This window comes from Pseudomonas germanica, assembly GCF_019614655.1.
Lineage (GTDB): Bacteria > Pseudomonadota > Gammaproteobacteria > Pseudomonadales > Pseudomonadaceae > Aquipseudomonas > Aquipseudomonas neuropathica.
This window is the reverse complement of sequence record NZ_CP071586.1, coordinates 114297-171454: the sequence shown is the minus strand read 5'-3', so window position 1 is coordinate 171454 and position 57158 is coordinate 114297. Positions and strand designations below refer to the sequence as shown.

Annotated in this window: 48 protein-coding genes (2 of these 48 cut by a window edge); 20 read left to right on the top strand and 28 right to left on the bottom strand. The window is 59.6% G+C overall.

All coding sequences use genetic code 11. The annotated features are described in order from the left end of the window. The 5 genes from J0G10_RS00765 to cfaB all read left to right on the top strand — a co-directional run. On the top strand, positions 1 to 1577 hold the 3' portion of the coding sequence (locus J0G10_RS00765; RefSeq protein ID WP_095049604.1) for a heavy metal translocating P-type ATPase. Its footprint begins 331 nt before the window's first position; the window shows 1577 of its 1908 coding nt (coding positions 332-1908); its start codon lies beyond the left edge, outside the window; the stop codon is at positions 1575 to 1577. Between the two features lie 110 nt (positions 1578 to 1687). Continuing rightward, on the top strand, positions 1688 to 1939 hold the full coding sequence (bufA2, locus tag J0G10_RS00760; RefSeq protein ID WP_095049605.1) for a BufA2 family periplasmic bufferin-type metallophore: 252 nt from the start codon (positions 1688 to 1690) through the stop codon (positions 1937 to 1939). Positions 1940 to 2004: 65 nt separating this feature from the next. After that, positions 2005 to 2850, top strand: a complete 846-nt coding sequence (gene bufB, locus J0G10_RS00755; protein WP_220557210.1) for an MNIO family bufferin maturase — start codon at positions 2005 to 2007, stop codon at positions 2848 to 2850. Continuing rightward, positions 2841 to 3629, top strand: coding sequence for an HvfC/BufC N-terminal domain-containing protein (locus J0G10_RS00750; protein WP_095125069.1), 789 nt, complete (start codon positions 2841 to 2843; stop codon positions 3627 to 3629). The genes bufB and J0G10_RS00750 overlap by 10 nt, the downstream gene beginning before the upstream one ends. A gap of 85 nt (positions 3630 to 3714) precedes the next feature. Next, complete coding sequence (gene cfaB / locus J0G10_RS00745) at positions 3715 to 4902, top strand: C17 cyclopropane fatty acid synthase CfaB (protein ID WP_220557209.1); 1188 nt, start codon at positions 3715 to 3717, stop codon at positions 4900 to 4902. Positions 4903 to 4937: 35 nt separating this feature from the next. Here the strand turns inward: cfaB and cls are convergent, their stop codons facing one another. Next, positions 4938 to 6377 (bottom strand): cardiolipin synthase, encoded by a 1440-nt coding sequence (gene cls / locus J0G10_RS00740; RefSeq protein ID WP_220557208.1) that lies wholly within the window; start codon positions 6375 to 6377, stop codon positions 4938 to 4940. Positions 6378 to 6508: 131 nt separating this feature from the next. Here cls and J0G10_RS00735 point away from each other — a divergent pair, with 131 nt between their 5' ends. Then, complete coding sequence (locus J0G10_RS00735; protein WP_034152149.1) at positions 6509 to 7027, top strand: DUF3617 domain-containing protein; 519 nt, start codon at positions 6509 to 6511, stop codon at positions 7025 to 7027. A gap of 104 nt (positions 7028 to 7131) precedes the next feature. On the opposite strand, the gene J0G10_RS00730 is transcribed toward J0G10_RS00735, so the two are convergent. The 6 genes from J0G10_RS00730 to folE2 are packed head-to-tail and all read right to left on the bottom strand — an operon-like array spanning position 7132 to position 12339. Then, positions 7132 to 8463 carry a dihydroorotase gene (locus tag J0G10_RS00730; protein ID WP_095125067.1) on the bottom strand — a complete coding sequence of 444 codons (1332 nt, stop codon included), beginning with the start codon at positions 8461 to 8463 and terminating at the stop codon, positions 7132 to 7134. Between the two features lie 4 nt (positions 8464 to 8467). After that, positions 8468 to 9028, bottom strand: a complete 561-nt coding sequence (locus tag J0G10_RS00725; protein ID WP_093429587.1) for a gamma carbonic anhydrase family protein — start codon at positions 9026 to 9028, stop codon at positions 8468 to 8470. Then, positions 9025 to 9900: a metal ABC transporter substrate-binding protein gene (locus J0G10_RS00720; RefSeq protein WP_220557207.1), complete on the bottom strand. Its 876-nt coding sequence runs from the start codon at positions 9898 to 9900 to the stop codon at positions 9025 to 9027. The genes J0G10_RS00725 and J0G10_RS00720 overlap by 4 nt, the downstream gene beginning before the upstream one ends. An 11-nt stretch (positions 9901 to 9911) precedes the next feature. After that, complete coding sequence (locus J0G10_RS00715; protein ID WP_093429589.1) at positions 9912 to 10778, bottom strand: metal ABC transporter permease; 867 nt, start codon at positions 10776 to 10778, stop codon at positions 9912 to 9914. Next, positions 10778 to 11446, bottom strand: a complete 669-nt coding sequence (locus tag J0G10_RS00710; protein ID WP_220557206.1) for a metal ABC transporter ATP-binding protein — start codon at positions 11444 to 11446, stop codon at positions 10778 to 10780. The genes J0G10_RS00715 and J0G10_RS00710 overlap by 1 nt, the downstream gene beginning before the upstream one ends. After that, the gene (gene folE2 / locus J0G10_RS00705; RefSeq protein ID WP_220557205.1) at positions 11443 to 12339 is read right to left on the bottom strand and encodes a GTP cyclohydrolase FolE2; all 897 of its coding nucleotides are present in this window, start codon (positions 12337 to 12339) and stop codon (positions 11443 to 11445) included. Before folE2 ends, J0G10_RS00710 begins: the two co-directional genes overlap by 4 nt. An 84-nt stretch (positions 12340 to 12423) precedes the next feature. Between folE2 and J0G10_RS00700 the strand changes: the two genes are divergently transcribed. Next, positions 12424 to 13626, top strand: coding sequence for an N-acetylmuramoyl-L-alanine amidase (locus J0G10_RS00700; protein ID WP_220557204.1), 1203 nt, complete (start codon positions 12424 to 12426; stop codon positions 13624 to 13626). Here J0G10_RS00700 and J0G10_RS00695 read toward each other — a convergent pair. Further along, positions 13623 to 14000, bottom strand: a complete 378-nt coding sequence (locus tag J0G10_RS00695; RefSeq protein ID WP_095049678.1) for a glutamine synthetase — start codon at positions 13998 to 14000, stop codon at positions 13623 to 13625. The genes J0G10_RS00700 and J0G10_RS00695 overlap by 4 nt on opposite strands. 223 nt (positions 14001 to 14223) lie before the next feature. Here J0G10_RS00695 and zigA point away from each other — a divergent pair, with 223 nt between their 5' ends. Together zigA and J0G10_RS00685 are read left to right on the top strand one after the other, a co-directional pair. Further along, a complete protein-coding gene (gene zigA, locus J0G10_RS00690; RefSeq protein ID WP_095049614.1) occupies positions 14224 to 15429 on the top strand; it encodes a zinc metallochaperone GTPase ZigA in 1206 nt (401 codons plus the stop codon). Further along, entirely contained in the window at positions 15429 to 16073 is a 645-nt protein-coding gene (locus tag J0G10_RS00685; protein ID WP_095049615.1) for a DUF1826 domain-containing protein, read from the top strand. The genes zigA and J0G10_RS00685 overlap by 1 nt, the downstream gene beginning before the upstream one ends. A gap of 4 nt (positions 16074 to 16077) precedes the next feature. Here the strand turns inward: J0G10_RS00685 and J0G10_RS00680 are convergent, their stop codons facing one another. Further along, positions 16078 to 16434 (bottom strand): NADH:ubiquinone oxidoreductase, encoded by a 357-nt coding sequence (locus J0G10_RS00680; RefSeq protein WP_220557203.1) that lies wholly within the window; start codon positions 16432 to 16434, stop codon positions 16078 to 16080. A 29-nt stretch (positions 16435 to 16463) separates the two neighbouring features. Between J0G10_RS00680 and J0G10_RS00675 the strand changes: the two genes are divergently transcribed. Then, positions 16464 to 17429 (top strand): CobW family GTP-binding protein, encoded by a 966-nt coding sequence (locus J0G10_RS00675; protein WP_220557202.1) that lies wholly within the window; start codon positions 16464 to 16466, stop codon positions 17427 to 17429. A 78-nt stretch (positions 17430 to 17507) separates the two neighbouring features. Here the strand turns inward: J0G10_RS00675 and J0G10_RS00670 are convergent, their stop codons facing one another. Then, positions 17508 to 17921 (bottom strand): DUF3301 domain-containing protein, encoded by a 414-nt coding sequence (locus J0G10_RS00670; protein ID WP_026000521.1) that lies wholly within the window; start codon positions 17919 to 17921, stop codon positions 17508 to 17510. A gap of 117 nt (positions 17922 to 18038) precedes the next feature. On the opposite strand from J0G10_RS00670, the gene pdxY reads away from it, so the two are divergent. Continuing rightward, on the top strand, positions 18039 to 18911 hold the full coding sequence (gene pdxY / locus J0G10_RS00665; protein ID WP_220557201.1) for a pyridoxal kinase PdxY: 873 nt from the start codon (positions 18039 to 18041) through the stop codon (positions 18909 to 18911). Positions 18912 to 19015: 104 nt separating this feature from the next. On the opposite strand, the gene J0G10_RS00660 is transcribed toward pdxY, so the two are convergent. Beyond that, positions 19016 to 19498, bottom strand: a complete 483-nt coding sequence (locus J0G10_RS00660; protein ID WP_003229693.1) for an acyl-CoA thioesterase — start codon at positions 19496 to 19498, stop codon at positions 19016 to 19018. A gap of 279 nt (positions 19499 to 19777) precedes the next feature. Between J0G10_RS00660 and J0G10_RS00655 the strand changes: the two genes are divergently transcribed. Further along, the gene (locus J0G10_RS00655) at positions 19778 to 21541 is read left to right on the top strand and encodes a cation:proton antiporter (protein WP_007912064.1); all 1764 of its coding nucleotides are present in this window, start codon (positions 19778 to 19780) and stop codon (positions 21539 to 21541) included. Positions 21542 to 21562: 21 nt separating this feature from the next. Here the strand turns inward: J0G10_RS00655 and J0G10_RS00650 are convergent, their stop codons facing one another. The 3 genes from J0G10_RS00650 to uvrD form a co-directional block, all read right to left on the bottom strand. Next, entirely contained in the window at positions 21563 to 21970 is a 408-nt protein-coding gene (locus J0G10_RS00650) for an SMI1/KNR4 family protein (RefSeq protein ID WP_003187120.1), read from the bottom strand. A gap of 138 nt (positions 21971 to 22108) precedes the next feature. After that, positions 22109 to 22984 carry a Tim44 domain-containing protein gene (locus J0G10_RS00645; protein WP_038359440.1) on the bottom strand — a complete coding sequence of 292 codons (876 nt, stop codon included), beginning with the start codon at positions 22982 to 22984 and terminating at the stop codon, positions 22109 to 22111. A gap of 296 nt (positions 22985 to 23280) precedes the next feature. Beyond that, on the bottom strand, positions 23281 to 25464 hold the full coding sequence (uvrD, locus tag J0G10_RS00640) for a DNA helicase II (RefSeq protein ID WP_220557200.1): 2184 nt from the start codon (positions 25462 to 25464) through the stop codon (positions 23281 to 23283). A 257-nt stretch (positions 25465 to 25721) separates the two neighbouring features. Between uvrD and J0G10_RS00635 the strand changes: the two genes are divergently transcribed. From J0G10_RS00635 to J0G10_RS00625, 3 genes are all read left to right on the top strand, one after another. Then, positions 25722 to 28592: a GGDEF domain-containing phosphodiesterase gene (locus tag J0G10_RS00635; protein WP_095049621.1), complete on the top strand. Its 2871-nt coding sequence runs from the start codon at positions 25722 to 25724 to the stop codon at positions 28590 to 28592. 127 nt (positions 28593 to 28719) lie between these two features. Further along, positions 28720 to 29586: a transcriptional regulator HexR gene (hexR, locus tag J0G10_RS00630; RefSeq protein WP_007962240.1), complete on the top strand. Its 867-nt coding sequence runs from the start codon at positions 28720 to 28722 to the stop codon at positions 29584 to 29586. Between the two features lie 239 nt (positions 29587 to 29825). Then, on the top strand, positions 29826 to 30029 hold the full coding sequence (locus J0G10_RS00625; protein WP_008078845.1) for a PA3496 family putative envelope integrity protein: 204 nt from the start codon (positions 29826 to 29828) through the stop codon (positions 30027 to 30029). On the opposite strand, the gene J0G10_RS00620 is transcribed toward J0G10_RS00625, so the two are convergent. Continuing rightward, positions 29971 to 30933, bottom strand: a complete 963-nt coding sequence (locus J0G10_RS00620) for a LysR family transcriptional regulator (protein WP_095049622.1) — start codon at positions 30931 to 30933, stop codon at positions 29971 to 29973. The two genes, J0G10_RS00625 and J0G10_RS00620, sit on opposite strands and share 59 nt — an antisense overlap. A 190-nt stretch (positions 30934 to 31123) precedes the next feature. On the opposite strand from J0G10_RS00620, the gene J0G10_RS00615 reads away from it, so the two are divergent. Both J0G10_RS00615 and oadA read left to right on the top strand, forming a co-directional pair. Further along, positions 31124 to 32539, top strand: a complete 1416-nt coding sequence (locus tag J0G10_RS00615; RefSeq protein ID WP_053125176.1) for an acetyl-CoA carboxylase biotin carboxylase subunit — start codon at positions 31124 to 31126, stop codon at positions 32537 to 32539. A gap of 11 nt (positions 32540 to 32550) precedes the next feature. Further along, positions 32551 to 34359, top strand: a complete 1809-nt coding sequence (oadA, locus tag J0G10_RS00610; RefSeq protein ID WP_095049623.1) for a sodium-extruding oxaloacetate decarboxylase subunit alpha — start codon at positions 32551 to 32553, stop codon at positions 34357 to 34359. A gap of 179 nt (positions 34360 to 34538) precedes the next feature. On the opposite strand, the gene J0G10_RS00605 is transcribed toward oadA, so the two are convergent. After that, positions 34539 to 36716 (bottom strand): autotransporter outer membrane beta-barrel domain-containing protein, encoded by a 2178-nt coding sequence (locus tag J0G10_RS00605; RefSeq protein ID WP_220557199.1) that lies wholly within the window; start codon positions 36714 to 36716, stop codon positions 34539 to 34541. A 199-nt stretch (positions 36717 to 36915) separates the two neighbouring features. Continuing rightward, positions 36916 to 39873: an autotransporter outer membrane beta-barrel domain-containing protein gene (locus J0G10_RS00600; RefSeq protein WP_220557198.1), complete on the bottom strand. Its 2958-nt coding sequence runs from the start codon at positions 39871 to 39873 to the stop codon at positions 36916 to 36918. Positions 39874 to 40117: 244 nt separating this feature from the next. Here J0G10_RS00600 and J0G10_RS29905 point away from each other — a divergent pair, with 244 nt between their 5' ends. Beyond that, positions 40118 to 40396 (top strand): helix-turn-helix domain-containing protein, encoded by a 279-nt coding sequence (locus J0G10_RS29905; protein WP_095049626.1) that lies wholly within the window; start codon positions 40118 to 40120, stop codon positions 40394 to 40396. A 32-nt stretch (positions 40397 to 40428) separates the two neighbouring features. On the opposite strand, the gene J0G10_RS00595 is transcribed toward J0G10_RS29905, so the two are convergent. Together J0G10_RS00595 and J0G10_RS00590 are read right to left on the bottom strand one after the other, a co-directional pair. Then, positions 40429 to 41265, bottom strand: coding sequence for an amino acid ABC transporter permease (locus J0G10_RS00595; protein ID WP_095125055.1), 837 nt, complete (start codon positions 41263 to 41265; stop codon positions 40429 to 40431). Next, complete coding sequence (locus tag J0G10_RS00590) at positions 41262 to 42083, bottom strand: ABC transporter substrate-binding protein (protein WP_220557197.1); 822 nt, start codon at positions 42081 to 42083, stop codon at positions 41262 to 41264. The genes J0G10_RS00595 and J0G10_RS00590 overlap by 4 nt, the downstream gene beginning before the upstream one ends. Before the next feature lie 113 nt (positions 42084 to 42196). On the opposite strand from J0G10_RS00590, the gene J0G10_RS00585 reads away from it, so the two are divergent. Continuing rightward, positions 42197 to 43096: a homocysteine S-methyltransferase family protein gene (locus J0G10_RS00585; protein WP_220557196.1), complete on the top strand. Its 900-nt coding sequence runs from the start codon at positions 42197 to 42199 to the stop codon at positions 43094 to 43096. Between the two features lie 100 nt (positions 43097 to 43196). Here J0G10_RS00585 and J0G10_RS00580 read toward each other — a convergent pair whose 3' ends face one another. The 3 genes from J0G10_RS00580 to J0G10_RS00570 are packed head-to-tail and all read right to left on the bottom strand — an operon-like array spanning position 43197 to position 44962. Further along, complete coding sequence (locus tag J0G10_RS00580) at positions 43197 to 43868, bottom strand: GNAT family N-acetyltransferase (protein ID WP_220557195.1); 672 nt, start codon at positions 43866 to 43868, stop codon at positions 43197 to 43199. A 12-nt stretch (positions 43869 to 43880) separates the two neighbouring features. After that, on the bottom strand, positions 43881 to 44327 hold the full coding sequence (locus tag J0G10_RS00575) for a GNAT family N-acetyltransferase (RefSeq protein WP_095125052.1): 447 nt from the start codon (positions 44325 to 44327) through the stop codon (positions 43881 to 43883). Between the two features lie 11 nt (positions 44328 to 44338). Then, positions 44339 to 44962: an FMN-binding negative transcriptional regulator gene (locus tag J0G10_RS00570; protein ID WP_093429613.1), complete on the bottom strand. Its 624-nt coding sequence runs from the start codon at positions 44960 to 44962 to the stop codon at positions 44339 to 44341. Positions 44963 to 45054: 92 nt separating this feature from the next. Here J0G10_RS00570 and pdxR point away from each other — a divergent pair, with 92 nt between their 5' ends. Further along, positions 45055 to 46608 (top strand): MocR-like pyridoxine biosynthesis transcription factor PdxR, encoded by a 1554-nt coding sequence (gene pdxR, locus J0G10_RS00565; RefSeq protein WP_220557194.1) that lies wholly within the window; start codon positions 45055 to 45057, stop codon positions 46606 to 46608. Here the strand turns inward: pdxR and J0G10_RS00560 are convergent. From J0G10_RS00560 to aspA, 6 genes are all read right to left on the bottom strand, one after another. Further along, positions 46565 to 51160 (bottom strand): dermonecrotic toxin domain-containing protein, encoded by a 4596-nt coding sequence (locus tag J0G10_RS00560; RefSeq protein ID WP_220557193.1) that lies wholly within the window; start codon positions 51158 to 51160, stop codon positions 46565 to 46567. The genes pdxR and J0G10_RS00560 overlap by 44 nt on opposite strands. Before the next feature lie 151 nt (positions 51161 to 51311). Then, positions 51312 to 52337 carry a histone deacetylase family protein gene (locus J0G10_RS00555; protein ID WP_095049634.1) on the bottom strand — a complete coding sequence of 342 codons (1026 nt, stop codon included), beginning with the start codon at positions 52335 to 52337 and terminating at the stop codon, positions 51312 to 51314. Positions 52338 to 52460: 123 nt separating this feature from the next. Next, a complete protein-coding gene (locus tag J0G10_RS00550; RefSeq protein ID WP_095049635.1) occupies positions 52461 to 53453 on the bottom strand; it encodes an AraC family transcriptional regulator in 993 nt (330 codons plus the stop codon). A 241-nt stretch (positions 53454 to 53694) separates the two neighbouring features. Then, entirely contained in the window at positions 53695 to 54699 is a 1005-nt protein-coding gene (locus J0G10_RS00545; protein WP_220557192.1) for an asparaginase, read from the bottom strand. 171 nt (positions 54700 to 54870) lie between these two features. Further along, positions 54871 to 56319 (bottom strand): alanine/glycine:cation symporter family protein, encoded by a 1449-nt coding sequence (locus J0G10_RS00540; protein ID WP_095049637.1) that lies wholly within the window; start codon positions 56317 to 56319, stop codon positions 54871 to 54873. Positions 56320 to 56789: 470 nt separating this feature from the next. Then, positions 56790 to 57158, bottom strand: the 3' portion of a protein-coding gene (aspA, locus tag J0G10_RS00535) for an aspartate ammonia-lyase (protein WP_095049638.1). Its footprint extends 1056 nt past the window's final position; the window shows 369 of its 1425 coding nt (coding positions 1057-1425); its start codon lies off the right edge, out of view — the gene reads right to left on this strand; its stop codon occupies positions 56790 to 56792.

Here is a 57158-nt window from a genome sequence, read left to right as displayed (position 1 = left end):
TCGGCCATGTGCTGGAGGAGCGCAGCGTCATCGGCTCGCAAGAGGCGATCCATGCCCTTGGCCAACTGACGCGCAGCCATGCGCGCAAGGTGCAAGTGGATGGCTCGATCATCGAAGTGGACAACGGCACGTTGAAAGCCGGCGACACCGTTGAAGTGCGCGCCGGTGATCGGATTCCCGCAGATGGTCGAGTGTTATCCGGTCAGGCCAGTCTCGACACTGCATCGATTACCGGTGAATCGGTGCCGGTCGAGGCGGGTGTCGGTATGTCGGTGTTCGGCGGTGCGATCAACCTCGACGGTCTGTTGCGTATTGAAGTGACGCGCACCGGTGGCGAGTCGACACTGGGCAAGGTCATCGCGTTGATGCAGAACGCCGAGCGCTCGAAACCGCCAATCACCCGGTTGCTCGAACGTTACGCTGGCAGCTATATGGTGCTGGTCTTGCTGCTGGCGGCAGTGACCTGGTTTATCACTCACGATGCGCAAGCGATGCTTGCGGTATTGGTCGCCGCTTGTCCGTGTGCGTTGGTGCTGTCGGCTCCGGCCACGGCGATTGCCGGTGTGGCGGTGGCCGCACGTCACGGCATACTGATCCGCAGTTCGGCGTTCCTTGAAGAACTGGCCGACCTGACTTCGCTGGTGGTCGACAAGACCGGCACCCTGACTTTCGGCACCCTGCGCCTGCAGTCGATCAATAATCCGTGTGCAGATTCGTCCGTGATCATCGCGCTTGCCGCCAGCCTTGGCGCGGCAAGCAGTCATCCGGTCAGTCGTGCGCTCGCAGGGTTGGTCAGTCAGGAAGAATGTTTGGCACTCAGTGATATCCACGAACGTCAGGGCCTCGGTGTGGTGGCCATGACCGCGCAAGGCGAAGCCGCGTTGGGCCGACCGGAGTTGTTCGCGCAACTGGGCATCACCACGACGACGGTTCCCGATCACGACGGTCCCATCGCCGGGTTGGCATTGAACGGTGCATTCCTCGCCTGGTTGTTGCTCGCCGACACGGTTAAACCGGAAGCCCGTTTTGCCCTCGACGAATTGCGCGAGTTGGGTCTTGGCCGGCAATTGCTGCTAACCGGCGATCGCCAAAGCGTGGCGCAATCGCTGGCCAGCGAGGTCGGCTTGCATGAGGTGCAAGCCCAAGCCCTGCCCGAGGACAAACTCAATCACGTACTCAAGGAAATCAACAATGGTTTTCGGCCGATGGTAGTCGGTGACGGTATCAACGATTCCCTCGCACTGAAGGCGGGCGTGGTCGGTGTAGCGATGGGCGCGGGCGGAGCGGACATCGCGCTGGCCTCGGCCGACATCGTCTTGATCGGCAGTGACCTGCGCCGTCTCGGTACATGTGTGCGGCTTAGCCGCCAGTGCCGCAGGACGTTGCAGGTCAATGTGATCATCGGCCTGGGCTGGACGCTGGCCATTGTCGTGTTTGCCGCTTTCGGTTGGCTGGGTGCCGCCGGGGCGATGATCGCCGCGCTGCTGCACAACCTCAGCACGTTGCTGGTCCTCGGGAATGCCGGGCGCTTGCTGCGCTTTCAGGAGCCGTTGCTCAAGCTCAAGAACGATCTTTGAAATTATTTTTCGATCCTCTGTAACGCCGTCGGGGCCGCTCTCTCTAGTGCTATGTCGGGACTGAACAACCTTCCAGCCGACACCCCTGACGATTACCGAGGATAAGAAAAATGACCATCAAGACCGCTGCTGCTGGTGCCGCTCTCGCTTTGGCTGCCGCCACAATGTTTGCCGGTGTTGCCTCCAACGCGATGGCCGCCGATGCCAACGTTCACTGCTACGGCGTGACCTCTTGCAAAGGCCAGAACGACTGCAAAACCAAAGACCACGCCTGTAAAGGCATGGGCGCCTGCAAAGGCCAGGGCTTCAAGGCAATGACTCAGGCGGCGTGTGAAAAAGCCGGTGGCAAGGTCGGCGAATAACTGACCGGCAAGTGTTGCCGCAGTGGTTTGCGCCACTGCGGCCACTTTTTATCAGGAGTCCGCACATGTCCGCCTCTTTTCCTTTTCTGGGTTATGGCCTGGGTTTACGCAGTGCTTATTATCAACAGATCCTTGAGCAGTCGCCGGATGTCGACTGGTTCGAAGTGGTCTCGGAAAACTTCATGGTGCAGGGCGGCAAGGCTCTGTATTACCTCGATGCCTTCGCCGAGCGCTATCCGTTGGTGATGCACGGCGTATCGTTGTCCATCGGCGGGCCGCATGCCCTCGATCCTGACTACCTCAAACAACTCAAACAATTGGCCGAACGCGTCCGACCGGCATGGATCTCTGATCACCTGTGTTGGAGCCGCGGCAATGCCCATCAGCTACACGACTTGCTGCCGTTGCCTTACACCGAAGAAAGCCTGGTTTACATTGCTGCTCGGGTGATGCAGGTTCAGGATATTCTGCAGCGCCCGTTGGTGCTGGAAAACGTCTCCAGTTACGTGCGCGGCGCCTCGGACGAATTCACCGAGTGGGAGTTTCTCGCTTTGCTCAGCCATGTGAGCGGCTGCGAATTACTGCTGGATGTGAACAATGTCTACGTCAGTTCACGTAATCATGGCTTCGATCCGTGGGCCTTCATCAGCAGCCTGCCCGTTGATAAAGTCCGCCAACTGCATCTGGCGGGGCACAGCGATTACGGCGATTACGTGATCGACACCCACGACCATCCGGTGAGCGATCCGGTCTGGGCGCTCTATCAACGCACACTCGAACATTTCGGCCCGGTGGCGACGTTGCTGGAACGCGACGATCATTTTCCGCCCTTCGAAGCGCTGCTTGATGAACTGCAAACGGCCCGTCAGCTCGGGAACAATGTTCTTGCGCGGAGGCAGCCATGCTCCTGAAAGAGTGGCAACTGGCGTTTGAAGCGTTTCTGCTCGAAGAAGACCCCAACGCGAATCCGACGTTGAGCGAGAGCCTGATCGGTGGCCCGACACTGGATGTCGGCACGGGACTGGCGATCTACCACAATGCTTACAAGGCGCGTTTGCTGGACGTGTTGCGCAATGACTTTCCGACGAGCCTGCACTGGCTGGGCGATGAGGAATTCGACCGCCTCGCAATGGCTTACATCCAACGGTATCCGTCTGCGCACTTCAGCCTGCGCTGGTTGGGCAGAGGCTTCGAAGGCTTCGTCCGCGAGCATCTGGTGCCGGAACAGAGCGCGCCGCTGGCTGAGTTGATTGCGCTCGAATGGGCCTTCACCCTGGCTTTCGATGCACCTGCCGCTGAGCCGCTGACAATTGAGGCCATGGCGGCTTTGGCTCCGGAGGAGTGGCCCGAATTGCGCGTCAGAGCGGTACCGTCCATGCAATGGCTGGAGTGCCGTTTCAACAGCCTTTCTTTATGGCGTTCGGTAAAGGAGGAATCGGAATTCCCTGGCAACATGCCGTTCGAAATCCCACAGATCTGTCTGATCTGGCGCAACCAGTTGATCTGCAGTTACCGCAGCCTGGATCCAGCCGAAGCTTCAGCTCTCAAGGGCATACTCAACGGTGGCTGGAATTTCGCCGAACTGTGCGCCGAGTTAGCAGTCACTTATGGTGAGGGCGCGCCACTTCAAGCCGTGACCTGGCTTAAACAGTGGATTCAGGAAGGTTTGCTGGAGCGTCTGCAACGATAGACAAGGCTAATCAAATCGATAGCCTGCTATTTTTCCGGGATGGTCTACCCTCAGATCTGACGTCTGAAACAAGGGGGGATTTTCCATGCTCGCGCAACTTCCACCGGCCTTACAGAATTTGCAGCTTCCGCTGCGCCTGCGACTCTGGGATGGCCATGAGTTCAATCTGGGGCCGGCGCCCAGCGTCACCATCGTGGTCAAGGACCCGACGATGGTCAGCCAGTTCACCCATCCAAGCCTTGATGCGCTCGGAGCGGCATTCGTTGAAGGCAAGCTGGAACTGGAGGGCTCGATCAGCGAGGTCATCCGGGTCTGCGACGAATTGAGCAACGCTTTGCTCGGCGACGATGACGACAGTCAGCCAGTGCGTACCTTGCACGACAAGGAAACCGACGCCAAAGCCATTTCCTACCATTACGACCTGTCGAATGCGTTCTACCAGCTCTGGCTGGACAGCGACATGGCCTACTCCTGCGCGTATTTCGAAACCGGCAGCGAATCCCTCGAGCAGGCGCAACAAGCCAAATTCCGCCACCTGTGCCGCAAGCTGCGTTTGCAGCCGGGTGACTATCTGCTGGATGTCGGTTGCGGCTGGGGTGGGCTGGCCAGGTATGCCGCGCGGGAGTTCGGTGCGAAAGTGTTCGGCATCACCCTGAGCAAGGAACAGCTGGAACTGGCCCGCGAACGGGTCAAAGCCGAAGGCCTGGAAGACCAGGTCGAACTGCAATTGCTCGACTATCGCGACCTGCCTCAGGACGGGCGTTTCGACAAGGTAGTCAGCGTCGGCATGTTCGAACACGTTGGCCATGCCAACCTGGCCGAGTACTGCAAAACCCTGTTTGGCGCGGTGAAGGAGGGCGGTCTGGTGATGAACCATGGCATCACCGCCAAGCACACCGACGGCCGTCCGGTGGGACGTGGTGCCGGGGATTTCATTGAGAAGTACGTCTTCCCCAACGGCGAATTACCGCACCTGGCGATGATCTCGGCCGAGATCAGCGAAGCCGGTCTGGAGATTGTCGACGTCGAAAGCCTGCGCCTGCACTACGCGCGCACGCTGGACCACTGGAGTGAGCGGCTGGAGGACAACCTGGAAGCCGCTGGCAAACTGGTGCCGGATCAAGCGCTGCGTATCTGGCGTCTGTATCTGGCCGGTTGCGCTTATGCGTTTGCGCGCGGCTGGATCAATCTGCACCAGATCCTCGCGGTGAAGGCGCATGCGGATGGCAGCCATGAACTGCCGTGGACGCGCGACGATATCTACAACCCTTAACCGCTAAGCAGTCCTTTTCTTACCGGTGAGGGCTTTCATAGAATCGGTGAAATAAGCCGGGCGATCCGCATGCCGACCTGTTGCAGGCGGTGGATCTCCCGGCTTTCTTCTTTGGCGACTTCGTAGGCTTGCGCGAAATCGGCGCTAAGCATGTTCTCCACGCTGGCGGCGAAGTCACTGTCGAAGGTCAGCAGCATCACTTCGAAATTCAGCCGGAACGAACGGTTGTCCAGATTGGCGCTGCCGATCGCGCTGATCTCGCTGTCGATCAACACCACTTTCTGATGCAGGAAACCGGGTTCGTAGCGGAATACCCGTACGCCGGCGCGCACGGCTTCAAAGGCGTAGAGACTGGACGCGGCGTAAACGATGCGGTGATCGGGACGCGACGGCAGCAGCAATCGCACATCGACGCCCCGCAACACAGCCAATCTTAGGGCGGCGAATACAGCTTCATCCGGGATGAAATACGGGCTGGTGATCCACACCCGTTCGGTCGCCGCGTGGATCGCCTCAACAAAGAACAGCGAGCAGGTTTCGTAAGCATCTGCCGGGCCGCTGGCGAGCAATTGGCAGAGCACGCCGTCATCCGGGTATTCGTCGGGCAGGATCAGCGGCGGCAGGGTACGCGCGGCCCAGAACCAGTCTTCGGCAAAGGATTCCTGCATACAGGCGACGACCGGGCCACGCACTTTCACATGCGTATCGCGCCAGGGTGCCAGCGGTGGTTTTTCACCCATGTATTCATCGCCAACGTTATGCCCGCCGACAAACCCGACCACTCCATCGACCACGACGATCTTGCGGTGATTACGGAAGTTGACCTGAAAACGATTGAGCCAGCCACTGCGTGTGGCGAAGGCTTTGACCTCGACGCCGCCATCACGCAACGTCTGCACATAGCTGTGGGGCAGGGCGTGGCTGCCGATGCGGTCGTAAAGCAGATGGATTGATACGCCTTCAGCAGCCTTCTTCAGTAGCAGATCACGCAAACGCTGACCGAGCCGATCATCGTGGATGATGAAAAACTGAATCAGCACCGCTTCTTTAGCTTGATCGATGGCCTGAAATATAGCGTCGAAGGTGGCCGTGCCGTTTACCAGCAATTGCACTTCGTTATTCGCCAGGCAAGGCATACGTCCCAGTTTGGGCATCGCACGTAACGAGGCATAGGCATTCGAGGCGCGTGCAGTCAGCGCTTCTTCCACCCACGGACGCCAGTTCAACTCGGAGATGGCCTGACGCATCTGTTCGTTGGCCTGGCGTCGTGCCTTGATGTAACCATCAAAGGTGCTGCGCCCAAATACCAGGTACGGAATTAGCGTGAGGTAGGGAATGAAGATCAGCGACAATGCCCAGGCGATCGAGCCTTGAGCCGTGCGCACGGTGAGCACCGCGTGAATTGCGGCGATCAAGCCGAGGGTGTGTATCAGGGCGATCAGATAACCGAAAATGTGCGGTCCAAAATAATCCATGGGGCAGCCTTGCTCCGGAAGATTCAATGCTTAACAGACCATGTTCTGCCGCGAATGTCGCTATTTAATTGGTGCATGAACCGAAGCAATCGGCCGACGTCTAACGGCCACTACTGATCAGGAGTTTTTCGATGAACGTTCGTCTGCTGGGTTTGGCGCTGGGCCTGGGTTTGGCTTTGCCGGTGGTTGCGCAGGCGCAGATGCTGCAGCCGGGGCTGTGGGAAATGACATCGAGCAACGTCAAGGTCGATGACCAGCCGATGGATGTGCAATCGATCCTCGGCCAGTTGCAAGGCCAGATGACCCCGCAACAGCGTGCTGCGCTGGAGAAGAACGGGATCAATATCGGCGGCAAGGGCATTCGTGCCTGTCTGACGCCGGAGCAGGTGGCGACCAACGATATTCCATTGGCCGACCCGCAATCGGGCTGCAAACAGCAGATTACCGATCGCACCGGCAACCAGTGGAAATTCCGTTTCAGTTGCCCGAAAGCGCAGGGTACCGGGGTGGCGACGTTCCTCAGTGATCGTGAATTCACCACCGTGGCCAACGGCACGTTCAATGCGATCGGGATCAATCAGAAGGGCAGTCTGGAGACTCGCGCGGTTTGGTTGGGTCAGGACTGCGGCGCTGTGAAGCCAAGAGCTTAAAAGCTTCGCGAGCAGGTCGCACCGTCGCTCCCACCTTTGAAATGCAGTCTAATGTGGGAGCGACGGTGCGACGATTCGACCTGCTCGCGAAAGCGTCTTCGTATTCAGCGCATAAACCTCAGCGCCAGCCCCCGACATCCCTCGTTCACCCGACCCTCCCGCCAGGCAATCTGCCCCGACACCATCGTCGCATTCACCCGATGCCGAAAGCTGCGCCCGGCAAACGGTGTCCATCCGCACTGCGACAGAATGGGTTGCCGATTTACCTCCAGGGCTTGCGGTTCAACCAATACCAGATCCGCCCAGTAGCCCTCACGTAGATACCCACGATCGGGAATCGCAAAAAGATCCGCGACTCTGTGGCTGGTCTTCGCCACCAGCGTAGTGATTGGCAGCACATCGTCCGCCACCAACTCTAGCAGTGCCGGTAACGCGTGCTGCACTAAAGGCAATCCCGCAGGTGCCTGCGTATAAGGTCGCTGTTTTTCAGCCCAGGTATGCGGTGCATGGTCACTGCCGATCACGTCCAGTCGATTGCTGTTCAGTGCCGCGCGTAGTGCATCGCGATCGGATTGGGTTTTGATCGCCGGATTGCATTTGATCAGGTTGCCGAGGTGGGGATAGTCGCGATCATCAAACAGCAAATGGTGCAGGCAGACTTCCGCCGTGATGTGTTTTTGCGCCAGCGGTCTGTCCTCGAACAACGCCAGTTCACGCGCCGTGGTCAGGTGCAAAACATGCAGGCGCGTGCCGTGACGTTTCGCCAGATCAACCGCTATTGAAGAAGAGCGATAACAGGTCTCGGCATTACGGATCAACGCATGGGCAGCCGGGGGCAAACGATCACCGAACAGCTCATGCAAGTTGGCGGCATTGGCGTTGATGCTGGGCGTGTGCTCGCAGTGAGCCAAGAGGATCGTCGGCACCTCGGCGAACAGTCGCTCGAGGATCTTCGGATCGTCCACCAGCATATTGCCGGTCGATGCGCCCATGAACACTTTCACCCCGGCGACTTCACACGGACTGAGCGCCGCCACTGTATCGAGGTTGTCCTGGCTCACGCCAAAGTGAAACCCGTAGTTGGCCACGGAGTTGATCGCAGCCCGGCGCTTTTTATCCGCCAACGCTTCGAGGGTGAGAGTGGCCGGGTTTGTATTCGGCATGTCCATAAAACTGGTGATGCCACCGGCGACCGCCGCCCGCGACTCGGTATGAATGCTGCCCTTGGCTGGCGCACCAGGCTCACGAAAATGCACTTGGTCGTCGATCATCCCCGGCAGCAGCCATTGGCCCTTCGCGTCGATTTCCACCTTGGCGTTTTCGCCTTCGATGCTGCGGGCAATCTTGACGATGCGCCCATTGCTGACCAACAGATCGCCGTCGAACTCGCGTCCTTCGTTGACCAGCCTTGCGTTGCGAATCAGCACGCTGCTCATAGGTTCAGAACTCGTTCTGCAAGGCTTTGTAGCCGCGCACCAGGTCGACGTTGGTGCGCGCCACGTCTTCAGAAAACTCCGAGGCGCTGACGCTGACCGGTGGAAATTGCGAGAGGTCGGTGTTCGGGCCGATGCGAGTCGTCGAGGGCACATAGAAAGCGTCCGGCAAATCCCGACCGTCGACCACCGAGTTGTGCCGCACCACACAACCGTTGCCGACGACGCAGTTGAACAGGACACTGTTGAAACCGATGAACACTCGATCGCCGACGACGCAGGGGCCGTGCACGATCGAGCGGTGGGCGATGGAACTGTACTCACCGATGGTCACAGCCGCGCCGGATTTGGAATGGATGACCACGCCGTCCTGGATATTCGAATTGGCGCCGATGATGATTGGCTCCATCTCGCCTGAGGCGTCCACTTCGTCGGCGCGAATGACTGCATAGGGGCCAACGAAGACGTTCTCGCCGATCACCACTTTGCCGCAGATAATCGCGGTTTTATCGACGTAGGCCGACTCGGCAATGTGGGGCAAATCACCTGAAGGATTCTTGCGGATCATGGTTGGCTCAGTGCGTCGTAAAGAGTGTTGAGGTTGTATTCGAACAGACCGGTGAAGGTACTGGCGGGACCGCTGGCGGCGAGGGCATCCGAGTACAGCGTGCCGCCAATGTGCGCGCCGCTTTCGTCAGCGATCTGTTTGAGCAGGCGTGCGTCCTTGATGTTTTCCATGAACACCGCTTTGACGTGGGCATGGCGAATCTGGGTGATCAGCGCGGCGACTTCGGCAGCCGAGGGGTCGCGTTCGGTGGACAGGCCTTGCGGTGCCATGAAGTCGATACCGTAGGCCTGACCGAGATATCCGAAAGCATCATGGCTGGTAACGATCTTGCGGTTGCCCGGTGGCAGCGCACCGAGTTTGGCTTTGGCTTCGGCGAGCAGGGCGTAGATATGCTTCAGGTAGGTTTTGCTGTTGCGTTCGTAATCGGCTTTGTTCGCGGGATCCGCAGCGATCAGTGCTTTGGTGATATTGGCGACGTACAACTCGGCGTTCGCCAGATTGTGCCAGGCATGCGGGTCGGGAACGGTTTCGCCGTCTTCATCCAGCGAGCGTGGAATCACGCCGTGACTGGCACTGATGACCGTGGTTTTGGTCTCGGTACTGGTGAGCAGACGATCCAGCCATGGCTCGAAACCCAAGCCATTCTTGACGATCAGTTTGGCCTTCAGAAGGGCTTTGGCATCGTCTGGCGTCGGCTCGTAAGTGTGAGCGTCAGCGTCCGGTCCAACCATGTTGGTGATCTGGACATGTTCGCCGCCGACCTGATGGACCATGTCGGCGAGGATGCTGAAGCTGGTGACCACGGGCAGTTTTTCCGCGGCCGACAATGACATCGACAGCATCAGGCTGAACAGCACGAGTAGAGCGCGCATCGGGAAACACCTCATTGGGATGTGAGCAAAGGCGGGCGGCGCAACAGACCGTGCACCGGCCCGAACACCACGGACAACAGATAGCCAAGGCCGGCGATCAGCACGATGGCCGGGCCGCTCGGCAGCGAGTAGTAGAACGACAGCAGCAAGCCGAACCAGACCGAGAGGCAACCGATGACGGCCGCGATGGCAATCAGGGTCGGCAGCCGGCGGCTCCAGAATCGCGAAGCCGCAGCGGGAAGCATCATCAGGCCGACTACCATCAGCGCGCCGATGGCCTGGAAACCGATCACCAGATTGAGTACGACCAGCGTCAGGAACACGCCATGGGCGAGTGGGCCGAGGCGGCTGACGGTTCTCAAGAACAACGGGTCGAGGGTGTCGAGCAGCAGCGGTTTGTAGATCAGCGCCATGGCGATCAGGCTGAATCCCGAAACCCACAACATGCCGGTGAGGGTCGGACCATCGACGGCCAGTGCTGAGCCGAACAGCAGGTGCAACAGGTCGAGGCGTTTGCCGGCGATGCCGAGGATGAGTACGCCACTGGCCAGCGAGATTGGATAGATCGCAGCGAGACTGGCGTCTTCGCGCAGGCCCGTGCGGCGGGTGATCCAGGCGGCGAGGCCAGCCATGCTCAAACCGGCGCCTAAGCCTCCCAGCGTGAGCGCGGGCAGGCTCAGTCCGGCAAACCAGAAACCCAATGCCGCGCCGGGAAGGATACCGTGGGCCACGGCGTCACCGATCAGGCTCATCCGTCGCAGGATCAAGAACACGCCGAGGGGAGCGGTGCTGCACGCCAATACCAGTCCGCCGAGCAGGGCACGGCGCATGAACACGAACTCATTAAATGGTTGCCAGAGGTGGGCGACGGTGAGCATCAGGCCACCTGTGTGTGAGGTGTTTGCTGAATGAGTTCTGCGCTCGCACCAAACACGCAGTCGCGGTTTTTGATCAGCAACGTTTTGGGGATGTGTTGGCGTACGGCGGCGAGGTCGTGACACACCACGACCAGTGTCCGACCTTCGCCGTGCCAGCCGTGGATGTGCTGCCAGAGCAACTGCTGACCGAGTTCATCGAGTGCGGCGTGGGGCTCGTCGAGCAGCAGCACGGGCGCGTCGGTCAGGCTCAGTCGAGCGAGCAGGGCGCGTTGCAGTTCGCCACCGGACAGGGCCATGAGTGGGCGTTGCTCGAGTCCCCTCAGGTGCCAGTTCGCCAGTGCGTCTTTCAAGCGCTGGCTTCGTAGTTGAGTCGAGAGCCTGCGTCCCCAGAAACCGGCGGCGACCAGATCTTCGAGGCTGATGGGGAATTGGCGATCCAGATGCTGTTGCTGGGGCAGAAAGGACAATCCGCTTTGACGTGGGACACTCAGCCCGACATTGCCTGCCAATGGCTTTTGTAGCCCAGCGATCACTTTCAGCAGGCTGCTTTTGCCACAGCCGTTGGCACCGATGATTGCCGTCAGGCTGCCGCTGTCGAGTTCAAGGTCCAGGGGCACGGTCAGTGGTTGGCCGGGCGCACCCCAACTCAGGGATTGGCAGCGGATCATGCTTGCTCACGCTGCCAATGGCTTTCGGCGACGGCGTCGTGAGCGTGAAGACTTTCGGCGTGGATCACTCGCAGTTGAAATGCGCTGATACCGGGAGTACGTCGCAGGGCCAGATTCAGGCGGCGTGCCGCGTCTTCGCAGAACATCAGGTTCTGCCCGTTGGCGAGGGCGAAGGCTTGTTCGTCTGCGCGTTTCACGGCGGTTTGTACGGCGGTGCCGAGGGCAGCTTCAGCGTCATTGATGATCACGCTAAGAGGAAACTCATCAATGAAGTCGTCGAGGTGAAGGTGCAATTGTGCTGTGCTGCGTTGGCTGTGAGGCGTGGCAAGGATGCCTTGGGTCGAGCCAAGCCATGCCAGAACGTCGGCGTGTTGTAGATCGTTGTTGGCGAAGTCGGCGATGAATTTCTGCTGGATCAACTGTCGCGCCAAGGCTGCTGAGCAAGGGCAAGTTGAGGAGTAGGGCACTTCGATTTTGAGTTCCACGTGGAACACTTCATTTATCAGGCTGGCGAAAATGCTCGCGGGATAAGACTTCCAGCCGGCCAATGGGCTGATCAGCGCTGACCTCTTTAGCAGCAAATCGGTGTGGATATTCAGGTAGGCGCGGTTGGATAAACCTTCGTGGCTTTGCAGGAAATCCTTGAGCACCTGATGCAGTAGCGCTGGGGACAGGTTCTTCTGTTCGAGTGCTTCCAAGGCCAGATACAGCCGCGACATGTGAATGCCACGCGCCTCGCCATCATCAAGACTGACACCCGCATCAGCCTTGGCGCTCAAGCGCTGACCCTCTAACAAAACAGGTAACGCAATGCCGCGCATGCCCACCCATTCGAGTGGCAAAGTTTGGCGTGCGACCTGCGCGGCGATATCCGGAAGTGTCATCGAATTCATGTTCGGGACCGTCGTGTTGATTGAATTGAATGTTACATTATAACAATACAAATCACGATGCCTTTTTCATGAACAGGCTTTCATATGCACAGACGCCACTTGCTTAATCTGATCCTGGCCAGCGCGGCCCTCGCTCTCCCTTTCAGTGTTTCAGCTACGCAAATTCGTAATGCGCGCCTATGGCGCTCGGATGAAAAGCTGCGATTGGTGTTCGATCTAAGCGGCCCGGTGCGCTATAAAACCTTCACGCTAACGGCCCCGGAACGTCTGATAATTGATGTGTCCAGTGCGAGCGTTGGCGCAGATTTCCGTCAGCTCGCGCTAAATGGAACGGTGATTCGTTCGATTCGCTCCGGGCCTTTTGGTCACGGTGACACGCGGATTGTTCTGGATCTGAGCAATCCGGTGCTATTAAACAGCTTCCTTCTGGCGCCGCAGGACGGCCAGGGCCATCGCTTGGTTCTGGATCTGGTTAGCGCCAAATCCACTCCAAATACGCCAATGGTTCCACGTGAAACACCTGCGCTGAACGCGCATCCAAGACGAGACATCATTGTTGTCGTTGACCCAGGGCACGGTGGAAAGGATCCCGGTGCTGTCGGTGCCAAGGGCGAAAGGGAAAAGGATGTGGTGCTTGCCATTGCGCAACTGCTCGCCAAACGCCTGAAAAAAGAGAGGGGCTTCGATGTAAAACTGGTGCGCAATGACGACTTTTTCGTGCCGTTGCGCAAACGCGTGGAGATCGCGCGTCAGCATAAGGCGGACATGTTTATCTCAGTGCATGCCGATGCAGCGCCGCGTCTGACTGCTTCCGGCGCGTCGGTCTATTGCCTGTCTGAGGGCGGTGCGACATCGGCGACGGCACGCTTCATGGCGCAGCGGGAGAATGGTGCGGATCTGCTCGGCGCCACCAGTCTGCTCAACCTGAAAGGTAAGGATCCGATGCTGGCGGGGGTGATTCTCGACATGTCGATGAACGCGACGATCGCTGCCAGTCTGCAGTTGGGCAGCACGGTACTTGGCAGTCTGGCCGGCATCACTACGCTGCATCAGAAGCGTGTGGAACAGGCAGGATTCGCGGTTCTGAAATCGCCAGATGTACCTTCAATTCTGGTGGAGACCGGCTTCATTTCCAATGCGCGCGACAGTCAACGGCTGGTTACTGCGCGACATCAGCAGGCCGTGGCCAACGGGTTGTTTGAAGGATTGCAGCGTTATTTTGCAAAGAATCCGCCCATCGACAGCTACCTTGCCTGGCAGCAGGCGCAGAAAAACAACCAGGTTTAACAGCCGGTAATGCGGCTGCAGGTGAATTTTGCGCTGCTGCCGCCCGAGCTGGAGAAACGATTGATGGTCGTCCAGCCGACACGTCGGGTGTAACCAACCCAGGCTTCGCCATCAGAGGCGACCCCGGTGAAGAACGTCAATTGCCCGAAACGGCTGTTGGTCTGCGCCCAATAACGCCGGCCAGTCTTTTCAAAACCGCGCAGATAAAGGGTGTTGCCGACGGTATTGACGCTATAAGCGTTGCCATCGGCGTCGACACAAGCCAGCAGGTTGGCGCTGCGTGTGCAGCTGGCGAGTGCCGGCAATTGCGCGCAGGCATTGCCGCCCAGCAACAACCCAAGGCTCAACATCGAGCATTTCAGCGCATTTCTCATGGCGATTTCCGGGTGCGGGATTGGCGAAGCTTCCTGTTGTTTGTCGATCAAGACAAGAGAAGACTGGTTTCTTTTTATTGTTATGCTATAACATTGGTTTGAATTAAGCTTGGGCAGCCCGATTTCAAGGCGTTGGTTTTCTACGTGAGCCACCGTAGGAAGCGCAAAAACGCCATGCGCCAGTAAAAGCGCCAATTGGCTGCCTTCTGAAGAGGATTATCCAATGTCAGCAGAATTGCCCGTCACCGTACTTTCAGGATTTCTCGGCGCCGGAAAAAGTACACTTTTGAATTACGTACTACGTAATCGAGAGGGTTTGCGCGTGGCTGTTATCGTTAATGATATGAGCGAAATCAACATTGATGGCAGCGAAGTCCAGCGTGATGTCAGCCTGAATCGTGCAGAAGAAAGAATAGTCGAAATGAGTAATGGTTGTATCTGCTGTACGTTACGCGAAGACCTGCTGGAAGAGGTCAGCAAGCTGGCCCGTGAAAATCGCTTCGATTATCTCCTGATCGAATCCACCGGGATTTCCGAGCCGTTGCCCGTGGCAGAGACGTTTACCTTTCGCGATGAGCACGGCCAGAGTCTCTCCGACATCGCGCGTCTGGACACCATGGTCACTGTAGTCGACGGTGTGAACTTCCTGCCGGACTACCAGGCAGCGGAAAGCCTCGCCTCCCGTGGCGAGATCCTGGGCGAGGAAGACGAGCGCTCCATCACGGATCTGTTGATCGAACAGATCGAGTTCGCCGATGTGCTGTTGATCAGCAAGATCGACTTGATCAGCCAGCGCGAGCGTGAGGAGTTGATCGCGATCCTCCAGCGTCTCAACGCCCAAGCGGAAATCATCCCGATGGTGATGGGTGAGGTGCCGCTGGAGAAAATCCTCAATACCGGACGTTTCGACTTCGAGAAAGCCGCACAGGCACCGGGTTGGCTGCAGGAATTACGCGGCGAACACGTGCCGGAAACCGATGAGTACGGCATCGCCTCCACAGCCTATCGCGCCCGTCGGCCCTTTCACCCGCAACGCTTTTTCAGCTTTATCGATCGTCCTTGGCTGAACGGGAAATTGCTGCGCTCCAAAGGTTTCTTCTGGCTCGCGAGCAAACCCACCGACGCCGGCAGTTGGTCGCAGGCCGGTGGTTTGATGCGCCACGGTTTTGCCGGGCGCTGGTGGCGTTTCGTGCCAAAGGAGCAGTGGCCACAAGATCAGGAAAGCACCGCCGCGATCATGGAAAACTGGCTGTCGAGCGTAGGAGACTGCCGTCAGGAACTGGTGTTTATCGGTCAGAACATTGATTTCCTGCAGCTCTCAGCCGAACTGGATGCCTGCCTGCTCACCGATGAAGAAATGGCGCGCGGTGTCGAAGGCTGGCGATTGTTGCCAGATCCGTTCGGCCCTTGGCACGAAGAGGCTGCCTGATGCTCGCGCTAAAGCTGCTGCAGAACCGTACGCGCCATCAGCATCAAGGTCCGACACCGAAAGCGTTGACGCGAATCCTCGAAGACGACACCAACCTCGCCGTCTGGCAACGCCAACTGCCGTTGCACATCAGCGAGTTCGCTCACCTGCTGCTGTCGCTCAATGAGCCCTTGGCGGAATCGTTGTGCCTTGAGTTGCCGGATGAGGACGCCGAACCCGATCTCACCGGCCTGGCATCAGGCTTCCGTGATCTGGAAGGTTACGAGGGTTTTATCGCCGACCTGAAATGGCTGGTCAGCGCATTCGCCTGCTTACTGGGGGCAAAGCGTGTAGGTCTGCGCCTGCGGGTGCTCGATAAAGCCATGTGTCCACGCTTCCATGTCGATCACGTGCCGGTGCGACTGATCACGACTTATGCGGGTGTCGGCAGCCAATGGCTCAAGGAGGGTGTGATGGATCGCAGTCAGCTGGGGCAGGCGAACGCGGAGCCCCACGTGCAAATCCAGCAACTCGACAGCGGCGATGTAGCGCTGTTGAAAGGTGAGAAATGGCATGGCAATGAAGGCTTCGGCCTGATTCACCGCTCGCCGCAACCCGCCGCGGGCCAGCGCCGCTTGATCCTGACCCTCGACTGGCTTGGCTAATGCGTCAAGGCTTGAGCCAAGAACCCTGGCTCTGGCCTTCGCAGTACGGCTTCAGATACGCGGCATCGGTGGCGACGCCGTAATAGTGGATATCCTGGCGATAAGGCATATTGGTGACTTGTGCGTTGCTGCATACGCCAAATGCACCGCTCGGGCACTGGTCGACGTACTGCACTTCGACTTTCTGTCCGGCCAGCGTCGGCTGGCAGAAACCGTCGTTGAACAGTTTCTCCGGGATATTGCGGTTCTGCTGACAGACTTTGACGTCGAGCCGCTCGCCCTGACTGTGCACCACGCAGGCCTGAGCCCACGCTTCACTCGACAGTAGCGTCAACAGCAACGACCATCCCATCCAACGCATCTTTGAATCTCCCAAGAAAGCTTCCGGCCATGTTGCAGAACATTCCTACCCATGTCATTGCTGGCCCTTTGGGCGCCGGCAAGACCAGCCTGATTCGTCAACTGATGGCTCAGCGGCCGGCTGGCGAGCGCTGGGCGGTGCTGATCAACGAGTTCGGCCAGATCGGCATCGACGCCGCCCTGTTGACGAGTGACGCCGAGGGTATCGCACTGGGCGAAGTGGCCGGCGGTTGCCTGTGTTGCGTCAACGGCGCGCCGTTTCAGATTGGCCTGGGGCGGTTGCTGCGCAAGGCGAAGCCAGATCGGTTGTTTATCGAACCGTCCGGGCTGGGGCATCCGGCGCAGCTGATTAGCCAGTTGAATGAGGCGCCGTGGCGAGGTGTGCTGGCGGTGCAGCCGTGTGTGCTGGTGCTGGATGCTCAGGCGCTGCAGGCGGGGAACGCCTTGCCCGCAGCGCAACAAGAAGCCTTGGAAGCCGCTGGCCTGCTGTTGTTGAACAAGGCTGAAAACCTTGATGACAGGGCCAGGGAAAAAATCGCCAGCCAGTTGCCGGCAGTGCCGTTGGTCTGGACTCAAGAGGCGCAACTAAACCTGGGCGAACTGCCGGGCCTAGCCGCAAAAGCGGTCAACGGTTTGGATAACTTGGCCGTACCCAAGGGATTAGGACAAATGCCGGCCGTCTGGACTGATCCGACGCTGCCGATTTGCCTGAGTCAGGTGCAGGAAGGGGGCTGGAGTATTGGTTGGCGTTGGCATCCGGGGCAGACGTTCGACAAGCGGCACATTGCTGACTGGCTAGCCAGCCTCAATTGGCAGCGGGCGAAACTGGTTATCCACAGCTCGGAGGGTTGGGTGTCTGCGAATGCTTTGGATAATGCCGAGTTGATTTGGCAGGTCAGTGAGTGGCGAAAGGATTCGCGGATTGAGCTGATCTTCGTCGATCCGCAAAACATTGATGAGCTGCAGCAGGGTTTGTCGGGGTGTCGGGAAAGTTAGATCAAAAGATCGCAGCTTTCGGCAGCTCCTACATGGGATTCCCTGTAGGAGCAGCCGAAGGCTGCGATCTTTTGATTTTTAAGGCTTCCACTTGGTATGTTCTTGCCGCCACTGGCTTAACTCGATCACTTCCGCCCGCGGCTTGTGCACTTCCACTACTGGCGGCGTGTCGTCGAACGGTGCCGGGTAGGGCGCTAGTTCGATCTGCGCACTGTGCGCGCCAAACTGGGTGATGGTGCCGTTATGCCGGGTTTCGCCGGTCACGGTGAATTCAAAGTTGTACACCCGCGCCAGTCGTCGGCGACCGTTGGCGTCCTTGATGAAACCGATTTTCTTCAGGGCGACGTTGCCATCGAGCAGTTCGACCCGCACGTTCAGGCAATGCTGCTTGACCCGCTCCAGCGCTCGTTCGCGCAAGCCGTGGTTGTGCCATAGCCACGCGCCGGCAGCGGCGAACAGTATCAGCACGAAGATGTTTTCCAGGGTCAGCATCAACATCGAACTCCAAAAGATAGCGTCAGCTTAACTGCGTCGCCGGTCTGTCGTACAGGCTGCGTTTCGTCGCATACTGCGCGGCTTGAATTTCAATCGTTTTACGGAATGACCCGAATGAAACGTACGCCTCATCTGCTCGCCATTCAGTCTCACGTGGTGTTCGGCCACGCCGGCAACAGCGCCGCGGTTTTTCCGATGCAGCGGGTCGGGGTCAATGTCTGGCCGCTTAACACCGTGCAGTTTTCCAACCACACCCAGTACGGTCAGTGGGCCGGCGAAGTGCTGGCGCCGCAGCAGATTCCCGAGTTGGTCGAAGGGATCGCCGCGATTGGCGAGCTGGGCAATTGCGATGCGGTGCTGTCCGGTTACCTCGGCAGGGCGGCGCAGGGCCGGGCGATTCTCAGCGGCGTCGAGCGCATCAAATCGGTCAATCCGAAGGCGCTGTATCTGTGCGATCCGGTGATGGGCCATCCGGAGAAGGGCTGCAGCGTACCGACCGAGGTCAGCGATTTCCTGCTGGAAGAGGCGGCGGCCGTGGCGGACATCATGTGTCCGAACCAGTTGGAGCTGGACAGTTTTTCCGGGCGCAAGCCGCAGTCGCTGTTCGATTGCCTGGCAATGGCGCGGGCCTTGCTGGTGCGCGGGCCGAAAGTAGTACTGGTCAAGCATCTGGATTATCCGGGCAAACCGGCCGATGGCTTTGAAATGTTACTGGTGACGGCTGAAGGCAGCTGGCATCTGCGCCGTCCGTTGTTGGCGTTTCCGCGTCAGCCGGTGGGCGTGGGCGATCTGACGTCTGGCCTGTTCCTGGCGCGGGTGCTGCTGGGTGACAGCTTGGTAGCCGCGTTTGAATTCACGGCGGCGGCGGTGCATGAGGTGTTGCTGGAAACTCAGGCGTGCGCCAGTTATGAGTTGCAGCTGGTGCGGGCGCAGGACCGGATTGCGCATCCTCGGGTTAAGTTCGAGGCGACGGCGATCAGTCTTTAAGACCGCGTTGAATCCAATCGCGAGCAGGCTCACTCCTACAGGGAAACGCATTCCAATGTAGGAGTGAGCCTGCTCGCGATAGCGATTTCTTGACGCTACAAATCTCAGGCGTCGCCCTTGATCTCCTGATACCGCTTCTCCAGCTCCTGGCGAATCTGCCGACGCTGCTGCGCCTGCATGTAACGACGTTTGTCTTCACTGTTCTGCGGTTGCAGCGGCGGCACGGCGGCCGGCTTACGCTGGTCATCCACCGCGACCATGGTGAAGAAGCAGCTGTTGGTGTGGCGCACCGAGCGCTCGCGGATGTTTTCGGTGACCACTTTGATGCCGACTTCCATCGAGGTGTTGCCGGTGTAGTTGACCGACGCGAGGAAGGTCACCAGTTCGCCGACATGGATCGGCTCGCGGAAAATCACCTGATCCACCGACAGCGTCACCACGTAGCGACCGGCATAACGGCTCGCGCAGGCGTAGGCCACTTCGTCGAGGTATTTGAGCAGGGTGCCACCGTGGACATTGCCAGAGAAGTTGGCCATGTCGGGGGTCATAAGTACCGTCATCGACAGCTGGGCGTTTCCGGGTTCCATAACGTTCTCACGGATCAAGGCTGGTTACTGGAAGCACCTCTGCGGGTGCCTGGTCGCTTTTCAAAAGCACCGTTATCGGGACGCCGGGCGACTGGCCGCCGTCACGCCGGAATCGATCTGTTTCCATATATTGCACCGCCTTCCAACCACAAGTCGCGGTGTTAACCTGCAAAAGCCCCTTACAAAGGCAATTCCCACACGAAAAGCGGATTTTTACTTCGCTCGCCCAGACATTTCTGACGTCTGCCGGCGAGCCTCGTCATTCAAGGAGCCCACGCCATGCATGCCATCAGTTTTATTCAGGACCTGGCAGTGATCATGTTGGTCGCAGGCGTGGTGACCGTGTTGTTCCACCGTTTCAAGCAGCCGGTGGTGCTTGGCTATATCGTCGCCGGCTTCATCATCGGCCCGCACACGCCGCCTTTCGGCCTGATCCACGACGAAGAAACCATCAAGACCCTCGCCGAACTCGGGGTGATTTTCCTGATGTTCTGCCTGGGTCTGGAGTTCAGCCTGCGCAAGCTGTTCAAGGTCGGCGCCACAGCGTTTATCGCGGCGTTCCTCGAGATCGTCCTGATGATCTGGATCGGCTACGAAATCGGCCGCTGGTTCGACTGGAACACCATGGACTCGCTGTTCCTCGGCGCGATTCTGGCGATTTCCTCGACCACCATCATCGTCAAGGCCCTCAATGATCTGAAGATGAAAAACGAGCGCTTTGCGCAATTGATCTTCGGCGTACTGATCGTCGAAGACATCCTCGGCATCGGCATCATTGCGCTGCTATCGAGCATCGCCGTCAGCGGTACGGTCAGCTCCGGCGAAGTGTTTTCCACGGTCGGCAAGCTGTCGCTGTTCATGATCGTCGCGCTGGTCATCGGCATTCTGCTGGTGCCGCGATTGCTGGCCTATGTGGCCAAATTCGAAAGCAACGAGATGCTGCTGATCACCGTGCTCGGCCTGTGTTTCGGCTTCTGCCTGCTCGTAGTCAAACTCGAATACAGCATGGTACTTGGTGCGTTCCTGATCGGCGCGATCATGGCCGAGTCGCGACAACTGCTAAAAATCGAGCGTCTGATCGAGCCGGTTCGCGACCTGTTCAGCGCGATCTTCTTTGTCGCCATCGGGCTGATGCTCGACCCGATGATTCTGCTCGAATACGCGTGGCCGATTGCGGTGATCACCGTAGCCGTTGTACTCGGCAAGATGTTGTCCTGCGGTCTCGGAGCGTTTATCGCCGGCAATGACGGACGCACCTCACTGCGCGTGGGGATGGGCCTGTCACAGATTGGCGAATTTTCCTTCATCATCGCCGCTCTCGGGATGACGTTGCAGGTGACCAGTAACTTCCTCTACCCGGTTGCCGTGGCGGTGTCGGTGATTACCACTTTGCTGACGCCGTATCTGATCCGCGCGGCTGATCCGCTGTCGATCAAGTTGTCCGCGGCTGTGCCCAAGCCTCTCGGCCGCGTGCTGGGCATGTATGGCGAATGGCTGCGCAGCATTCAGCCGCAAGGCGAGGGTGCAATGCTGGCGTCAATCATTCGCAAGATCTTGCTGCAAGTCGGCGTCAACCTGGCGCTGGTGATCGCGATCTTCTTCGCCGGCGCGTATTTCGCTGAACGCATCTCGCTGTGGCTGCAAGACTGGATCAGCGATCCGAGCTGGCAGAAGGCGTTGATCTGGGGCGGTGCCTTGTTGGTGTCGTTGCCGTTCCTGATCGCCGCTTATCGCAAGCTCAAGGCGTTGTCGATGCTGCTGGCGGAGATGGGTGTGAAGCCGGAGATGGCCGGGCGTCACACGCAGCGAGTGCGCCGGGTGATCTCCGAAGTGATCCCGATTCTCTCACTGCTGGTGATTTTCCTGCTGCTGGCAGCCTTGTCGGCCAGTATCTTGCCGACCAACAAGTTGCTGGTACTGATCGCCGTGGTCGCGGCCGCCGTGGCGGCGCTGCTCTGGCGCTGGTTCATCCGCGTGCACACGCGGATGCAGGTGGCCTTGCTGGAAACCCTCGACAACCACAAGGAGTCGTCGGGGCACTGACCTGCCGGGGCGGCTGGCTGATCAGCTTTCCAGCCAGACGTCCCGCGCCCAGTGCCACACCGATTCCCAGGTTTCCTCGGCAATCAACTCTTCTTCGGCCTGCCACAACACCACCGTGCCATCCTCTTCGACACAGTAGTAGTCATCGCCGTCCTGACAGATTGGAATCAGGCTGCGATCAACACCGGCATCCCAGGCGTTGGCGGCCACATCCGGCAAGTAGGTGTGGGATTGTGGGTCGGTGACAGTCACCGGTTCGAGGCTGCCATACACCACATCGCTGACGGTCAGCAAAAACTCTCTGAAGACAAACGGAATGTCGATGAACAGCTGTTCTTCGATTTCGACCAGCAGATCTTCGTCAGGCAACTCCAATGGAACCGGCACGGGTTCGTTGGCTTCACGCAGTTGTTCGATGATTTCTTCCACGTCCGGGATCCTCTTGCTTGAATGGCGCGGTTTATATGGGCCGGTTTATACAGTAGCTCGCTATAGATGCAACCGCGAAATAGAAAACCCCAGCCGAGACTGGGGTTTTTTATTACGGCAAGTGAAGCCTGGAAGGGATCAGCCGTTCTGGCGGATACCGGCCACCAGCCAAGGCTGGTTCTCGCCCTGCGGACGTTCCATGTTCCAGCTTTCGCTGAACACTTCGCCCTGGTCGAAGCGCGAGGTTTTCGACACACCGCTGAAGGTCAGAGTGGCGATGGTCTTGTCGGCACGGTCATCCACGCCGTCCAGTTGTACCTGGAGGTTGTCGATGTAGGTCGACTGGAACGCGTCGCCCAGATCTGCACGCTCACGCTTGAGGAACTCAAGCATTTGCGGGGTCACGAACTCGGCGATCTTGTCCATTTCGTTGGCGTCCCAGTGCTGCTGCAGCGACTGGAAGTGGCTGCGTGCAGCTTCAAGGAAGTTCTGCTCGTTGAACCAGGCCGGCGCGTTGATCACCGGACGGGCGGCAGCAGGTGCAGCCGAACCACCGAAGATCGAACCCATGGCGGCAGGCTTTTGCTCGAACACTTCACGCTGCATCGGCGCGCCGGCCGGAGCGAATTGCTCTTGCTGCTTGCGGCGACGCGCGGCGATGAAGCGGAAGATCACGAACGCGATCACGGCCATGATCAGGATGTCGAAGATCTGCATGCCCTGGAAGCCGCCGCCCATGAACATGGAAGCGAGCAGGCCACCGGCGGCGATACCGGCCAGAGGGCCGAGCCATTTCGAAGCACCGCCGGCCTTGGCAGCAGCGCCAGCGGCACCGGCAGCACCTGCGGTCGCCGCAGCGCCGCCGACACCTGGAGAAGAAGGAGCCATCTGGCTGGTCTGGTGCGTCGGCGCAGCGCCGGCGCTTTTGCCACCACCAAAGCGCTTGGCGTTGGCGTCGAGGCTCATCGTCAGGCCGATGCACAACGCCATGGCGATGCTAAGAAAACGTTTCATAAAGGGAATTCCCGTTTGTGGAGACACGCGCGCCATGTTGCACAGCTGAAGTGTTACTGGCTAGCGAGAGAGTGTTTCGGGCTTTTGCCTGACAGGTCGCGTTCAGCTTCGCGAGGCAATAAGAGCGTGTACTTTTGGCTGTAGGAAAAGGAGATAGGTTCCGCAGGATTGTTGGTCAGAACACCAAACCCTGTGGGAGCGAGCCTGCTCGCGAAAGCCGCACCGCGGTCTATCAGATAAACCGCAGCGATTTCATTCGCGAGCAGGCTCGCTCCCACAGAACAGCGAAACAGGCGTCAGATCGCTACCAGCTTCGCGTAGCCGAGCATCAGCCACTTGCTGCCTTCGCTGAAATTCACCTGCACCCGCGCCTGCGCGCCGGCACCCTCGAAGTTGAGGATCACGCCGTCGCCAAAGATCGAATGGCGCACCGCCTGCCCGAGGCTGAAGCCCGTTTCCGGAATCTCGCTGCCGCTGAACAGGTTACTGCCGCTCATCGACTGATTACCGCCGAACGGTCGGCTGACGCTGTTCGACAGACGCACCTCCTGAATCAGACCCTTCGGCACTTCGCGTACGAAACGCGAGACCTTGTTATAGGTCTCGCTGCCGTACAGGCGTCGGGTTTCAGCATAGGTCATCACCAGATTCTGCATTGCCCGGGTGATACCGACATAGGCCAGACGCCGTTCTTCTTCAAGACGACCGGGCTCTTCCAGGCTCATCTTGTGCGGGAACAGGCCTTCTTCCATGCCCACGAGGAACACGTAAGGGAATTCCAGGCCTTTGGCGCTGTGCAGGGTCATCAACTGAATGCTGTCTTCGTGCTCGTCGGCCTGCGTGTCGCCGGCCTCCAGCGAAGCGTGGCCGAGGAACGCCGCCAATGGCGTCAGCTCTTCGTCTTCTTCGGTGTTCTCGAAGTTGCGCGCGGCGCTGACCAGTTCCTCAAGGTTTTCTACCCGGGCCTGGCCTTTCTCGCCTTTTTCCGCTTCGTGATAAGCGATCAGGCCGGACTGCTCGATGACGGTTTGCGTCATCAAGTGCAGCGGCATTTCCATGCACTTGGCGGCGAGGTTCTCGATCAACTCGATAAATGCACCCAAAGCACCGGCCGCGCGACCGGTCAGGCCTTTGTTGGCGACCAGTTGGCGCATCGCCTCCCACATCGACACATCGCTGTGGCGCGCGTGATCGCGGATGGCTTCAACGGTTTTCTCGCCAATGCCACGGGCCGGCACGTTGATGACGCGTTCCAGCGCCGCATCGTTGCCGCGACCTTCTAGCAAGCGCAAGTAGGCCATGGCGTTCTTGATTTCTGCACGCTCGAAGAAGCGCTGACCACCATAGATGCGGTACGGAATGCGTTCGCGCAGCAAGGCTTCTTCGAGAACGCGCGATTGGGCGTTGGAGCGGTACAGAATCGCGATATCGCTGCGGGCCAAGCCGGTTTTCAGCGCGCTTTCGATGGTTTCGACAACATAGCGTGCTTCGTCGTGCTCGTTGAACGCGGCGTACAGATTGATCGCTTCGCCGTCGCCGCCGTCGGTCCACAGCTCTTTGCCGAGGCGCCCGGTGTTGTTGGCGATCAGTGCGTTGGCGGCTTTGAGGATGCCGGCGGTGGAGCGGTAGTTCTGCTCCAGACGAATGGTCACCGAATCCGGGAAGTCGGAAGAGTACTGATGAATGTTCTCGATTTTCGCGCCGCGCCAGCCGTAAATCGACTGGTCGTCGTCGCCGACCACCATCAGGCTGTCGCCGCCCTTGCCCAGCAGACGCAACCAGGCGTACTGCACGGCGTTGGTGTCCTGGAACTCGTCCACCAGAATATGCCGGAAGCGTTTTTGATAATGCGCGAGCAGGCCCGGGTGATCGCGCCACAAATCGAGGGCACGCAGCAGCAGTTCGGAGAAATCGATGACGCCGGCACGCTGGCACGCCGCCTCATAGGCCTCATAGATGCCGCGCATGGTTGCCAGGTACAAATCGCCACTGGCCTGAATGTGTTGCGGACGCAGGCCTTCGTCTTTCTGGCCATTGATGAACCACTGCGCCTGACGCGCCGGCCAGCGTTGCTCGTCGAGGCCGAGCTCGCGGATTACCCGTTTTACCAGCCGTTGCTGGTCATCGCTGTCGAGAATCTGGAAAGTCTGGCTCAGGCCCGCTTCCTGCCAGTGCGCCCGCAGCAAGCGGTGCGCCAGGCCGTGGAAGGTGCCGACCCACATGCCGGCCGGGTTGATCCCCAGCAACTGCTCGATGCGATGACGCATCTCCGCAGCGGCCTTGTTGGTGAAGGTCACCGACAGAATGGAGTGGGGCGAGGCGTTTTCGACCTGGATCAACCAGGCTATACGGTGCACCAGCACTCGGGTTTTACCGGAGCCAGCACCGGCCAGGACCAACTGACGGCCAACGGGGGCTGCTACGGCCTGGCGTTGGGCATCGTTGAGGGAGTTCAGCAGAAGGGAGAGATCATCGCGCATCGGGGCATTCTAGGGTGCGCCGCAGGCCCGGGCAAACCGAGCTTTGCATTAGCCGATGAAACTCCTGTCGATGACGACCGGTCGGTCACTGGCTACAGGCATTGGCCCGCCGCGTTCCCAGGGTTTGGCCGGTGGCAAAGGACGGAAAAGTTTAAGTGAAATTATGATCTTGAGCAGTTTGGCAACGGGATCTGCTTGTGTATGCTCCGTCCACGTTTCGGGCGCACGCCCTCCTTATAAGAACAAGAACGTTGCCCATGACCCTCAGCTCCGAACTGTCGGGCCCCTCCGTGGATCCCCGGGTTATCCGCAAGCACTATGCCGTCGAGATGGCGGTCGAGCGCACGCGTCTGCTGTATCAGGGCTCGTTGTTGCCCACGCTGTTCATGTTGATCAATGGTCTGGTCTGCGCCGCTTTGCTCTGGAGCCCGCAGCGCTATTTCGTGGTCAGCGTCTGGCTGGTGTGGTTGCTGTCACTGGTGGCGTTGCGGGTGATTCAGGTGGCGGCGTTCGATTCGGCGATCCCTGATCGTCAGGCGCAACCGATCTGGCGGCGGATGTTTCTTCTCGGGTCGACCATGACCGGTCTGACCCTGGCCGGTGCCGGCATCGCCCTGGTGCCCGCCGACAACTTCATTCAGCAGGCCTGGGTATTCGGCCTGATCGGCGCCGCAACCCTCTCGGCTAGCGTCGCCTACGCGGTGAGCCTGCCGGCGTTTCTGTCGTTTACCTTGCCCTGCCTGTTGCCGGCGATCGGTTATCTGTTCTGGGGCGGTGACGAGCAGGCGCGCGGTTGGGGCTGGCTCGGTCTGATCCTGCTCGGTTCGCTGAGCGTGGTCGCGTGGCAGGTCAATCGGCTGATTGATCGGGGCTTGCTGCGGCGCTTCCAGAATCAGCATCTGATCGAGCACCTGCAACAGACGCAGTCGCGCAGCGAACAGCTCAATCAGGAACTGGCCAAAGAAATCGACCAGCGCCGCTGCGCCGAGGGCAAATTGCGTGAAGCGCAGGTCGAACTTGAAGACCGCGTTGCCCAGCGCAGCCTTGAACTGGACGCGGCCAATCAGGCCCTTCGCAAAAGCGAAGCGCGGCTGGCGCTGGCGTTGAAGGCCAGTGAGTTGGGTCTGTGGGACTGGAACCTGCAAACCGACGAGGTTCACCACACGCAGATTCAGGAGCTGTTCGGCCTCGCTCCGGAATACGTCACGGCGCTTTTGCGCGACCTCAAGCCACGTCTGCATCCAGACGATGTGCCGACGCTGAAATACGCGTTGATCGAGCACTTGAAGGGGCGCACCGAGGACTATCAGATCGAATACCGCGTACGTCACGGCGATGGCCATTGGGTGTGGATCGAAGACCGAGGCCGCGCCGTAGAGCGCAGCGACAGCGGCCGGGTGATCCGCATGGTCGGCACCCGCCGCGACATCAGCGCCAGCAAAAGCCTCGAAGAGCAGCAGCGCCTGGCGGCGACCGTATTCGAAGCGGCCAGTGAAGGCATCGTGATTCTCGACCCGAACTATGCGCTGATCGCGATCAATCAGGCGTTCAGCCGGGTTACCGGTTACGACATCGAGGACATGCTCGGGCGCAACGTCGTCGAGCTGCCGTGCAGCCGTGATGCCCGCCGCCATTACGTCGCCATCCGTCATGCACTTGAGCAACACGGCAGTTGGCAGGGCGAACTGGTTGAAACCCGCAAGAACGGCGAGCTGTATCCGCAGTGGCTGCAACTGAATGCAGTGCGTGATGGTCGGGGAAATGTCAGCCATATCGTCGGCTTCTTCGCCGATCTGTCAGCACGCCGCGAATCCGAAGAGCGCATGCGCTATCTGACCCATTACGACGAGCTCACCGGGTTGGCCAACCGCTCGCTGTTCCGCGAGCGCTTGCATGAAGCGCATCAGCGCTCGCGTCAGGGCCGGCGCAGCCTGGCGTTGCTGCACATCAATCTGGATCGCTTCAAATTGCTCAACGACAGTCTCGGCCATGAGATTGCTGACCAGTTACTGCAGAAAATGGCGCGCCGGCTGGTCAACGCCTTACCGGAAGCGGATACCATCGCCCGCTTGTCCGGTGACGAGTTCGCCGTACTGTTCGATGCCTACGGCAATCTCTCAAGTCTGGCCCGGGTCGCCACGCGCCTGTCGAGCAAGTTGCGCCTGCCACTGACGGTCGAAGGGCATGAGCTGGTGGTCAGCGCCTCGATGGGCATCAGCATGCTGCCGGACAACGCCCGGGAAATCTCCGCACTGGTCAGCCAGTCGAACATGGCCATGCAACATGCCAAGCATCTGGGCGGGAACAACTTCCAGTTCTACACCGACAGCCTGCAGGCCAGCACCCTTGAGCGCTTGCAGCTGGAAAACCATCTGCGCAAGGCCATCGAAGACAAGCAGCTGAAAGTGTTCTATCAACCGAAGCTGTGCCTGCAAACCGGGCGGTTGAATGCGGCAGAGGCACTGGTGCGCTGGGATCATCCAACCATGGGCCAGGTGCCGCCGGGGGACTTCATCGGGCTGGCCGAGGAAACCGGTCTGATCGGGCCGATCGGCGAATTCGTCCTGCGTCAGGCGTGCTGGCAGGCCTGCGAATGGCAGCGTCAGGGGCTGGAGCCGATTCGTGTTTCGGTGAACCTGTCGGTGCATCAACTGCGTCAGGGCAAACTGGTCAGTCTGGTGCGGCAGGTGCTGGAGGAAACTGGCCTGGCGTCGCACTACCTCGAACTGGAACTGACCGAGAGCCAGTTGCTCGACAGCGTCGAGCACATCATCGCGACCTTCCAGCAACTGCGCGATCTGGGGGTGAAACTGGCCATCGATGATTTTGGCACCGGGTATTCGTCGCTGAGTTACCTCAAGCGCATTCCGGTGGATTACGTGAAGATCGATCAGGCATTCATTCGCGGTTTGGGGGAGGGCAGTGAAGATGCGGCGATCACTCGCGCGATCATTGCCATGGCCCATGGGCTGTCACTGAAAGTGGTCGCCGAAGGTGTCGAGCGCCAGGAGCAGCTGGAATTTTTACGCGCTGAGCGTTGCGATGAAGTGCAGGGTTATCTGATCAGCCGGCCGGTGGAGGCGAGCGGTCTGGCCGGGCTTTTGCGCGAACAGGAAAAACCGTTTTAAGGGCTACATACACCCCATCGCGCCTGATATGGGGACATGGAGTTACGCATTGAGCAGGCAAAAAGCCAATTCATGTAGTATAACTACAAGCGTGCTACATCCTTGCCCATAAGAAGAGTCCAGCCCCTTGAATCTGCTGCAACACATCGCCCAGTCACGTCACCTGTTACGCAAGTCGGAGCTCAAGGTCGCCGACCACGTGCTGCTTGACCCTGCGGCGGTGATGCACAGTTCCATGGCCGACCTGGCCCACAGCGTTGGCATCAGCGAGCCGACCATCGTGCGCTTCTGTCGCGCCATCGGTTGCTCCGGTTTTCAGGATCTCAAACTGAAGTTAGCGCAAAGCCTCGCGGCCGGTGCAAGCTTCGGCCAGTTCGCGATCCATGAAGACGACTCGGTCGCCGACTACAGCCTGAAGATCTTCGACACCACGTTGCACACCTTGATGGAGGTTCGCGAGAAGCTCGATCCGGTTGAGTTGCAGCGTGCGGTGACACTGATGTCGCAGGCGCAGCGGGTCGAGTTCTATGGCTTCGGCGCCTCGGGTGCAGTGGCGGCGGATGCGCAGCACAAGTTCTTCCGTTTGCTGCTGACTGCAGCGGCGTATTCCGATCCGCACATGCAGGCGATGTCGGCGGTGACGTTGAAACCGACCGATGTGGCGATCTGTATTTCGCAGTCCGGGCGTTCCAAGGATCTGCTGATCACCGCCAATCTGGTGCGTGAGAGCGGCGCTTCGCTGATTACCTTGTGCCCGAGCCAGACGCCGTTGGCCGAATTGTCGACCGTCAATCTGGCAATCGATGTGCACGAAGACACCGAAATCTATACGCCGCTGACTTCGCGTATTGCTCACCTGGTAGTGATTGACGTGCTGGCGATGGGCGTGGCGATGGCGCGTGGGCCGAGTCTGGTCAATCACCTGAAGAGCGTGAAGCGCAGTCTGCGCAGCTTGCGCTTGTCGCCGAAAGCCGTGAAAGCGCTGGATGACTGAAGTCATCTAAGGTCGTTCCGACCTTAATCGCGAGCAGGCTCGCTCCCACAGGGGATCTTCGGGGTACACAAATTCTGTGTCATACCGAGATCAAGTGTGGGAGCGAGCCTGCTCGCGAAGGCGTCCTCAAAAACACCACAACCCTGCGCAAGTTTCATCGCACTGTCATCGACACGCAGCCAAACCGTCATCCCCGCCGCCTATCGTGAAACTCCCGTCATCGCCTTGGGAGACTCGAAATGGCTCAGCCCTACGAAGAACGCAACAGCGCCGCGAAAACCCGTCGTCAGCAGGAAGACCAGCGCCGCATGGAGTTTCGCCGCGCTATCGAAGATCGCTTCGAACTCCGTCAGCTTCAAGCCGAAATCGGCGACTTTCCCGAGATCACTCACTGGCAGGCAGCACCCGCAGCTTCCCGTCGAAGCGCTCAACCAGCGCGCTGATCTGCACGCGCTCGCTACGGATAAACGCCAGGAAGGCGTGCGCCACCGGTGACAAGCGTTTGGCTTTGGCTTGCACCAGACACCAGCTACGGAATAGCGGCAATTCCTCGACCGGCAGCTCGACGAGCCCGCCGGTCGCCAGTTCCAGGTTCAGGGCGTGGCGCGTCAACAGCGCCAGGCCCAGACCCGCCTGAACACATTCACGCTGAGCTTCGGCCGAGGCCACTTCCTGAGTCTGGGTGAAGTGCACGCGTTTCTCTTTGAAGTACTCTTCGCAGGCCAGTCGTGTGCCCGAGCCGGGCTCGCGGATCAGCAGCGTGTAGGGTTCCAGATCCTGCAACCGCAGCGGGCCCATGTGTGCCAGCGGGTGATCCGGGCGCGCCACGGCAACAATCGGGTTGTTGAGGAACGGCAGGAAATCCAGACCCATGTCCTGCGGCACCATCGACATGATCACCAGATCGTCGCGGTTGTCGGACAGCCTGCGAATCACCTGGCCACGGTTGACCACGGTCAGTTGCAGATTCACTTCTGGGTGCTGACGCTTGAACGCGGCGAACAGGTGCGGCACGAAGTATTTGGCGCTGGATTCCACCGCCAGTTTCAATTGGCCCTGCAGCGAACCCTGCATGTCGGACAGTTGCATATCGAGGTTTTCCAGACGCCCGAAGATGTCCCGGCTGGCGCGCTGAAGTGCTTCGGCGGCTTCGGTCATGTAGAGTTTTTTGCCGACGTAATCGAATAATGGCTGCCCGATCAGCTCTTCGAGCTGACGAATCTGTAGGCTGACGGCCGGTTGCGTGAGCGACATTTCCTCGGCTGCGCGGCTGTAAGAGCGTAAATCACACACTTCGTTGAAGATCTGCAACTGACGCAATGTCATACGCATCAATGACTTACGCATTTCTTATAGGCTCTGTCGGCAGGCTGATTGTTTAACTATAAGTCTTTATTTATGGCTAACCCAATTTTTATTCATTTTTGTTAATCCCTCATGAGCGCTAGTGTGGACCTGCGACTGAATTGAAACATTTGGTCACGCGTCGACCTGGGTCTAGCAGGTCGTGGTGCCACCGGCTCAAGGGAACCTCCAAGTGATAACAAAGATCCTGATCGCCAACCGTGGTGAGATTGCCGTACGAATCGTGCGAGCCTGCGCCGAAATGGGCATTCGCTCGGTTGCGATTTTTTCCGACGCCGACCGCCATGCGCTGCATGTGAAGCGCGCGGACGAGGCCCACAGCATCGGTGCCGAGCCACTGGCCGGTTACCTGAACCCGCGCAAGCTGGTGAACCTGGCGGTTGAAACCGGCTGCGATGCGTTGCACCCCGGTTATGGTTTCCTTTCGGAAAATGCCGAGCTGGCAGACATCTGCGCCGAGCGCGGCATCAAATTCATTGGCCCGTCGGCGGAAGTCATTCGCCGCATGGGCGACAAGACCGAAGCCCGGCGCAGCATGATCAAGGCCGGTGTACCGGTGACGCCGGGCACCGAAGGTAACGTAGCGGACATCGAAGAAGCCTTGGTCGAGGGCGACCGCATCGGTTACCCGGTGATGCTCAAAGCCACTTCCGGTGGTGGCGGTCGCGGTATCCGGCGCTGCAACAGCCGCGAAGAACTCGAACAGAATTTCCCTCGGGTGATTTCCGAAGCAACCAAGGCCTTCGGTTCTGCCGAAGTGTTCCTGGAAAAATGCATCGTCAATCCCAAGCACATCGAAGCGCAAATCCTCGGCGACAGCTTCGGCAACGTCGTGCATCTGTTCGAACGGGACTGCTCGATCCAGCGCCGTAACCAGAAGCTCATCGAAATCGCCCCAAGCCCGCAACTGACCCCGGAACAGCGCGCCTACATCGGCGACCTGTCGGTGCGAGCGGCCAAGGCGGTGGGCTACGAGAACGCCGGTACCGTGGAGTTCCTGCTCGCCGAGGGCGAGGTGTACTTCATGGAGATGAACACCCGGGTGCAGGTGGAGCACACCATCACTGAAGAAATCACCGGGATCGACATCGTCCGCGAGCAGATTCGCATCGCCTCCGGCCTGCCGTTGTCGGTGAAGCAGGAAGACATTCAGCACCGTGGTTTCGCCTTGCAGTTCCGTATCAACGCCGAAGACCCGAAGAACAACTTCCTGCCGAGCTTCGGCAAGATCACCCGTTACTACGCCCCCGGCGGCCCGGGTGTGCGCACCGACACAGCGATCTACACCGGCTACACCATTCCGCCGTTCTACGACTCGATGTGCCTGAAGCTTGTGGTCTGGGCGCTGACCTGGGAAGAGGCGATGGACCGTGGCCTGCGTGCCCTCGACGACATGCGTCTGCAAGGTGTGAAGACCACCGCCGCGTACTACCAGGAAATTCTGCGCAACCCGGAATTCCGCAGCGGCCAGTTCAATACCAGCTTCGTTGAAAGCCACCCTGAACTGACCAACTACTCGATCAAGCGCAAACCCGAAGAGCTGGCCCTGGCCATCGCCGCCGCCATCGCCGCCCACGCAGGCCTGTGAGGAATACAACAATGTCCAAGAAGATCTTTGTCACCGATACCATCCTGCGCGACGCTCACCAATCGCTGCTCGCCACCCGCATGCGCACCGAAGACATGCTGCCGATCTGCGACAAGCTCGACAAAGTCGGCTACTGGTCGCTGGAGTGCTGGGGCGGGGCGACGTTCGACGCCTGCGTACGGTTTCTGAAAGAAGACCCGTGGGAGCGTCTGCGCCAACTGCGCGCGGCGCTGCCTAACACTCGTCTGCAAATGCTCTTGCGCGGGCAGAACCTGCTGGGCTACCGCCACTACAGCGACGACGTAGTAAAAGCCTTCGTCGCTAAAGCTGCGGTAAACGGCATCGATGTGTTTCGTATCTTCGACGCGATGAACGACGTGCGGAACCTGCGTGTGGCCATCGAAGCGGTGAAGGCTGCCGGCAAACATGCACAGGGCACCATCGCTTACACCACCAGCCCGGTGCACACCATCGATGCGTTCGTCACTCAGGCCAAGCAGATGGAAGCCATGGGTTGCGACTCGGTGGCGATCAAGGACATGGCTGGATTGTTGACCCCGTACGCCACCGGTGAACTGGTTCGCGCGTTGAAGGCCGAGCAATCGCTGCCGGTGTTCATCCACTCCCACGACACTGCCGGTCTGGCGACCATGTGCCAGCTCAAGGCGATCGAAAACGGCGCCGATCATATCGACACCGCGATCTCCAGCTTCGCTTCGGGCACCAGCCACCCGGGCACCGAGTCGATGGTCGCAGCGCTCAAGGGCACCGAGTACGACACCGGCCTGAACCTGGAACTGCTGCAAGAGATCGGTCTGTACTTCTACGCCGTGCGCAAAAAATACCACCAGTTCGAAAGCGAATTCACTGCCGTCGACACCCGCGTGCAAGTCAACCAGGTGCCGGGCGGGATGATCTCCAACCTCGCCAACCAGTTGAAAGAGCAGGGCGCCCTCAACCGTATGGCCGAAGTGCTGGCGGAAATCCCGCGCGTGCGTGAAGACCTTGGCTTCCCGCCGCTGGTGACCCCGACTTCGCAAATCGTCGGCACTCAGGCGTTCTTCAATGTGCTGGCCGGCGAGCGCTACAAGACCATCACCAACGAAGTGAAGCTGTATCTGCAAGGCGGTTACGGCAAAGCGCCGGGCGTGGTCGACGAGAAGCTGCGTCGCCAGGCGATCGGCAGTGAAGAAGTCATCGACGTGCGTCCGGCCGATCTGCTCAAGCCGGAAATGACCAAGCTGCGTGCTGACATCGGCGCCTTAGCCAAGTCGGAAGAAGACGTGCTGACCTTTGCCATGTTCCCGGACATCGGCCGCAAGTTCCTCGAAGAGCGTGCCGCCGGCACCCTCACCCCGGAAGTGCTGCTGCCAATTCCTGAAGCGGGCGGTGTGACAAAAGCGGGCGGCGAAGGCGTGCCGACCGAGTTCGTCATCGACGTTCACGGCGAAACCTATCGCGTCGACATCACTGGTGTCGGTGTGAAGGCCGAAGGCAAGCGTCACTTCTACCTGTCCATCGACGGCATGCCGGAAGAAGTGGTGTTCGAACCGCTCAACGAATTTGTCAGCGGAGGCAGCAGCAAACGCAAGCAGGCGTCGGCGCCGGGCCACGTCAGCACCACCATGCCAGGCAACATCGTCGATGTCCTGGTCAAGGAGGGCGATACCGTCAAGGCCGGCCAGGCTGTGCTGATCACCGAAGCGATGAAGATGGAAACCGAAGTCCAGGCTGCGGTCGCGGGCAAAGTCACCGCGATTCATGTGGCCAAGGGGGATCGGGTCAATCCGGGTGAAATTCTGATCGAGATCGAAGGCTGAGATAACGGCCGCGATCCAACGCTTTAAACCTCGGGGGGGCATGTGCTCCCCTTTTTTTTGCGTATTTTGATCCTGTAGGAGCTGCCGAAGGCTGCGATCTTTTGATGTTGTTTGGCGTTCATAAAACAAGATCAAGAGATCGCAGCCTTCGGCAGCTCCTACAAAGAATGTTGTGTCAGTCAGAACGCCATGCGCCATTGGCCCATTACGCCGTGAGTGCGGCTGTCAGTGGCCATTTCACCCGTGAGACCCACACCGACCGTGTGATTGGCAGACAGCCCGAGATCGAGGCCTGCATCCACCGACAGGCTGTTGCGATCCAGCGCGGCACCGGCAATTTCAAAGCGTTTGCCGCCCTTGACCAGTTGCTGGCGGGTGTCGCTTTCGATCTCGCCAAAGGTGTGTTTCCAGCCGGCACTGAATCGCGGTGTCAGCGTCATGCCGTTGTCCAGCCGATTGATTTTCGCCGTGCGCAGGCCAAACGTACTGCTGAGGTTGTCGCGGGTTTGTCCGAAGACTTCCAGCGCCGCATCCCCACCGTTTTCACGGTAGCTGTCGCGTTGATAGCGCTGATAGCCGACGCTGGCAAACGGTTCGAGCGTCGCGTTGTGCCGGCCAATGTTGACCGCCAGTTCGGCAAAGGCTTGTTGGGTGTTGGCGTCATAGTTGCCCTTGAGGCGATCGCTGAAGCCGTTGAAGGCCACGCGACGTTTGCTGGCGCCGTCATGACTGGCGTAGGTCGCCCCGAGACGCAGTGAGAAGGGGCCGTCCTGACGTGCGGCGTAGGCACCGAGGTGCCAGCTGTCGAGTTCGCCATCGTATTGCCGGGCATCGAGTCTGGTCTGCGATTTACCGCCGACCAGGCCGACATGCCATTGCTCGTTGAGCCGCCAGTCGGCGCCCATGACCAGGCCTTGGGTAGCGTGTTTGAGGGTGCTGTCGAAGTTGCGGTCGACTTTGCCACCATGGCCAAGCGCCTGAATCCACACGCGCCCGGAATCGGCAGCGCCGGCGGCCTGACGCGGCGAGTTGCCGGAACTGTAGGCAGAACCGTAACGGCTATTCAGTTGCTGCATGGCCGAAAGCATGCTCGCGCTCACCGGAGTGATGCTGCTCAGCGTGGCTTTGGCGAGGTTGGCGTTGCTGCCGGCGGCGAGTTGTTCGAGGGCGACCGGTGCGGTGGTTTTGTCGCTGGTCAGAAGCGCGGCGACTGCTGCGTTTGCAGGTTTTATTGGCGCAGGTGCGGGCTGTTCGGCGGACTCGTTAACTTGCGCAGTAAGAGGTTCGTCCGGCATTGGCGATGGGACGGACTCTGCAATGGGAGTCGGCGCTGAAGTCGGAACAGGAACAGAAATTGGAGCTGGTGCAGACGCCGTCAATGGCGTTGGTGTCGCTGATGGCGCAGGTGCTGTTGGATCGACAATGCCCTCGGCAGCGGCACGAGCGTTGTCCGTCGTGGCAGCGCTCGAAAGCGGCTCACCGTTACGGGCGTAAGTCAGCCCGACGGACTTTTTGTTGTATTGCGCAGTGGCTGTCATGAAGGCGAGGTCGCTAATGACCGTACCGAATTCGCCTTCTACCTTGCCGGCTTCGAGGATTTTGTACTGTCTGCTTTGCGGATATTCTCCCGGAGCCGCAACGACTTTCAGGGTGGCGCCTTCCAGCTTGGCGGTGCCATCAACCTTGATCGTTTGACTGCCACCGGGGGTTACCTCGTAAGCCAGTTCGGCGGTCGGGGACAAGCGCAAGTCGCCTTTCACGCGCGGGCTGCCTAGCACCTCATTGACGGTGAGCAGGCCGGCGACCTCCAGGCTTCCCACCACACCTTTACCGGCAAAGCTGCCACCGCTCTCGACATACACGTCGCCCTTGATGCTTCCCAAGTTGGTCAGAGCGGTACCACTGTTCACCAGCACACCTTCCTTGAAGTCTCCCTTGGAACTCGACGTCCAGGCTCCTCGAGCGAGAAATAGACCGTTGAAGTTACGTGTGTCTTTCAACTCTCCGCCTTCAGCGGCATTCAAAAAGAGGACGTTATCCCCCTCGCCACCATCCAGCAGGCCCGTAAAGCTTGCGCCGTCCGTGAGCGTGATCAGATCGTTTACAGCGGTACCTTTAAAAGTCTTTTCAGGGGTTTCAAAAGCGATGGGCACCGTACTTGGGGCAGTGAGAAATGCCCTGAGTCGTTCAAGCGCCATTTCTTTATGGCTGGTTTCGGACGATTCTGCAGCATCCATTATTGCGGGTGAATCAGCGACTTCAGAGGGTTGCTGAGCGTTGGCGACCGCTACGCAACCCAGCGCCAGCGAAATGGCCAAAGCCAAGTGTTTTGGTTTGAATATGTGTTGAGTGGGCATCGGGTTGGGCCTTTCTTTGGAAGAAGACCCAACTCTATTGATGCACCCGAAAATCCGATGTCGGCTGCTTCCCGTAGGCTTGCAGGCGACATCGCATCATTTTGTAGAAAATGACCGCGAGATTCGCAACCAAGACTTTTACTCGGCTGCTGCGGTCCTTTTTCCTACAATCAATCCAGCCCCCGCCGACTGTTCAACCTCAAAAACTCATCTGCCACTGCCCGATCAAACCGTGATTGCGGCTGTTGCTGCCGATCTCACCGCTGTATCCCACACCCAGCGTGTGCCGCGCCGAGATCCCCACATCCAGCCCGGCTTCCAGCACCAGGCTGTCGCGATCCAGCGAGCTGCCATCGACACTGAACGCCGTGCCGCCGGTTATAAAGGCCTGACGAGTCGAGCTGCTGACATCGCCATAGGTGTGTTTCCAGCCAGCGGCCATGCGCGGGGTCACGCTCATGCCGTTGTCCAGGCTGCTCAGGTGCGCTAGGCGCAGGCCGAAGGTGCTGCTGAAGTTGTCTTGGGTCTGGCTGTCGACTTGCAGTGCGGCGGCGCCACCTTTTTCCTGGTAGCCGTCGCGGTGGTAGCGCTGATAGCCGAGGCTGGCGAATGGTTCGGCGCTGAGGCGCCCGCTGCCCATGGCATAGCCGAGTTCGGCGAAGGCTTGCTGGCTATCGGCGTCGTAGTCGCCTTTCGGGCGGTCGCTGAAACCATTGAAGGCGATGGTGCGTTTGCTTTCGCCCTGATGGCCGCTGTACGCCGCGCCGAGGCGCAAAGCGATCGGGCCGTTCTGGTGCAGCGCGTAGACGCCGGCGTGCCAGCTCTCGACGTTGCCGTCGACGCCGGTCGCGTCCAGATCGGTTTTCGAATAGCCGCCCAGTACGCCCAGACGCCACGCCGGATTCAGTGCCCAGTCGGCGCCTAGCACGCTGCCCTTGGTGCGTTGCTCCAGACCACTGCTGCCGTGTTCGCCATCGAGCTTGCCGTAGCCGCCGATGCCTTGCAGCCAGAGCCGGCCGCGAGCGTTCGGATCATTCAGGTTGCGCGCCTCGGTCGGCACGCCGTTGGCCGCCAGCACGGGCGTGTCGCGTTGATCGAGGCCGACCAGCAGTCCCGGGCTGCCGCCCATTTGCTGCATCGCCGAGAGCATGCTGTTGCCGACCTGACTGCTGGCGCCGAGGGTGGCGCTGGTCAGGTTGGCGTTGCTGGCGCCGGCCAGTTGCTCGATTGCCGCGCCAGCGCTGCTTTGGCTGGTATTGAGCAGGGCGTTGTACAACGCATTGTTTTTACCGATCGAGGCGAGGCTGTTGGCGGCGTTGCTGCCGTTGCCGGTCGTGGCGAACTCATTGAACGCCACGTCATTGCGGGTGTAGGTCAGGTCGACCTGGGTTGGCGTGTAGGCGAGGGTCGGCGTCAGGAACGCATAGTCGCTGCTGACCTTGCCGAAAGTGCCGTTGACCTGCGCCGCTTGCAGCACGGTGTAGTGGCTCTGCCATGGATAGGTGCCGCTGCCGGGATTCACCGCGAGGGTTGCGCCGTTGAGATTGGCGATGCCGCCAACCTGCACGGGCGCGCTGCTGCCGTCGGCGTTGACACCGTAGGCGAGAGTGGCGGTGCTGCCCATGGTCAAATCGCGAACAATCGTGGCGCGGCCGAGTCCGGTGTCCGTGTGCAAAATGCCGTTAACGTTAAGATTGCCCACCGAGCCGCCACCGGCATACACACCGCCCGCGTCGACGGTCAGGTTGCCAGCGATGCTGCCCTGATTGATCAGCGTTGCGCCGTTGCGCACCGCGCCGCCGTCGCTGAAATCGCCACTGCCCGACAGCGTCCACGCGCCTTGCTTGACCTCCAGCCATTCGAAGTTGCGACTGGCGCCGAAGCTGCCACCGGCCGCATCGTCCATCACCACCCGGTCGTAACCGCTGCCGCCATCCACCACGCCGACAAAGCGACTGCCGTTGCGCAAGGTCAGGCTGTCGTTACCGCCACCCAGATCCAGCGCCAGGCCATTGCTGCCGCTGATCGTGCCGCCGTTGATGACGTTGTCGGCGAAATCACCGACGAACTTCACGCCAAAACCGTTGAGGCCTTGAATGGTGCCGAAGTTTTCCAGCGTGGTCGCCGCCAGTCCCGAGCCGCCGCTGCCATCGTCGACCAGAATGGCGCTGTCGGCACCGCTGATCAAAGCGTTGCTGGCGTTGAGGATGGAACCGCCACCCAGCGCGATACCCTCGCTGCCGTTGGCGAAACCACCCTTGTCCACACCGCCCGCACCGACGCCCTGAATGGTCCCGTAGTTTTCGATGTGGGCGATCTTGTCGATGTCCACGCCGTCGCCGTCACCGTTCGCTTGCAAGCCTGAGTAAGCCCCGGTGATGGTGCCGTGGTTGATCACCGTGCCATCGCCGTCGGAACCGAAGCCGGAACCATTACGGCCGGTGATCTGCCCGTAGTTGATCAGCGTCGCGCCAAGATCGGTGGTGATGCCGTGCCGGCCACCGGAAATCACCCCGTAGTTGGTCACATTGACGCCGCTCGCGGAATCGATATCGATCCCGTCGAATTTCTCGTCGGCATTGTGCGAATCGCCGGTGGAAATCTCGCCGTAGTTGGTAATGGTCGCATTGGCGCCGGTCTTCATGCCGTCACTGGCGTCGCCGCGAATCAGCCCGCCGACGCGGTTGATAATGGTGGTTTTCACGCCGGCACTGCGTAGCGCATCGAGGTCCAGTCCCTGGCCGGTGGTGGAGCGAATCACGCCGCTGTTGTCGATCAACAGACTGCCGCTGACAAAGTTGCTGTCGATGCGCAAAGCATCGTTGGCGCCGAGAATCTGCCCGCCGCTGCGGTTGTAAATCGTGTAGTTGCGCGCCTGGGTCAGGTCACCGCTGCTGTCGATGGCCCGGCCACCGCTGGAAACGATTTTGCCGGCGTTATCGATCACCACACCTTCACTACTGGTCTTGTCTTTCAGGCTCACGGCCTTGCCGCTGTTGGTGATGCTGCCCGGTGCGGAAATCGTCAGCGTATCGCTGCCTCCCAGCGTTTGCGCTGCCGTGGTGGCGGTGTCGATCTGCACGGTTTTGCCGTGGGCTGCCGTGGCGGTGATCAACAGGGCAATGGCGAGAGACAGACGCTGGGGCGGGAACGGCATGGTCGGACGGCCTTTTTGTTATAAGACGGGCCGTCCTGTATAGCGAAGGGTTTTTACAGAATGATGTCGGTTGCTGATCTGCATTGTTTTGCATTCAGATTTCGCTTGTCAGGAGTAAATCTGCATTTTGTTGCAGATTTTGGCGTTCTATCAGGCTTTGAATGCACTACATTGCATCCGGCATCAATGAAGGCTCTGTTGAAATGTATTTAAAAGTAGAGGAAATGAAAGCGTGGGATCTGCAATGAGCCTGACGGTAGCTGAGCGCATGGCGCTCATCGAAAGCATCCAAGAAGCGCTGGCCGACGGGACATTGGACATCAGCGAAGCCGTCCGCCGTTTACGAGTGGAGGTGACAGGGCTGCATCAAATCCAATTCGCTAAGATGTGCAAAATTTCGGTCCGCACGTTGATACACATAGAGCACGCTGAGGGTAATCAGACGTTGAGGTCGTTGGACTCAATATTCCGATTGTTTGGCCTGAAAATGGGCGTCGTGCGGATACGCCGAGAGCCCCATTAAAACCCGACGCAGCCCGCAATGTGCTGATCGCCCTAGCTACGCCGCACATATGCCTTTCCATAATGGCGTTCCATTTTCGCCTGAATCAATTCCAGTCCAATCGACATCAGCCAGTAAATGATCGCCGCCGTCGTCAGCATTTCGATATAGCGGTAGCTTGAGCGTCCATAGGACTGGGCGAGAAACATCACTTCCCAGACGCCCATTACCGAAATCAGCGACGAGTCCTTGAGCATCGAGATGAACTGGTTGGTGGTGGGCGGGATGATCGTGCGCATGGCTTGCGGCAGGGTGATGCGCCAGAAAATCACCGTCTCGCGCATACCCAGTGCCAGCGAAGCTTCGCGCTGGCCGTGGTCGACACCGAGGATGCCGGCGCGGAAGATTTCGCTGAGATAGGCGCCGTAGTTCAACGACAGGGCAATGATGCCCGCGACGATGGCGCCAGGCACGATGCCCAGTTGGGGCAAGCCCAGGTAGATCAACAGGATCTGAATGAGCAGTGGCGTGCCGCGAAAGAACGAGGTGTAGAAACTGGCGATGCCGAACGCCACGGCGCTTTTCGACAGGCGCGCCAATGCCGTGATGAAGCCCAGCAGGGACGAGGCGACAATCGAGCACATACACAGGAAAAGCGTCAGCGCCGCGCCTTGCAGAAAGCCGTTGGGCGCCAGGTGCAAGCCGACCAGGTTGGGCAGTTTGTCGAGGATGATCGAGAACTTCAGGTCGAAGCTCAGGAAGAACCCGGCGAACAGGCAGAACAGCGCCGCCCATGTCAGGTACAGCCGCGTACGAAAACCGAACAGGCGTTGCAGGCGTGATTCAGCCACCGGTTGTGGTGGCTGTGGAGGTGTCGGGAAAGAAGTCATTGGCTTATATCAGCGCCGATCCATTTTTGTGACAGCTTGCTCAGGGTGCCCTCCTGCTTCAGTTGCGCGAAGACTTCACGCACCTTGGCGTCCCACTGCGCATCACCCTTTTCGATGGCCACCGAATTCGGCTCCGAGTACAGCGGCGCGCCGGCCAGTTTGAAGCGTTTGTCTTCGTTCAGGCGTGGCTGCGCGGTGACGAGGTTGGTGAGGATTGCATCCAGGCGCACGCCGGCGCCCAGGCCCAAATCCTGGAAGGCGACGTTGTCGGTATCGTACGGCGCGATCTGCACGTCTTCGAACGGGTACTGCAACTGCTTGTCTTCGGCACCTTCGATGACCAGGTTCTTGTTCAGATAGCTTTCGTAACTGGACGCGCTGGTGAGGCCGACTTTTTTGCCGCTCAGATCCTTGGCGTCGTGGATCCGCTCATCCTTGGCGTTGACCACGATCACCGCTGGCGAGGCGTAGTACTCGACCGGGAAGTCGAACACTTCGGCGCGGGCCTTGCTCGGCGTCATCGAGCAGATGCAGATATCGTAGCGCCCGCTCCAGCGGCCGGCGGCAATGACGTCCCAGGACGGTGTCTCCAGTCGCAACTTCACGCCTAACTTGTCAGCCACGGCCTTAGCGACGTCAACATCGAAGCCATCAAGCTGATTCTGGTCATTGAGAAACGAGAACGGTGGGTAGCTTTCCATCAGCACGCCGACCAGTTCTTTCTTTTGCTCGATACGGTCCAGCGTCGTGCCACCAAAGGCTTGCGTGGAGGCGACCAGAATGGTCAGGCCCAAGGCCAGTAGCGGTTGAAATTTCACGGTCGATCCCTGGGTAAAAAAGAGGTTGTTTTTAACGGAATGGTGCGTATTAAATAGTTATAAGAACGACTCTGATAGTGAGTTATTTTCATAAGCATATGAGTGAAAAGCATATGGGCGCAGGCAGCACGATTATTCTCGATGGCGGCATGGGCCGTGAGTTGCAGCGCGCCGGGGCGCCATTTCGTCAACCGGAGTGGTCAGCACTGGCGTTGAGCGAGGCGCCGCAAGCGGTTGAGGGGGTGCATGGCGCTTATATCGCCAGTGGCGCCAATGTGATTACCACCAACAGTTATGCCGTGGTGCCGTTCCATATTGGCGAAGAGCGCTTCGCCGCTGAAGGGCAGGCGCTGGCCGCGTTGGCCGGTGAGCTGGCGCGACGTGCGGTGCAGGCCTCGGGGAAATCCGTGCGAGTGGCTGGCTCATTGCCGCCGCTGTTTGGCTCCTATCGTCCGGATCTGTTCAACGCCGACCGAGTGACCGAGTTGCTGGCGCCCTTGGTCAATGGCTTGGCCCCGCACGTTGATCTGTGGCTGGCGGAAACCCAAAGCTCGATCATCGAGGCGCGTGCCATTCACGCCGGGTTGCCGAAGGATGGCAAACCGTTCTGGTTGTCGTTCACCTTGAAGGACGAAGACACCGATGAAGTGCCACGCCTGCGCTCTGGAGAGCCAGTCGCCGAGGCGGCTGCGGTGGCGGCTGAGTTGGGCGTCGAGACGTTGTTGTTCAATTGCAGTCAGCCGGAAGTGATCGGTGCCGCGATTGATGCCGCGCGTGACACCTTCGAGCGTTTGGGGGCGAAAATTCACATTGGTGCTTACGCCAATGCGTTTCCGCCGCAGCCAAAAGAAGCTACGGCCAATGACGGACTTGATCCGCTGCGCGATGACCTGGATCCGCCGGGTTACTTGCACTGGGCGATTGACTGGCAGCAGCGCGGTGCGAGCCATTTGGGCGGTTGCTGCGGGATCGGGCCAGAGCACATTGCGGTGCTGGCGCAGAAACTGGGCTGAAAATAGATCAAAAGATCGCAGCCTGCGGCATCTCCTACAGGGTGAACGTCAATCCCGTGTAGGAGCTGCCGCAGGCTGCGATTTTTTGCTTTTCAGGTAATCACGATCGGCATTCAACCAAGCCTTTCACCTGCCCGTCGGGCGTCTGATTTTCGTCCGACAGCCACCTTTCGAAACCTGCCGCAATCGCCGGCCACTCTCCATCCAGAATCGAGTACCACGCAGTGTCGCGGTTCTGTCCCTTGACCACCATGTGCTGGCGGAACACGCCTTCGAAGCTGAAACCCAAACGCTCGGCGGCGTACTTGGAGCGGGCGTTGCCGTTGTTGCATTTCCATTCGAGGCGACGGTAGCCGAGGTCGAAGGAATATTTGGCCAACAGGTACACCGCTTCGGTGCTTCTCGGCGAGCGTTGCATCGGCGCGCCGAAGGTGACGTGACCGATTTCGATGCGGCCCTGGGCCGGGACAATCGACATCAGGCTGAGGATGCCTTGCACCTGACCGCTGGCGCGATCTACGACGCTGAAGAAATACGGGTCGCTGGCGGCCGCGTGGTTGTTCAGCCAAGCGTCGAACGCCGTGCGCTCCGGGAATGGGCCATAGGGCAGATAATCCCAGAGTTTCGGATCGGCACCGGGGCCTTCGAGTGCGGCGAACAGCGGGTCACCGTGGCGCGCCGGGTCGAGTCTTTCCAGGCGAATGAAACGCCCTTCAAGCAAGGTGGCGGTGGGGGCGGCGACGCCTTTCCAGTCAGCGAGTGAAGCGGTCATGCGTGCGTCTCCTTAAAGGGCTTGGCGAAACTGGATGAAGCCCGGGCGTTCGGCGATACGCTCGTAGAGCTGGATCGCGGTGGCGTTGGTTTCGTGGGTCAACCAATGAACCTTGCAGCAGCCGTCAGCCTTGGCGGTGGCGTAGACGTGTTCGATCAACCGGCGGCCGACGCCGGTGCCCCGGGTCTGCGGGACCACCAGCAAGTCCTGCAGGTAGCAGGAGTTTTCGATGCTCCAGTTCGAACGATGATAGATGTAATGCACCATGCCTACCGCTTTACCGCCAGCCCAGGCGAGGGCGGCGTGGGTCGATTCGTTCGGGTCGAGAAAACGCTGCCAGGTGCTGTGCGTCACAGCGTCCGGCAGTTCGGTGTTGTAGAAACGCAGGTAGGCCTGCCATAGCGGCAGCCAGGCGGCGTGGTCGTCGGCGCTGACCGGGCGAATGTCGATCTGACTCATGGGGGATTTCCTTAGCGCATCAATCGGGCGAGGGTTTGATCATTGATGTCCGGGCTGGCGGCCAGGCCTTCGCGCACGCCGGCAATGTCTTCGGCGCTGCGGTTCTGGCTGAGCTTGCGCTTGCCTTCGAGACGGTCAATGGGAATGGCGAAACCGACAATCGCCTTGAGCATGCCGTCGATGTAATCGGCGGGCGCGTCGGCGACTGACCACGGTTGGGCGCGGCCGGCCTCATGCCGGTCGGTGAGGGTGCTGACGATGTCGAGCAGGCGTCCGCCATCGCTGAAGGTTTCGGCGTGGCCATAAGCGTGCACGGCGATGTAGTTCCAGGTCGGCACGACTTTGCCGTGTTCAGCTTTGCTCGGGTAAAAGCCCGGGCTGACGTAGGCATCGGCGCCGGCGAAGATCAGCATGGCTTCGGCGCCGTCACGCAGGTCTTTCCACTGTGGGTTGGCGCGGGCCAGGTGCCCGTAGAGCGTGCCGTACTCGCCTTGTTCGCAATGCAGCAGTACCGGCACATGGCTGGCCTGCAAGCCACTTTCGCCATGACTCACCAGAATGGCGAGGCGGGTGGCGAGAATCAGTTCGTGCAGTTGGGACAACTCTTCGATGGCAAAGGCGCGTGGCGTGTACATGGGCAGATTTTCCTTGGCGAATGCCAGCATCCTAGGCAGGCTATTGGTCTGTTGTAAGAGCCATTGATGACCAATTTCATAGGTCCATTGCCATGCCCGATTCGCCGCTGTTATCCATGCCGTTCAACCCTGCCGGGATCGAGCTTGATCGCCGTCAGGGTTTGAGCCGTCAGCTGTATCAGGCTTTGCGCCTGCGCGTACTGGATGGACGGCTGGCGAGTGGCACGCGGTTGCCAGCCAGTCGCGATCTGGCGGCGGCGCTGGGGATTTCGCGTAACAGCGTTGTGCGCGCCTACGATCAACTCTATGCCGAGGGTTTTATTGAAGGGCGAGTGGGGGACGGAACCTACGTCGCACAATTGATGCCAGTAACGGCCTCGGCAAAAAAACTATCCACAAAAGTATCCACAGGGTTTTCAACAGGCTTACCCACAGCCTTATCCACAAATTGGCTGGATTTACCTGTGGTTTCATCCAGTAAAGTTATCCACAGCGGTGGTTTTTCGCGCATTGAAAACAACCATTTGTCCAAGCCGCCGAGCGGTCCACCGCGAGCGTTTCGCGTCGGGGTTCCGGCGTTTGATTTGTTCCCATTCGAGGTGTGGGCCAAGCTGAATGCGGCTTTCTGGCGTAAACCGGATCTGGAGCAGTTGTGTTACGGCGACCCGTCAGGCGACGCGCGCCTGCGTGCAATGATCGCTGCCTATTTGCGTAGTTCGCGCGGCATGCAGTGCTCGCCTGAGCAAATTGTGATCACCAGCGGCGCACAGCAAGGCATTAGCCTTTGTGCACAGCTGCTGGTGGAGCCGGGCGATGGTGTGGCGATCGAGAATCCGGGCTACCGCGCGGCCGGTCATGCGTTCGCGGTGGCGGGCGCTCGTTTGCACGGGATTGCCGTGGACGAGGAGGGCATGGACTGCTCGGCGTTGTCGGCCACCGGGGATTGTCGTGTGGCGTATGTGACGCCCTCTCATCAGTACCCGACAGGCGTGGTGATGAGTCTTGCCCGGCGCCTCGAACTGCTCGCCTGGGCCGAGCGCAACCAAGGCTGGATCGTCGAGGACGACTACGATGGCGAATACCGCTACACCGGTGCGCCGCTGGCGCCGTTGGCGGCACTCGATCGACAGGGGCGAGTGCTGTATGTCGGCACTTTCGGCAAAGTTGCCTTTCCGGCATTGCGCCTCGGTTATCTGGTGCTGCCGCCGGCGCTGGTCGATGCCTTCTCGCAACGCCGCGCGGTGGATGTCCGCCATTCCGAGGTCAGTACCCAAGCGGTGATGGCCGAGTTCATGGCGGCCGGGCATTTCCAGCGGCATATCCGGCGCATGCGCCGCGCCGCCCTGAGCCGTCGCAATACCTTGCTCCACGGTTGGCCGACCGCCATTGCCGGTGTTGGAGATTTGCCCGCCGTTTCCGCCGGGCTGCACCTGACGGTGGCCGTAACAAGCATCGAGCGCGAGCAGCAGTTGATTGCGCAGGCAGCAGGCGTTGACGTGGAGATCAACGGCTTGAGCAGTTACTGGCTGCCGGACTCCACTGCACCGCTGGACCAGCGCGCCGGGCTGGTCCTGGGCTTTGCCGCCGTTCCTGAACCTGACATTACAGCGGCACTGAAGCGCTTGCGGCAGGTTTGGCAGGCGTGAAGAACAGATGCTCGGCTGACTGTCGTGAAATCTCGCTGCGATGGATTTCGAGGAGCTGCGAACTGGTGGGATCGCTCGGCTCGTGGGAACCGCCGATGTGTCGTTGCGCGACTGTTTTCATATGACCGGCGGTGAACGAAGCGACGGGAGCGTCGACACTGCTGTAGTGGAAGTGTGCGTAACACAGCACCTTGCCGGTGTGGGCATCGCGTACTTCGTATTCGTCGAGAAAACCCCTTGAGTGGCCTTTGAGCCGGCGACGGGTAATGGTTTTGGAAATCGTCACTTCACCCTTGTCTTTGAGCCACTGCACCCCCGCCGCAGTCGGCGGTTGTTGTTTGATCAGTCCGATGCGAATGCTGGTGCCTTTTTCGTCAAGGGCGTTAGCGGCCTCGTCAAGCTTGTGGCTGATTTCTTCGGTCGGCTTTTTGAAGTCTGCGGTCAGATTACTGGCGGTCAATGCTTCATCAATCGCCGCATTGGCTTCGCGCAAGACAGCGGCATGCTTGTGGTATTCCTCCTCGACCTCGACAGGTATCCGCCGCCCTCGTTTGAGGTGAGCCTCGATACGTTGGTGGAATGCAGCCAGGCCGTCGATCAGCGCCTGGCCTGCACGGCTGCTGACACTCAGGGAAGGACGGGCCTTGGGTTGGCGGGTCTTTGCCGTGCGCTGTTCTACCCAGACACCGGGTGACTCTTCCTGGAATGTGGCGATGACACCCGTCAGGGTGGTTCGTACTTCCACCTGGTCGGATTTTTGCCCCTTGATGCGTTTTTTTCGATTGCCGACTACCGTGCCTCTGGATTGGGTTTTGATGATCTGGCGCGTTGATGATCTCGCCTTCGAAGGCCCCGATGTCGGTCCCAGCAAGTGCTTGAAGTGCAGCAACTCGGCCAGTTTTACATCCGTGCGCGCCCTGAACCCGTTTACCCGTTTACGCACATGCTGCAGTCGCTCAGTGTTGATCTGTTCGGGGTAGTCGATGAGCAGATCACCAAAGCGCTGATCGATGGCGGAAAACTGTTCGGCCACATTGCTCAGGACATCGATGCGTTCGCGCAGGTTGTCGAGGCTTTCATCCTCGGTCAGATTCAGCGTGCTCTGGATACTCAACGCGGCGTCTTCGACGAGACTGGCGAGTGCCTGATAGGCATTGGCGACGTCCGCTGTCGTACCGGCCTTGATGCAAATTTCCTGGCCAAGACTGATCTGCAAAAGCTTGAGGTCGTTCAGATCATATTTCGGCAATGCCTTGCGGTAGGTTGGAATAATTTTGACGGCATCTTTTCCCAACAACATCAGTTCGTCAAAACGGCTATTGGCCAACTCTGTTTTTTCAATGATGGCCTGGGTCTGGAGGGTCATTCTTTCAAAGGTCTGAACAAACGCCTGCGCGATGAAACCGGCTTCATCGGCAAGCATTGTCTGCATGGCCTTCAGGTCAGTCTGAAATACGGCGGAATGCAGGTCGAGCCATTCCTGCCCGAGAAACAGCTGCATTTGCAGTCGCTCAATCATGACGGTCCGGTAGTTCGGAATCGGCTCTTTCTGATTCAACGCCTTGATCTGTTCAATATTCGCGCCGTACGCCTTGAGCTGTGCGCCTAGCGTTGCCAGATAGTGCTCGCGTGCCGGTCCTCGTGCTTGCCCGTCCGCATCGTTGAAGGCTTTGTGGTCAGCATCACGCTGAATCTGCTTGGCTTTCATCGTTGCGTCGAACGCACTGATTTCGGCAGTCAGTTGCCTGGCGTCCATTTTGCTCACGTCCTGAACGGCCTCAAGTGCGCTGTCAAGTCCGCCGCCTCGCAGGCGCAAGCGAAGGTCGACCACCCATTGGCCGTTGGCCGTGCGGGTCAGTTGCGGCCCGTTGCGCGGCGGTTGCTGGCGCGAGTCGATGATCTGCACCTCGGCGTGCTCATTGAGCATGACTTCGAACCAGCGCTGGCCTACGGGAGCGAACCACTGTTGTTGACGGGAATAAAGATGCCTGTGCGTGCCCTCGGTGGCGGCATCGCCGATGCCTTTGGGTTTGGCGATCTGAAAACTGTCGAGCAGCGCTGCGAGTGCGACCGGGGATCGTTTCAGCGCCGTGAAGGGGTTGACCACCATCTCATGCGCAATGGGCAGTGCAGTGCTGGAGACGTCCGGCAACTGCAACGGTTTGCTGACGACGAGTTCGGTGGTGACGGTGGCGGTGGGTTCTTCCTGCGGGATCGACTCGCTGAATGGCTTGTCGCCGACCGCTGCGCGATGGGCGAGCACCATGCCCAAGGCCAGGAGAATGTCGGTGAGGGCTGTCCAGGCAAGCTTGCCGGATTGCTCATTGGCCACGTCGCTGATCTCTTGCAGGTCGTCCATGATCTGCCAGATCCACGCTGCCGTGCCGACGCTGCGCCCGAGGAATGGCAAAGCCGCGTTGAACAGCATCCAGCCGCCGTGTTTGAGCGTTGCCCAGCGTGCTTCTGCATCAGAGACCGATTGCCGATCGGCCTGGGTGATGACAGCCTGCACGTTGCTGTTATGCAGGGTCGCCAGTACATCGTGTTCAATCGTTGCGGTCGCCAGCGCAACGGGGCCGGACATGTCGAGGGCGGTGAAGGGGTTCACCAGCAATTGCGGGATAGTCCAGACTGAAGGCAATCGGGCGGTGAAGACGAACTGGCTGTAGTTGAAGCGCACATCGTCCGGCAACCAGGCCAGGACCGATTCGCGCAGCTCCTGTGAGTGCTGGATCTCGTAAAACAGGTTGGCGTGTGAGGGAAATTGCATCAGTGCCGTTTCGAACAGCGGTCGATAAAGCAGGCACGGCCCTTTGTCCGCCTCGCGCGGGCCGATGACGAACATGTTGTTGACGATATCGGCCTGTGATCGACTGCGATGGGCCACGAACCCCAGCGGGCGAATGACGATTTCATCGCGATCGACATGACGCTCATCGCCGGTGTTTGCCAGCGCGGCAACCACATAGCGGTAACCCTGTTCAGTGATGCCGGTCTTGCCCTGTATTTTGTGCTGCAACGCCAGCAGCGGCAGTTCGATGGGCAACTGGCTGGCATAAAGTGCTTGCAGTGCCGACGCCTGCTCATTGTTGTCAATCAGCAGGTTTTGCAGGTACGCGGGGTAGGTCTGGCCGATATCGACGCTGCTGACCAGTTGTTGCAGGTAGCTTGCGGTCATCCACTCAGGCAACACGCCGCCATCCTTGTAACGTGCGGTTTTGTTGCCGGCTGGCTGCCCCGCGAGGTTCTGCAGCGCGAGTTCAATGAGCGACAGCGTCTTGGTCTGCGTGTTACCCGGCAAGACAAATGTGCCCCAGACCACCAGGCTGGTGATGCTGATCTCGATGTCATCGATCCTCACCTCGCCGGCTTGCGGATGATCCTTGGCTATCTGTTGTTTCAGGGCATCACGGGTGAACGCTTGCAGGCTGATGACTTCGCTTTGAAATGATTTTCCCTTGTTCGTGTGCTGCACCATCGTCAGATCCAGCAGATGCCGGCTGTAACGGGTTTGATCGGCGGGAGAGGCGCTGTCGAGCCATTCTGGCAGCATCGGACGCAGGCGAGCGATATGAGGTTTGAGGCGCGGTGTCGGCTCTCGCGGATTGCCGACAGTCCCGGTGTGCGGATATAGCTCGCTGGAACTCGAACCCTGAAAATAATTGATCGCGCCCAGCGCCTCGGCTTCCAGGGCGACCAGTGTGCAGGCTTGATAGTCGAAGAAATGGCCCTGTGGTTCGACCAGTCGCCATTTCAACCCGGCACCGGAGGCACCTTGCCAATAACGACGCGGCAGGGCTTCGCCGAGTTTTTCCAGCGATTGAAAACTCTCGAAGCCCTGCAGCACCGAGTGGGTCATGATCAACGTGCGCTTGTCGTCGGTGCCGATCAGTACCGCGGTATCGAGCAGGGTCACATGCTTCTGCTCGTCACCCTCGCCGCGGTCAAGATCAATCAGGCAGGCGCGGGTCTTGTATTTGTCGGTGGGCAGTCGCTGGTGTTTGTCCGGGTATTTATAAAGCGCTTCGGCCATGGCGCGCTGGTCGGCATCCCAGCCAGGGTTCGCGTCGACCTTCCACAAATTGCGCAGGGCCTGTGACATCTGCTGCCAGCGCGGCTGCCCTGGGTAGGTGAAATCATCCCAGTAATTGACCTGGTGTTCCTTGTAGGCGATGAACAGCAACGGTGCCAGCTCATTGAGCAGCTTACCGATCGCGCTGATTTTCACCGGCAGCTGGATGGCGGACGGCAGGTCGGGCTGCAAGGTCAGATAATGCTCACCGTCGAGATACGCCACAGTCGTGCCGGAGAGGCCCAGGCGTACCAGGGTGTCGGTCAGCGATTCGATCAGGTGGCGACCCGGGACGACCCGATCATCTTCAATGACCCAGGTCGGTCTTACGACCATGGCCAACTGCGGGTCGAGATCGAGGTCGGGATACAGCGTCCTGAGCGCGGGGCGCAGCGTTTTCGACGCAACTTCTCGCAGTGAAGGGCCGGTCACCAGTTGAGTCACGACATCGACGGCGCTGGGCGAGGGGATTTCGGGCATGGGCAACTCCTGCTCTGATGGGCGCGCCCAAGGGCGGCGGTTCCGGGCAAGGTAGCGGCGAGCGGCGGCGCACGTGCGGTACATACATATTGCGGGCAAAAAAAGACCCGCCTGGGCGGGTCTGGTGTTTACGGTTGCGACGAGAATCTGGTTATCGTTCGAAGCCTTCCAATACGTTCACCGCGTTGATGCCGATTTCCTCCACAGCGTAACCGCCCTCCATGACGAACAATGTCGGTTTGCCGAGTGCAGCAATGCGCTTGCCCATCGCCAGATAATCGGGGCTGTCGAGTTTGAACTGCGAAATCGGGTCATCCTTGAAGGTGTCGACGCCGAGCGATACGACAATGACGTCGGCGCCGTAGCGATCGATCTCGTCGCAGGCCTGATCCAGCGCCGCACTCCACACGTCCCAGCCGGAGCCTGCGGGCAGCGGGTAGTTGAAGTTGAAGCCTTCACCGGCACCTTCGCCACGCTCATCGTCGTAGCCGAGGAAAAACGGAAATTCTGCTTCCGGGTGGCCGTGGATCGAGGTGAATAGCACGTCGCTGCGCGCGTAGAAAATCGATTGCGTGCCGTTGCCGTGGTGATAGTCGACGTCGAGGATCGCGACCTTCTTGTGGCCCTGATCGAGGAACGCCTGCGCGGCGATCGCAGCGTTATTGAGGTAGCAATAACCCCCCATCAAGTCGCTGGCAGCGTGGTGTCCCGGTGGCCGGCACAACGCGAAGGCAGCGCGCGCGCCACGCTGGATTTCTGCTTGCGCGGTCAGGGCAACTTGCGCCGCGCTGTACGCCGCTTGCCAGGTGCCGGCGGTGATCGGTGCGCCGCCATCGAAGCTGTAATAGCCGAGCTGGCCGTGCAGGCTGGTCGGTTTGATTGCACGCAGAGTGCGCGCCGGCCAGGTGTAGGGCAGCAGATCGCCGTCGGTATTGAATTCAGTCCAGCGCGGCCACGCGCCTTTGAAAAAGTCGAGGTAGTCACGGCTGTGGATGCGGGCGATCGGCTCCAGACCGAAATCCTTCGGCGCCTCGACCGGGCCGAGGTTCTGGTTTTTAACGCGCTGCAGCACATGGTCGGCGCGCGACGGCATCTCGAAGCACGGCTTCAGTTGGCCATCGATGAGTTCGCAGCGGCCATGGTGCAGGTGGTGATCGTCCGAGTAGATCGTCAGCATTTGTTGTTCTCCGCAGGGCTGATTCGGTTGCTCCCAGTGTTGCGGCGCGAGGTGAATCGGAAAACGGCAGGAAAGGCCAAAAGGGGATGGATATGGCCAAAAACACTGACCGCAATTCGCCCCTCAGGCCCGGAATTGGCTCGGCGCCACGCCGCTCCAGCGCACGAAGGCATGACGAAAGCTCGCAGTCTCACTGAAGCCAAGGGTCTCGGCGATGCGGTAGATCGGCAACTGATCCTCACACAACATCTGCTTGGCTCGCTCGAAGCGCAGTTCATCGAGCAATTCCTGATAGCTGCAGCCCATGTCCTTGAGATGCCGGCGCAGAGTGCGTGGCGAGCACTTCATCTGTTGCGCCAGGCCTTCCAGCCCCGGCGCGGCGTTCAGTTGGGCGCTGAGCAACTGGCGGATGCGCCCGAGCCACGCTTGGCGTCCGGTGAACTCAAGGTTCTGCTTGCGGCAGCGTTCAGCCATGGCTTGATGGGTGATGACATCGGCCAGCGGCAGCGGTTGATCGAGCCAGTGACGGTCGAAGGCGAAGGCGTTGTCCTTGGCGGCGAAGTGCAGCGAGCTGTCGAAGTGCTCGGTATAACTGTCGCGATAATCCGGTGCGGCGTGTTCGAAGCGCGTGGCGAGCAAGGGCAGCGGATGCCCGAGCAGGTCATCACAAATGACTTTCAGCGACACCAGGCAGAACTCGGCATTGAACACCGCCATCGCCGGACTCTCGCGATAATCGGCCGCGACGAACCAGACGCGTTCGCCATCGTCTTCCAGACTCAATTCGAAAAGTGTTCCCAACAGCGCCGGATAGCGAATCGCCAGACGTAAAGCGTCACCGAAGGTGGCACAGGTCAGCAAGGCATAGCCAAGGATGCCGTAGCAGGAAACGTGCATGCGCCGGCCCAGCTCCAGGCCGATGTCGTGCTTAAGCGCGACTGCATTGGCGCAGACCTGCATCTCCTGATTGGTGGTGATGCGCGTGTCGGCCCGGCTGAGATCCGCCGCACTGATGCCGCTGCCGGCCAGCAACGCTTCGCTCGACAGGCCTTCGGCTTTGAAGGTGTTGAGGATTAGCGAGACGGCGTTGAGGGTGGTGAGGTGGGAGTGCAGCATAAGATCTTCCAGCCTGAGGATGGCTGGAACGCAGCAAATTGCATGCCGCAGCAGCCCCTCACCCCAACCCTCTCCCAAAGGTAGAGGGGGCCGATTGGGGGATATTGGCGAGATGCACCGAGGTGATACATCTCTGCCGAATCCACAATCGACGCGATTTATCAGGTCGACGGACAGCGAAAAACAACTCGGTCAGTGCCCTCCCCTCCGGGAGAGGGTGAGGGCCGATCCAGAGCCTTGCTCAGAGCAACTCACCACACAAATCCAGTTCGATCAGCCGACGCATTTCCGCCGTTTCCAGCCCTGCACCGAGCACCCCATGCAACTTGCCGAACGCCGCCTCACGAGTCATGCCACCACCGGACAACACGCCTACACCGCGCAATCGACTGCCAGCCTCGTAAACATCCAGCTCAACGCCGCCTTCATGGCATTGCGTGACCGCCACAACGACTACGCCGTTATCCCGCGCACGGCCAAGGCTTGCCAGAAACTCAGGGTTGTCGCTCGGCCCTGTACCGCTGCCGTAGCACTCCAGCACCAGACCCTGAATGCCGCTGGCGAGCAGACCATCAAGGACTTCGGCGCTGATGCCGGGGAACAGTGGCAGCACGGCAACCTTGGCCAGTTGCTTCGGCTGGTTGTAGTTCAACGACGCTGGAATCGAAGGCGCTTTCACGCCGCCGCCCTGACGCTCAAGTCGTTTGAACGGATGACGGCCGAAGCTACGCACCTTCGCGCAACGGGTTGGCGCCAGTAGCTCACCGTGGAAGTACAGATGCACACCGGGCGCCAGGCCTTGGCCGAGGGCGACCAGTGCGCCGCCGAGGTTTTCCCAGGCATCGCTGTCGGTAACACCGGCCGGCAGCATGGAGCCGGTGAAACATACGCGAGCATTCAGCCCCAGTAACTGGAAGCTCATCGCCGCCGCACTGTAAGCCAGGGTGTCGGTGCCGTGCAGGATCAGCACGCTGTCGCAACCTTGCACATCCACGGCATCGACCACCGCTTCACGCAGTTGCTGCCAATAGGCCGGGGTCATGTTGGCGCTGTCGATCAGCGGCGACATTTCCCGGAAGCGCCACTGCGGCACAACGAGCTCAGGCTGACTGTGCAGGTAGTCGCGCATCCGCGCTTCGAAACCGGACGCCGGGGCCAGGCCATTGGCGCTGGCCTGCATGCCGATGGTGCCACCGGTGTAGAGCACCATGACGTGTTGGGCGGCGGGGTAGGAATTGGCAATCATCTGAGGGTCTCCACAAGAGATGACATTGTAGGAGTGAGCCTGCTCGCGATAGCGGTTCATCATTCAACATTGATGTTGGCTGAAAGACAGCTATCGCGAGCAGGCTCACTCCTACAAGTTATTGCATCACAATAACTGACGGGCGCAGAGGATGCGCCCGTCATTCACCTGTCAGCGTTGCGCTGCAGGTACGCCTTGCGGCTCGGCTTCGGTCTTGTCGGCAGCGGCAGACGGGTTGGTCGGCCAGGCCTTCAGGTCGAGATCCAGATCGGTAAATTTGCTGGAGTCGAACACGGGCTGTTTAACGCCGGCACGGCGCTGCTCGTCGTAGTCGCGCATTACGCGCATGCCGACCTTGAACAGCATGGCCAAGGCCACCAGGTTGACGAAGGCCAGACAGGTCATGGTGATGTCGGCGAAGGCGAACACGGTCGACAGGTCCTGCATCGAACCCCATACCACCAGCGCCAGCACCAGGCCGCGGAAAATCATCAGCGCGGCGCGGTTGCGGGTGAGGAACTGCAGGCTGTTTTCGCCCAGGTAGTAGTTGTAGAGGATGCAAGTGAAGACGAACAGCGACAGCGCGACGCTGACGAACATGCGACCCCAGTCACCGACCACAGCGGCCAGCGAGTTCTGGGTCAGGACGATGCCGTCACCTTCGAAGCCCGGGGTGTAGAAGCCCGACAGCAGAATCAGCAGCGCGGTGCAGGTGCAGATCACGAAGGTGTCGAGGAACACGCTGAAAGCCTGAACCACGCCCTGCGCGCCCGGGTGCTTCACGGCAGCCACAGCGGCGACGTTCGGTGCACTGCCCAAGCCCGCTTCGTTGGCGAATACGCCACGCTTCACGCCCATGACGATGGCGCTGCCAAGCAGGCCGCCAAAGGCCGGGTCGAGGCCGAAGGCGCTCTTGAAGATGGTTTCCAGCATGGCTGGTACGTGTTCGATCTGGGTACCGATCACGTACAGGGTCACGCCGATATAGGCCAGGGTCTTGATCGGTACGAGCAGGTCGGACACCGAGGCAATGCGCTTGATGCCGCCGATGAAGGTGATGGCGAGCAACACTGCCAGGACGATACCGGTGTGTTGTGGGTTGAATTCAAAGGCGTTCTGCAGCGAGTGAGTCACGGTGTAGGACTGCAGGCCAATGAAGGCAAAGCCGTAGGTGACCAGCAGCAGGACCGAGAACACCACCGCCATGCCTTTGAGTTTCAGGCCGTGCTGGATGTAGTAAGCCGGACCGCCACGGTACAGGCCGTCGCCATCGGCGCGCTTGTAGACTTGGGCCAGGGTGCATTCGAAGAAGCTGCTGGACATGCCGACCAGTGCGGTCACCCACATCCAGAAGACCGCACCTGGACCACCCAGGGTCACGGCGATGCCGACACCGGCGATGTTGCCTGCACCGACACGGCCGGCAAGGCTGAGCATCAGGGCCTGGAACGAGCTGAGTTGCCCGGCGCTGCCTTTGAGGCTGTCGCGGAACACCGCGAACATGTGGAAGAAGTGCCGCAATTGAACGAAACGCGAGCGAATCGTGAAGTAGCTACCGAGCCCGACAATGAGCACGATCAGTACTTTCCCTGAGAGGAAGTCGTTGATGACTTCGAGCATGGATTTTTCCTCGCTGTTTTTTGTGTGAGCAAATGCTGGATGGTAGAAATATCGTGTTACACCGGTGTGCGCGCGGCACGACAGGTGAGGCGATGGTTTCGTCCCGGATCCATTTCGCGGGTTTGTTATTAGTTCGGGTTTCGCATGGGTTATGGCCTCGTTACCGACGACCGCTCACGCGAAGAGGGGCGGCACTATACCGATCAGTGACGCGCCCGTCTGCACGGTAGTGGTGCAAGCGACGAAACGAGGCTTTGAAACACCCGGCGTTACCGGCGCCGGGCTTGTGCAGGAACTGTTCTGTGTGGGAGCGAGCCGGCTCGCTCCCACATTGTTCAGTCCCCAGACATACGGGTCTCAGGGTCAGAAAGTTAAAAAAAAGGGCTTGGGGACAAATCCCCAAGCCCTCAAAAGGTGAGAGGTGTCTAGTCCCTCGACCTGGTGAGCGGTGCTACAAATTACGCGTCGGCTCAGGCTTTAAGCGGAACCAGACGCGGAGCAATCATGTTTTCCGGGCGCAGGATGTCGGCGAGCATGGCTTCGTCGAGCAGACCTTCTTCGCGTACCAGTTCCAGTACGCCGCGGCCGCTTTCAAGCGCGAGGCCGGCGATACGGGTGGCGTTTTTGTAGCCGATGTACGGGTTCAGTGCGGTGACCAGACCGATCGAGTGCTCGACCAGTTCGCGGCAGCGCGCTTCGTTGGCGGTGATGCCGACGATGCAGTGCTCGCGCAGCATGTCCATGGCGCGTTGCAGCAGACGGATCGAGTCGAAGATCTTGAAGGCGATCAGCGGCTCCATCACGTTCAGCTGCAGTTGGCCGCCTTCGGCTGCCATGGT

What these genes read in the sequence shown, in the direction of transcription:
- bufA2 (WP_095049605.1), top strand. Translation starts at nt 1,688, where the DNA reads ATGACCATCAAGACCGCTGCTGCTGGTGCCGCTCTCGCTTTGGCTGCC.
- bufB (WP_220557210.1), top strand. Translation starts at nt 2,005, where the DNA reads ATGTCCGCCTCTTTTCCTTTTCTGGGTTATGGCCTGGGTTTACGCAGT.
- J0G10_RS00750 (WP_095125069.1), top strand. Translation starts at nt 2,841, where the DNA reads ATGCTCCTGAAAGAGTGGCAACTGGCGTTTGAAGCGTTTCTGCTCGAA.
- cfaB (WP_220557209.1), top strand. Translation starts at nt 3,715, where the DNA reads ATGCTCGCGCAACTTCCACCGGCCTTACAGAATTTGCAGCTTCCGCTG.
- cls (WP_220557208.1), bottom strand. Translation starts at nt 6,377, where the DNA reads ATGGATTATTTTGGACCGCACATTTTCGGTTATCTGATCGCCCTGATA.
- J0G10_RS00735 (WP_034152149.1), top strand. Translation starts at nt 6,509, where the DNA reads ATGAACGTTCGTCTGCTGGGTTTGGCGCTGGGCCTGGGTTTGGCTTTG.
- J0G10_RS00730 (WP_095125067.1), bottom strand. Translation starts at nt 8,463, where the DNA reads ATGAGCAGCGTGCTGATTCGCAACGCAAGGCTGGTCAACGAAGGACGC.
- J0G10_RS00725 (WP_093429587.1), bottom strand. Translation starts at nt 9,028, where the DNA reads ATGATCCGCAAGAATCCTTCAGGTGATTTGCCCCACATTGCCGAGTCG.
- J0G10_RS00720 (WP_220557207.1), bottom strand. Translation starts at nt 9,900, where the DNA reads ATGCGCGCTCTACTCGTGCTGTTCAGCCTGATGCTGTCGATGTCATTG.
- J0G10_RS00715 (WP_093429589.1), bottom strand. Translation starts at nt 10,778, where the DNA reads ATGCTCACCGTCGCCCACCTCTGGCAACCATTTAATGAGTTCGTGTTC.
- J0G10_RS00710 (WP_220557206.1), bottom strand. Translation starts at nt 11,446, where the DNA reads ATGATCCGCTGCCAATCCCTGAGTTGGGGTGCGCCCGGCCAACCACTG.
- folE2 (WP_220557205.1), bottom strand. Translation starts at nt 12,339, where the DNA reads ATGAATTCGATGACACTTCCGGATATCGCCGCGCAGGTCGCACGCCAA.
- J0G10_RS00700 (WP_220557204.1), top strand. Translation starts at nt 12,424, where the DNA reads ATGCACAGACGCCACTTGCTTAATCTGATCCTGGCCAGCGCGGCCCTC.
- J0G10_RS00695 (WP_095049678.1), bottom strand. Translation starts at nt 14,000, where the DNA reads ATGAGAAATGCGCTGAAATGCTCGATGTTGAGCCTTGGGTTGTTGCTG.
- zigA (WP_095049614.1), top strand. Translation starts at nt 14,224, where the DNA reads ATGTCAGCAGAATTGCCCGTCACCGTACTTTCAGGATTTCTCGGCGCC.
- J0G10_RS00685 (WP_095049615.1), top strand. Translation starts at nt 15,429, where the DNA reads ATGCTCGCGCTAAAGCTGCTGCAGAACCGTACGCGCCATCAGCATCAA.
- J0G10_RS00680 (WP_220557203.1), bottom strand. Translation starts at nt 16,434, where the DNA reads ATGCGTTGGATGGGATGGTCGTTGCTGTTGACGCTACTGTCGAGTGAA.
- J0G10_RS00675 (WP_220557202.1), top strand. Translation starts at nt 16,464, where the DNA reads ATGTTGCAGAACATTCCTACCCATGTCATTGCTGGCCCTTTGGGCGCC.
- J0G10_RS00670 (WP_026000521.1), bottom strand. Translation starts at nt 17,921, where the DNA reads ATGCTGACCCTGGAAAACATCTTCGTGCTGATACTGTTCGCCGCTGCC.
- pdxY (WP_220557201.1), top strand. Translation starts at nt 18,039, where the DNA reads ATGAAACGTACGCCTCATCTGCTCGCCATTCAGTCTCACGTGGTGTTC.
- J0G10_RS00660 (WP_003229693.1), bottom strand. Translation starts at nt 19,498, where the DNA reads ATGGAACCCGGAAACGCCCAGCTGTCGATGACGGTACTTATGACCCCC.
- J0G10_RS00655 (WP_007912064.1), top strand. Translation starts at nt 19,778, where the DNA reads ATGCATGCCATCAGTTTTATTCAGGACCTGGCAGTGATCATGTTGGTC.
- J0G10_RS00645 (WP_038359440.1), bottom strand. Translation starts at nt 22,984, where the DNA reads ATGAAACGTTTTCTTAGCATCGCCATGGCGTTGTGCATCGGCCTGACG.
- uvrD (WP_220557200.1), bottom strand. Translation starts at nt 25,464, where the DNA reads ATGCGCGATGATCTCTCCCTTCTGCTGAACTCCCTCAACGATGCCCAA.
- J0G10_RS00635 (WP_095049621.1), top strand. Translation starts at nt 25,722, where the DNA reads ATGACCCTCAGCTCCGAACTGTCGGGCCCCTCCGTGGATCCCCGGGTT.
- J0G10_RS00625 (WP_008078845.1), top strand. Translation starts at nt 29,826, where the DNA reads ATGGCTCAGCCCTACGAAGAACGCAACAGCGCCGCGAAAACCCGTCGT.
- J0G10_RS00620 (WP_095049622.1), bottom strand. Translation starts at nt 30,933, where the DNA reads ATGCGTAAGTCATTGATGCGTATGACATTGCGTCAGTTGCAGATCTTC.
- oadA (WP_095049623.1), top strand. Translation starts at nt 32,551, where the DNA reads ATGTCCAAGAAGATCTTTGTCACCGATACCATCCTGCGCGACGCTCAC.
- J0G10_RS00605 (WP_220557199.1), bottom strand. Translation starts at nt 36,716, where the DNA reads ATGCCCACTCAACACATATTCAAACCAAAACACTTGGCTTTGGCCATT.
- J0G10_RS00600 (WP_220557198.1), bottom strand. Translation starts at nt 39,873, where the DNA reads ATGCCGTTCCCGCCCCAGCGTCTGTCTCTCGCCATTGCCCTGTTGATC.
- J0G10_RS29905 (WP_095049626.1), top strand. Translation starts at nt 40,118, where the DNA reads ATGAGCCTGACGGTAGCTGAGCGCATGGCGCTCATCGAAAGCATCCAA.
- J0G10_RS00595 (WP_095125055.1), bottom strand. Translation starts at nt 41,265, where the DNA reads ATGACTTCTTTCCCGACACCTCCACAGCCACCACAACCGGTGGCTGAA.
- J0G10_RS00585 (WP_220557196.1), top strand. Translation starts at nt 42,197, where the DNA reads ATGGGCGCAGGCAGCACGATTATTCTCGATGGCGGCATGGGCCGTGAG.
- J0G10_RS00580 (WP_220557195.1), bottom strand. Translation starts at nt 43,868, where the DNA reads ATGACCGCTTCACTCGCTGACTGGAAAGGCGTCGCCGCCCCCACCGCC.
- J0G10_RS00575 (WP_095125052.1), bottom strand. Translation starts at nt 44,327, where the DNA reads ATGAGTCAGATCGACATTCGCCCGGTCAGCGCCGACGACCACGCCGCC.
- J0G10_RS00570 (WP_093429613.1), bottom strand. Translation starts at nt 44,962, where the DNA reads ATGTACACGCCACGCGCCTTTGCCATCGAAGAGTTGTCCCAACTGCAC.
- pdxR (WP_220557194.1), top strand. Translation starts at nt 45,055, where the DNA reads ATGCCCGATTCGCCGCTGTTATCCATGCCGTTCAACCCTGCCGGGATC.
- J0G10_RS00560 (WP_220557193.1), bottom strand. Translation starts at nt 51,160, where the DNA reads ATGCCCGAAATCCCCTCGCCCAGCGCCGTCGATGTCGTGACTCAACTG.
- J0G10_RS00555 (WP_095049634.1), bottom strand. Translation starts at nt 52,337, where the DNA reads ATGCTGACGATCTACTCGGACGATCACCACCTGCACCATGGCCGCTGC.
- J0G10_RS00550 (WP_095049635.1), bottom strand. Translation starts at nt 53,453, where the DNA reads ATGCTGCACTCCCACCTCACCACCCTCAACGCCGTCTCGCTAATCCTC.
- J0G10_RS00545 (WP_220557192.1), bottom strand. Translation starts at nt 54,699, where the DNA reads ATGATTGCCAATTCCTACCCCGCCGCCCAACACGTCATGGTGCTCTAC.
- J0G10_RS00540 (WP_095049637.1), bottom strand. Translation starts at nt 56,319, where the DNA reads ATGCTCGAAGTCATCAACGACTTCCTCTCAGGGAAAGTACTGATCGTG.